The following is a 57,671-nucleotide window of genomic DNA, read 5'->3' on the forward strand; positions in this document are numbered from 1 at the left end:
TAATGTAATATTATTTATAAATAAATCATAAGCCTGCCGATAGCAATGAGGACAGGCAGGTAAAGATTTTAGAAAGCGTCTGTTATGATCATGGTAAGACTCTTGATTATTCGGAGCTTCCATAAATAAAATAGGATCGCTACGCCCTGTTATCCATATAATTGTATGACAATTACCACATTGTGCACCTAAAGGTTCAGCCCTTTCGTACTGATTAATCCTATATTGCAAACCATGTTGTTGATATTATTTTAAATAGTAAGGAATCACCGCTATCTCGCTTGCTGCAACCTGATGCAATTCTCTCATTGAATGACTCCTTTATTTCTTATCAATTAAAATAGGTTTCTCTAAAAAGCTCAATTTTTACGAGTCCATAAAATTATTTTGAAAGTTTTACACTAGTTTAATTCAATCACATTTTTTTAGATATTCGGGATTAAACTTAATTTTATTTACATCCGATCTACTAAACACCTTTCTTGGAATATCAATAGTATCACGCGCTGTAAACCATAATGATTTAGTCATAATAGCACTAGTTCCATCCATCGTGACCGATCTACCCGTAACAGGATCAACAACATGTTCTTGCCATGAAGGAATAACGGCCAAAATATTACGGTATTCCCCTTGCTCTAATTTAGCAACAATACGTGGAGCATAATATCCCAAAGAGTCATAAACCTCGTAAACCCTAAAAATACTTAATCTTGTAAAATGAGGAATGTCACCTATCTCTTGGTAACCTATCGTATCGATCGTAAAGGGTGGATGCCAGTTTTTGGTTGTTCGTAAGCTATAATTCGTTGTACCATAATCTTTAAATTTTTTCCTAGACAATATCATGTCTTGTTGCGTTACCAAGCATAAACCATCCACCTCATGCGACAAGATTCTAGGTGTAGCACAAGCGGTAAGTATTGAAAGAGCTAATAAAAGTCCACAACATCTTATTAAGTTTTTAATATTCATGTATTACTCATTATGATCGGAAATTTTTAAAATAACTCATACTTTGCCAAAGAAGCTTATTCACTATCAATAAAATTCTTAAGAATATCTGAAATGTAATGCCCTATTCGACGATCTGTACTCGCAATAACGAATGATAAAGGACAGTCTCTAAAAAACTCACTTTTAATTTCAGGCAAATTATAAAATGCATGTTTTGGATTATCCAACTCTATAATCCATTTACCTCCCAAATATTTTCTAAATGTTTCACCAATATAACGTGCATAACCATCAACGGTATGTGTTTCTCGTTGAAGGGAAATCTCATCAGTTGTTGGATACCGCTCCAATATCCAATGCTCCAAGATATTCAATGAATCTATTGAATAATCCAACTTCTCACTAATTTATTTTGGCAAAGCATCATGCATACGTCCTATAGCATCACGCATTTCCATTAACCAATATTGAAAGCTGTCAAACCTTTCTTCTCTAGTTTTCAAATTAAGAGTACTGATGTAAATTTATTTAAAATCACTAATAATACCCCCAAAGTAAAGATATGACTATTAAGTCCATTCTAAATATTTTTCGCCATTATCTAGAGTATAAATCCAAACTGGTCTCAAAGGGGAGAAATCCTGATCGTAAATAACCAACCATGTTCCTATATCATGCGCACCAATCTCTCTAGCATATTCTTCAGAAGAAGGAAAGAACCTCTTAAATAATTCCAATTGTTCTAAAACAGGAATATCATATATAATAGTGTCATCACCACTTTTTGCTAACAATAACTCCCCAGCATTCATAAGCTGGTGCAATATATTAATAAATATATCTCGTTTCTCAATAAGCTTTTTTTCAATCTGGACATCCTCCGCTAAATTAGACACTGCTAACCAAACAGCATCTAAGGCTTGTCCCTTTACAGAATTCATCAATGCATTAAATTCCTTATCACTCAAGGTAATTCTCATAGTATGAACCTTATCTGAAATTAATTTCTGCCCACTAATTTTATTATTAAACAACAAAACCAATAAAAAAAAACAGATATATTAAAATTTATTTATATAATTTTTTAATAGCCTCTATTTTAAAATCCGCTTCACCCTGATTTTATAATGCTGATCAGCCCAATGTTTGTCCATTGATTTAATTAAAATATTCTTTAACACAACAGTAAAGCCCTTTGGATTTTTCTCAATCCAATTAAGCGCCAAATTCGGCCAATACGCACTGACGCTTTCACTCAATGCATACTGTAGAACTTTTACTTTATTTTCAGTATTTAATTCATCGAAGTTATGATTACATTCTTGCTGCTCAAGCTGTAATAGCCCTTGTCGGACATCAATCACATGCTTTTCACTCATCATCCCCCCCCTTTATCTCATTGAGCTCATAGTGATGTAACACAGGATTTATTACAGCTATCCAGAATTGAATGCTTTCTTAAAAGTGCTTAGTCCCCAAAAATTCCAATCAACCATCTAAATCTCTTCTTTTATTCCCATCAAAAATTGAACGAAATGAATTGCAAAATTCACTAATATTAACAATAATTGTAATAATAATATTTCTCATTTACATGGTTGTAAATATGAGCTCGACCCTCTCCTTCAAACGAAACTCACTTTTTCTTGCACTATCAAGCTTAGTCAGCATTAGCCCCTATAGCTTTGCAGCAGATGAAGTATCGCAGCAACTCCCAACGATTCAAGTCAAAGCAACTCAGAATGAAATTTCAGATTCTGAAAGCACCAAAGCCTATACGATTAAAAATAGTTCAAGTGCGACCAAGCTCAATATCGAAGCCAAAGAAACCCCTCAAACCATCAATGTCATCACTCGCCAACAGATCGAAGACTTTGGTTTAACCTCAACACGAGATATTTTAAATAATACCCCTGGCGTGACAGTCAATGCGCTTGAAACGGAACGCGCCGTATATATGGCTCGCGGATTCGAGATTTCAAATATTTTAGTTGATGGCGTAGGTTTTCCCTCAACGGGCTGGAACTATAATGACACCAATCCCGATAGTTACTTTTATGATCGTATCGAAGTCGTTAAAGGGGCAAATGCATTAACCAATGCTTTTGGTGATCCTAGTGCAACCATTAGCTACATTCGCAAACGCCCGACCAAAAAATTTCAAGCCAATACTGGTCTAAGCTATGGCTCATGGGATACTCAACGCTATGAAGCAGATGCCTCTGGTAGTTTAAATGATCGTATACGTGGACGACTGTCTGGCTTTCAACAAACAGGCGACTCATATCGTGATCGTTATTTCTCAGAAAAAAATGGAATTGCAGGTGTTATTGAGGCTGATATTACGGATTCTACCCTTCTGACCATTGGTGCAAGTCAAGAAAAGCATAAACCAAATGCCAACAACTGGGGTGCAATTCCACTGATGGATGGTTCTGGCAAACAACTCAGTTATGATCGCTCATTTAACCCCAATCCAGATTGGGCATATTGGGACAACACTTCTAGAAATGCATTTATTGAACTAAAACAAAAATTTCTAGATACATGGTCTGCTAACCTAAGCTATAACTACAATGAAAAAGATCATAAAAGCAGACTTCTATACTATTACGGCTACCCAAATGCCGATGGATCGAATGTTGACCTTACTGCTGGAGGCTATATTGAAAAAAATCGAAAACACAATGTTGACCTTAATCTGAACGGAAAGTTTAACTTATTCGGTCAGCAACATGATGCAATCATCGGTTATAACTACACGCAAAATAAGCAAAATGATTCGGCAAGCTATGGCGACATTCAAGATGGCAATATTGGAACATGTACTCGTGGTACTCCTCCAAACACCTATGAAACACAATGTACAACCAATTGGGCAAGCTGGACACCAAAGCATGTAACATGGTCGGATTTCGCCGAACAAGCGGAATATACTCAACGTAATCAGTCTATTTATGCTGCTACTCGCCTGCATCTCAATGATGATCTGAAATTAATCCTAGGTGCGAACTACGTCCAAGCCAAGAGCGAAGGTACAAGCTATGGCTCACCGATGAATTACGATGAAAGTAAAGTTTCACCGTATGCTGGGATTACCTATAATTTTACACCTGAATATACAGGTTATATGAGTTATACCTCTATTTTCCGCCCTCAAACTTCTGTGAATGAAGCCACAGGAAAAGTTGCCGATCCAATCGAAGGGAAAAGCTACGAAGTTGGGGTTAAAAGTGCTTGGTTAGATGACAAACTAACGGGCACTTTGGCAATCTTTAGAACTGAACAAAACAATTATCCGCTGCGCTCAAGTGACGGACATCCTTTAAATCGTAAAGTCGGCATTAGTGATTTACGTTCACAAGGCGTAGAAGTTGGTTTGGCAGGACAACTCACTGATCAGGTCAATGTCTCTCTTGGTTATGCCCAGTTTAGTTTACAAGATCTAAAAAATGGTGGCGCTGCGAGAACTTATAACCCGACCCAGACCTTCAATCTACTGACCACCTATACACCTGCTCAACTACCAAAACTCAAAGTTGGCGCAGGACTGCAATGGCAAGGGAAAACCTCTATTTTTGACAGCGTACAATCAGCTTATTTGAAACAAAGTGATTATGCTTTGCTTAATCTAATGGCAAGCTATGAAGTGAACCAACACTTGACTGTTCAAGCCAATGCAAATAATGTCACTGATAAAAAATACTTAAATAGCTTCACATATAGTCAAGCGTTCTATGGCGAACCTGCGAACTATAGCGTTGCGCTTAAATTTAAATATTAATAAACTTAACCCCTTATCCAAATATAAGGATAAGGGGTTATGACTTTTATGCGGCGTTAGGTGTCTGTCTTTTTGAGTCTAAGTAAGTATCCAATAATTCAACCTCATCATTGCTCATGCTTAAACCGAGCTTAGAACGTCTCCAAAGAAGATCTTCGCTGGTCGTTACCCATTCGAAACGCCACAAATAGTCGACCTCTCTCACATATAAGCCCTGACCAAAATGCTGTCCAAGCTCTGCGACTGAAGTTGCCTCACCCAGAATATTCCAAACGCGTGTACCATAAGCGGAAGCCCAGCGTTTTGCTAAAGACTGAGGTGCATCGGTCACTTGTAGAAGAATTTCTTGAACTAATTGCTCAACAGAATCCATCTTCTCCCCACCCGGTAAAACCTCTTTTGCGGTCCAGCGACCCTGCATTTCAGGGAAGAACGCCTTAAGCTGCTGCATCGCAGATTCAGCCAACTTACGGTAAGTTGTTAATTTTCCACCAAATACAGAAAGCAATGGTGCTTGTCCTACTGCTTGCTTTGACAATGCCAAGGTATAATCACGTGTCACCGCAGAAGGATTATCCGACTCGTCATCACACAAAGGACGTACCCCAGCAAAAGTCGAAATAATTTGCTCTTGGGTTAATTGCTTTTTAAAATGCTCATTACTGACCTTAACCAAATAGTCAATTTCCGCTTGAGTAATTTTCACCTGAGCTGGATCACCTTTGTATTCATGATCCGTTGTTCCAATCATGGTGTATTGATCCAAATAAGGAATCGCAAACACGATACGACGGTCATCATTTTGCATAATAAAGGCTTTATCACCTTCATAAAGCTTCGGCACAACAATATGGCTGCCTTGAATTAAACGAATCCCATACGGTGATTTAAGCTGTAAATCTTGTTTAATAAACTGAGCAACCCATGGACCAGCGGCATTGACCAAAGCCTTGGCTTTGATTTGAAATGCTCCCTGTGCATTTTCCAAATCAACAATCCAGTACTCGCCGTCACGCTTGGCGGATAAACAACGAGTACGTGTCAAAATGTCAGCACCTTTTTCACGCGCATGCATCGCATTCAGCACCACTAAACGTGAGTCATCTACCGCACAATCAGAATATTCAAAACCACGGGTAATCGCCGAGTTTAGTGGGCTATCTTCTTTAAAATAAACGTTATTTGAACCCAGTAATTTCTCGCGCTTTCCAAGGTGATCATAGAAGAATAGACCTGTACGAATCAACCAAGCTGGGCGTAAATGGGGACGATGCGGCATGATGAAACGCATTGGGCGAATAATATGTGGCGCTTTATTCAATAACACTTCACGTTCAGCCAACGCCTCTCGCACTAAGCGAAATTCTTTATGCTCTAAATAGCGCAAACCACCATGAATCAACTTACTACTTGCGGAAGAAGTATGGCTCGCTAAATCATCCTTTTCACATAAAAACACCGACAATCCACGCCCTGCAGCATCAACTGCAATACCAACACCGTTGATACCACCACCGATGATCGCAAGATCATAAATTTTATCTGTTAACTGGGGAGCGTTTTGCATAAATCACCGCAAATTTTCGATATTGTTCAATAATGAAAATTTAAACATATAAAATGAAAATAGACAATAAAAACACGCGACAAAAATGTCAATTTATCGACATTTTTAGACTGATGGTAAAAAATAGAAAGAAAGGGAAAAATGATGATAAGCTTACTAAATATAATATTTACAAGGAATAAAAAATAATTTTATATAAAGTGAACGAAGCAAAAAACAGCTCATTCAAAAAAAGTAAAATTTTTTCGGAAATGAAGATTTATTTTGCAACAATCAACCCAATATCCAAATCTCGAATGGTTTTCATATATTGATCATTGGGCTGTTGGTCAGTAAAAATACAATCCACTTGTTTAAGCGAACCCAAACGAATCATCGCATTACGCCCAAACTTACTGCTATCCGCCGCTAAAAAAACCTGACGTGCACTTGAAATGATTTCTTGCGAAACACAGACTTCTTGAAAATCGAAATCCAATAAAGTGCCATCCTCGTCGATACCACTAATCCCAACCAATGCATAATCTGCTTTAAATTGCTTAAAGAAATCAGCCGTTGCCTGCCCGATCACCCCACCATCAGGGCGAACACGCCCACTGGCGATCAACACTTCAAAATCTTCTTTGGTACTCAAAATTTTAGCAACATTTAAATTATTGGTAATAATTTTCAGCCCCGTATGATTTAACAAGGCATGCGCGATAGCTTCAGTTGAAGTACCGATATTGATGAACAATGAAGCATGATCAGGCACAGCAGCGGCAACAGCTTCCGCAATAGAACGCTTTTGTTCAAGCATGTGCCCGACACGCATAGTGTACTCAGTGTTTTCAACACTCGAATCATGTGCCGCGCCACCATGGTAGCGACGCAACAAGCCTTCATCTGCCAACTGATTAATATCACGTCGAATCGTCTGAGGTGTAACATCAAAATATTGGGCAAGCTCTTCAATACTGATATAGCCACGCTCGCGTACTAATTCGAGGGTTTTTTGTTGGCGTAATATCAAACTCATGCTCAATTCCATCCTATGTTGTTATTTCAACTCATCCGATACTCTCAGTTGAGCTTAATCCTCATCCCAATCTCGGGTGCGACCAACCGCTTTTAACCAACCTTTGTAGAGTTTCTCAGTTCTATCACGACTACTCTCAGGTGTAAAAGTGCGCTCGATCGTCATTCTACTCTTCAATTCATTCAGATCCGACCAAAAACCGACCGCCAAGCCTGCGAGAAATGCTGCACCCATACCTGTGGTTTCTTTCATTGCAGGACGTTCAACTGAAGTACCTAAGATATCAGCTTGGAACTGCATCAGAAAATTATTGGCGGTGACACCACCATCAACACGGAGCGTACGTAACTTCTCACCTGAATCTTGCTGCATCGCATCTAAAACATCACGCGTTTGATACGCAATGGATTCCAGCGTCGCACGAATAATATGCTCGATACTGACCCCTCTTGTGATCCCCAAGATTGCACCACGTGCGGTCGGATCCCAATAAGGAGCACCAAGTCCAGTAAATGCAGGAACGACATAGACGCCATTACTATCTTTGACTTTGGTTGCGTAATATTCAGAATCATGCGAATCATTAATCGCTTTCATTTCATCTCGTAACCATTGCACACACGAGCCACCATTAAACACAGCACCCTCAAGTGCATAATTCACTTCGCCTTTTGCCCCACATGCGATGGTGGTCAATAAGCCATGGTTCGACTGAACAATGCGCTTTCCTGTATTCATTAACAAGAAACAGCCTGTGCCGTAGGTATTTTTTGCTTGTCCTACTTCAACACACATTTGACCAAATAATGCGGCTTGTTGATCCCCTGCGATACCAGCGATCGGGATGCCTATTTCTTGTCCACTGATAGTATGCGTGTATCCATAAACCTCTGAAGAGCTACGCACTTCAGGCAACATTGCTTTAGGGATGTTTAAAGCTTCAAGTAGCTTATCATCCCATTCCAATGTTTCAATGTTAAATAACATGGTCCGAGAGGCATTGGTATAATCCGTCACATGAGCTTGACCGTTGGTGAGTTTCCAAATAAGCCATGTATCAATTGTACCGAATAGAAGCTCGCCACGTTCCGCACGCTCACGACTGCCTTCGACCCGATCAAGGATCCATTTAATTTTTGTCGCAGAGAAGTATGGGTCAATCACTAAACCCGTAACTTTACGCACATAGTCTTGCCAGCCATCTTGACGAAGCTGATTGCAAATTTCATTGCTTTGACGGCTTTGCCAAACAATAGCATTGTAAATAGGTTTGCCCGTTTTTTTGTCCCAAATCACCGTAGTTTCGCGTTGGTTGGTAATCCCAATCGCAGCAATTTGATCACTTGAAATACTCGCTTGCGCTAACGCTTCAACCCACACTGCGCTTTGGGTCGCCCAGATTTCCATCGGATCATGCTCAACCCAACCTGGTTGTGGGTAAATTTGCGTAAATTCGCGCTGAGCTATGGTGATGACATTCGCATCGTGATCCAATACGATCGCACGTGAACTCGTTGTACCTTGATCAAATGCAACCACATATTTTTTTTGACTATCTGTAGAGATCATGACATACCTATCCAGACTGGCCTGATGTATTAGAGCAATGAATTAAACACCCGAAAAAAAACGGAGCGTAATACTGCAATAAAGCAACGACTTCTGTATTAAATTAAAAACTTGGGCGATTATATGCAAAATTGTTCGCAAACGAAAATTCTTTCTTTATTTTTGAATACAAAAGTGACGAAAAAACCATTTTTTAAAGATTACACACAATTCAAAAATCATTTTATGCGATACTTAAAGTATAAATAACAGGATCATTGATATGAAAAAAACCAATTTATTCTTTATTGTAAGCGGTACACTTTTGATTGCTGCATGTCAGACAAGCTCACATCAATATAATGGTGCAAAGGGTTATCAAATTGAAGATAAAACAGCAACTTCGGCGACTATTGCCTATACACTTTCTGCACGTGGCAATGCAAATGTGGATGAGAAAAAATTGCAGCATGCCTGTAAACAAGTGCTCGGTGTAGAAAAAAATTATAAAATTTCAATTCTAAGCACCAATGAAATCATGAACCCCGCCGCACAAGAAAAGTATGGTGTTCAGCTTGGTACCAGTCGCACAACTTTTGGTCTATCCAACTCCCCTGATTTAAATAACAGTGAAGGTTATGCCACTCGTCAAGCACTTGAGACTCGACCAACCACACTTACTGTCGTTCGTTATACCTGTTCTTAATGACATAGATAAAAAATGGATGTATGCAGATATTGATGATGAATACATCCAACCAAGCTTATTTTTTTAGCACATCATGAATGGATGAATCTTTATCAAACACTGATTTTGCAAAAGGACATAAAGGAATTACCTTCACATGACGTTGTCGTACAAATTCGACCAATCCATCTAATAATTGGCGACCAATGCCTTTCCCACGAAATTGATCACTGACATCGGTATGGTCAATAATCAGCATTTCATCACCCGCCCATGTATAAGCCATCTCACCTGCCAATACATCACCATCGACAAGCTTAAATACGCCATGTTTACCATCATCAACGTGTTGAATATTCATACTCTGTCTCTTTTATCAATAAATGTTATTGGATGAAACTTAAATCGGTCATCTTATTATTTCATTCAATGTTTTAACATGATGTTGCGCAGTGCTATGTTGCGATTTTATATCTTATCAAAGCTACGATAAATATTGTTTTAGATAAGCTAGCGGCTTATTTGGTACGATAGAAACTCACATTTTTAAACTCTTTGGCTTCATCCAAATCAGGCCAAGTCGTTGCACTACGTTCATCAATCTTTAAATATTTTGGATGACTAAAATTTTTAACACGGCTGTCAGCAACCCAAACCTCAGGTGCGAATTTCAAAAATTCATCTAAAAAGAAACGATTGCACTGATCATAAAGTACATCAGCAGCGAGCAAGACATCCACTTGTTCTGATTTATAGAGATCATCGAGATATTCAAGCTCTACATCATTTAAGAGCGCATTTTCACGGCATGATTCAAGACTAATGAGGTCAATATCACAACAAATAACGCGTTTCGCACCTGCTATTTTTGCAGCAATTGCAACTACACCTGAACCAGCACCAAAATCTAGAACAACTTTATCTTTAACATGATGCGGTTCTGCCAATAACCATTGTGCCATTGCTAAGCCAGATGCCCAGCAAAAAATCCAATACGGCGTTTCATTCCAAATACGTCGAATGACTTCATCATCCAAACGATCTGTAGGAAATACTGGTGGTATCAGCCATAAAGAAATCGGCGTTTCAGGTAATTGTTGTGCCAATAAGTCAGTATTTGGAATCACATCATGCAATGCTTTAAGTAACTGTTCAGGCGCTTTAGCAAATTGAAAAGTACAGCTCATATCGTTTCTTTAATTCTAAAAAAACCCTCTTAGTGAGCAGTCGTCAAGTTCTAAGTTTTCGCTTGATTTTAGACCTCTCCCTAACCCTCTCCTTGGAGGAGAGGGAGCATCAAATTCGTAAAAGTCTCTCTCCTTTTAGGAGAGAGATTTAGAGAGAGGTTTTTAAGAACTTGACAGCCTTACTCCTAATAAGGGGTTATTAATGCTTAACCTAATGCTTTTTCAGCAGCTTCAACTGTTTGACGAATCAAAGTGGTAATCGTCATAGGACCTACTCCACCAGGAACAGGTGTGTAAGCAGAAGCAACCTCTTCTATACCGACTAATTGGATATCACCTACACCACCGCCATCGCGCGGATGGAAACCAGCATCAACCACAACAGCGCCTTGCTTGATCCAATCTTTTTGAATCAATTCCGCTTTACCCACTGCACCCACGATAATGTCAGCTTGTTTAACCAACTCAGCAAGATTTTTTGTGCGTGAATGACAGATCGTAACGGTTGCATTGGCTTGCAATAGCATCATTGCCATTGGTTTACCTAAAATCGCAGAGCGACCAACCACTACGGCATGTTTACCTGCAATTTCAATCTTGTTTTCTTGCAAAATGGTCATGATGCCTGCTGGGGTCGCTGAACCATACGCAGACTCACCCATCGCCATACGGCCAAAACCTAAGCAAGTTACACCATCGACATCTTTTGCCAATGAAATTGCATCAAAACAAGCTCTTTCATCAATTTGTTCTGGCACTGGGTGTTGCAACAAAATCCCGTGTACATCAGGGTTTGCATTCAATTTTTCAATTTCTGCAAGCAATTGTTCAGTTGTCGTCTCTTTCGGAAGCTCAACTTTAAGCGAATCCATTCCTACACGACGGCAAGCATTACCTTTCATACGCACATAAGTTGCCGATGCACCATCATCACCAACTAAGATTGTTGCCAAAATTGGGGTACGCCCCGATTTTGCTTTTAATGCTTCTACACGTACCAACAAATCCGCTTCGATTTGTGTTGCCAATGCACGACCGTCTAAAACCAATGCCACAGCGCATCTCCAAAATGGGTATGAATCAATTGCGTAAATAATACATGATAATTTGAGCAATATTCTTTTAGATGTTGTTTTTATGTGCATATTCGCGACAAACACTATTGTTTTTTTTCTAAAGATTGCTAATATGTGCATCACCAAGAGATGGCGGGGTGGCAGAGTGGTCATGCAGCGGACTGCAACTCCGTGTACGCCGGTTCGATTCCGACCTCCGCCTCCATTGGTAAAGCCCGAGTGGTGAAATCGGTAGACACAGGGGATTTAAAATCCCCCGCCCACAAAGCGTGCCAGTTCGAGTCTGGCCTCGGGCACCATTTTCAGCTAATGAAATATGGTGCAAAAAATTCCAGCGTAAGCTGGTTTTTTTATGCCTGAAATTTAGCGAAGTATAAAAAAAGCCAAGTACACTGACTTGGCTTTTTTGTTCTTAGACTTATGCGACTTGCTGTGCAGTCTGCATCGGCAATAAATTCACATCTAAGACCAATTGATGCTGTCGGCTTGCATCCACCGTATATTCTGCTGTTTTAATCGAATCGACATAAATCCATTGAGATTCAACTTGAGCTTCATCAAGTTGAACCATCAAATAACCTCGTTGATTCAAATTGCAGTAATTTAATTCATCAATCAGCGCGGTAAATGCGAACTCGAATTGTTGAAGCTGTGCCGTAGGAATATTAAGGTATTTTTCCATCCCCGGCGAAGATACAGAACTGGTTGCCAGCTCAACACCGACAAAAGCACCATCTTTGCTATATAAATTAGACGACCATGCATTATGCGTATCCCCTGCAAGGACCACGACTTTCTTCCTTAACTGCGCCAAAGTGCCATATAGAATCTCACGTTCAGCAAAATAACCATCCCAAGCATCTAAATTATATGGAGCGACAGTCAGCACACGTGCTTTTTCCTGCTCAGTGAGGCTTGGATCACCTTGTTTAAGACGCATTTTCAGAGTCACTAACTCAGTAATCTGAGTCGTCATTTGATTTAATGTGTCTGTGCTTGGATTGCCTGAAGTAATTTCTGCAAGCGACAATAATAATTCAGCTGGAATTAGCATTTTGGTCATAAGAATCTGCTGACCCAATACATTCCATGTTGCGGTGGATTGTTGTAATTTCCCCAGCAACCAATCACGTTGGGTATAGCCCATCAAAGTGCGTGCAGGATTGGTTAAATCTTGTTGAAACTTTTGAATATCCAAACCTGAAGCAGTCAAATAGTCTGCATAATCAAGTTGTTTATCTCGTGCTAAAATTCGGGTATCCAGCATGGTCAGTTGTACCAGATTGCCAAAATCAAACTGACGATAAATATTTAAATGATCTGTCTTAGATACTGGACGAATCGGCATCCATTCAAAATAGGCTTGCAATGCTGCAAGTTTACGCTCAAGGAAACTACCTTCGTTTTCCTGATGATTCTCCGCACCCTCTTTCCAAGTATCATTGGCCAACTCATGATCATCCCAAACAACAATAAATGGATGACGTTCATGCAGGGCTTGTAGATCTTTATCGCTACGATACAGCGCATAACGCTTGCGATAATCATCTAATTTAATAATTTCTTGATCATTATCAGCTGCCAAGCTTCTTCCGAGTTTGGCTGCATCTTCTGAGGCATAACCATCCGCACCATATTCATAAATATAGTCGCCTAAATGAATCACCACATCGACATTTTGCTTTGCCATTTCACGATACACATAGAAATAGCCAGCGGGATAATTCGAACAAGAACACACTGCGAAACTGACTTTCGAGGCACTGGTCGGCAGTGTTTTGGTTTGTCCAACAGGAGACTTTTTATCACCAAAAATAAAGCGATAGTAATAGTTTTGATTCGGTGTCAAACCTGTTGCATCGACCTTAACCGTAAAATCTTGTGCTGCTGCCGTTGTCACCTTATCCGTCTTAACGATTTGCTTAAATTGATCATCTAAGGCAATTTCCCAAGTGACTTGCAAACGTGCACTTGAATCGTTTGGGCTAAGACGTGTCCAAAGAATCACACGACCCTGCAATGGATCACCGCTCGCTACACCATGATCAAAACTGACTTTCAGCGCATTGCTTTCTTTATCTGAACTATTATTACACCCTGTAAAACCTGCGGATAAAGACAAAGCCCCAAAACCAAATAAACTCTTTTGAATCAGTTCCCGTCGTGAAATTTTTGCTGTCATTTGATGGCTACCTTGGTTTTTATTACTTTAAACAAATAAAACTAAGGTGCGTTGATGAAGGTTTGATCTCAATTTAATGAAAAATTTATGAAAGTCAGTTCATTTAATCTATTTTTTATTCGAGAAAGACATAAGTTGATTGAAAAGAAAGCAAATAATCCTTTTTACTCTTGCCAAGTTTTAAAGTGTCCTCTATTATTGCGCACATGCCCGAGTGGTGAAATCGGTAGACACAGGGGATTTAAAATCCCCCGCCCACAAAGCGTGCCAGTTCGAGTCTGGCCTCGGGCACCATTTTTCAACAATGAAATTTGGTGCGTAAAAAAATCCAGCCTAAGCTGGTTTTTTTATGCCTAAAATTCGGCCAGCTTAATACTGGATCAACTGAAAATTTGGATGGTCTGCCAGTTGCTGTAAATAATAACGTTCTTTTTGATAAAAATATTTGTACATACGATTGACCCACTCACCACGTCGAAAAGTGAGTACTTTTTTATTCACACCATCGTAGCTCAGCAATACAACATCACCACCTTCTTGGTTCAAGAGCGTAATTCGATAACTATGCGGTGCATGTAAATGAGAGGCACTAAGTTCCCTGACGATTTCAACTTTATGCTCACCATCAAGCCAATATTGTTTATCAACCAATGCTTTTTCATTGACCCAAAATCCCGTTTCCGCGCCATCATATGTATCAATCAAGAAAAAATGATGTAACTCTTTTAATAACTCAGATGCAGTGATATCCAAATAATCATTCATATCGACCTCTACTCATTTAAATTTTTATAATTAATGTCACTATTTTCGTGGTTCATCCCAGCCAGATAGCAACGTCATGAGCAAGTTTTTAAAAGATCAAAAAATGATTATTTTATTCAAGTTATTGTCATTTAAAGAAAATTGCTCTTTTATCTCAAAGATATATAGGGCGATTTAGAGAATCAATATTTTTTTCTTAGGCTGTCATGAAAATCAGATAAAAAGAAATTTATGCCAAATCAGGTGTTTATACAAACTTAATTATAATTAAAAAACAAATATATCCACATGATTTTAAAGTGATTTAGCTAAGACTAGGCTAAATCACTTTATTTATGATACAGACAACGATTGCTATTGGTCGCGTGTTTTCACATCAAAAAGTTCAATTTCAAAAGTTAGATTTGAGTTTGCAGGAATAATTTTCCCCATCTTACGTTCACCATAGGCTAAATGTGCAGGTACGATCAGTTTACGCTTTCCACCCACACGCATGCCCATGATGCCTTGATCCCATCCTTTAATTACACGTCCTGTGCCAATCACAGTTTCAAAGTAATTTCCACGATCAAGTGAAGAATCGAACTGGGTTCCGTCTTCTAACCAACCCGTATAATGTGTGGTGATTAAAGCACCTTTTACCGCTTCTTTACCTTCACCTACTTTTAAATCAATAATCTGTAACTCTGCGCTCATTTTTGTCTCTCCAAACTCAGCTCAATTCAGGGTGTATTCACTATTATTGCAATTGTTGCCACTGAATGTCGACTTGACCTTTGTCACTCAACAATGTCCATTCACCATCCATGATGTTTAACTGCAACTGCATGGTACGCTCACATAATTGTTCAAGTGCTTGGGTGGTTTGAGTAGAAAGCTGCCAAACTTCAACATTACTCAGTGTTTTGATTTTGGTACTTTTCTGCCACCAATCATTCGCTTGTGCACCGTAGGTCACCACGGCAACACTTTTACATCGCGCACTGGCTTTTTTCACTTTATCTTCAGATGGACAACCCACTTCAATCCATTTTTCTAACAAGCCCGTCAGGTCTTTTTGCCATAAAGCAGGCTCATCTGTTTCAAATAGATCTTTGGTGAAATCCAAATGTTCATCTGCATAACGCGCATAAGCAAGGATACGCACCATTAATCGCTCAATCGTTTCTGATGGGTGTTGAGCAAGGGTCAGTTGATAATCTGCATAAATATGCTGATCCATATTGGCAATATTTAGGTCTGCCTTATATATCGTTGCTTTTAACGCCATTGCTTCATGTCCTCAAATTTGGCGCTAAGCATACTCTATTTTTGCTAGAAAATGATGCGATTTGTGAATCAACTCGACTCATCTAGGCGACATGCCAAAAGTTGTTTTTCAAACTCAAACCAGTCCTGTTGCACCTGACAAATGATTTCGATTCGATTATCAATACTTGCTTCTACCGACTTATAGTTAAATTGTTGCGGATTGAAATTAAAATTCTTCCATCCTTGATCGGTATTAAATATTCCTTTGATCCGAACCCAATCCTGCTGTGCGCACAATAGATCCAATAAATCATAAAAGTTGAATTGCCAACGTTTGGAAAACTTCCAACCAGCGACCGTAAATCCTTGCGCAGTTTCAATATAATGATACGGCAACTGTTTGATTTCTTGTTCCGCAGCATCACCGAGCTGTGTTTTTTGCAATCGCAGTAAAGGTTGGATTTTTCGTTGCAAAGGCAGCTGGATAAGATCAAGCTGATCTAGCCAGACTTTTCCATGCTCCGCTTCGATCCAATGCTGGACATAAGTCTGATATTCTTGTTTTAACGCTAAATACGCATCTTGGTCGGCTTCGGTCATACAATCAATATGGGACAATACAACAATTTGTGCCGCTTTGAGCTGGTCGGTATACAGATTCTGCTGTACCCAATCATGGTCATGCAAACGACTGCCATCAATCACGATCACCAGTGCACGCATTTCTAGACTACTCTGCCAATGTGGCTCTGTTAGCTGATCGAGTAATTGTGCTGGATGCCCCAAGCCCGTTGGTTCAATGAATAACCGATCGGGTTTGCTTTCACTTAATAACCGCGCCAACGCAATTTGCATCGGCAATTGACTGCTACAACACAAACAACCGCCCAACAATTCTTTGACGGTATAACCATCCTGTTGGCTGATTAGTTGTTGATCGACCCCTATCTGCCCGAACTCGTTCATCAAAATCGCCCAAACTTCATGCTCAGGTTTTTGTGCTAATAAATGCTGTAATAATGTGGTCTTCCCTGCACCTAAAAAGCCAGAAATAATATGTGTTGGAACTGCTTTGGGCGAAATGAATTTCACGACATACTCAGGAACAAGGATTTATTGCATTGTAATGCGAAAAAAACAGGAAAAGAAATAATCAGCGATCAAACAACCAAACCTTAATAAAGGCTCACTTAAATATATTAATGAGACCACTATCACATAGTTAATCTAATAACCTTATTCAAAATACAAATATGAATGGTTTATTCAATTAAGTAATTCTAATGAACTCACAAGCAATGTTTAATCTGCGTAAACAGTTAGTTTATTTTTTATCCAAAAAAACATATTTCCATACATTTTAGCACGCAATAATTGGCTATTCATTTACAGAGTAACCACATAAAGTCCTTCAATATTTCAAATTGTTAAGCTTGGCGTAATAGATTGTTAAGGTTATTGCCGTAAATAGATTTGGCACATAGCATGAGCACATGTCTTGATTTGTGGCTTATCTACAAATCAGGCTGTTTTTAATGAAACTGAAATTAAAGGATGCCAACAATGAAACTTATCAAAACACTTCTTGCTACGACGCTTACTCTTGCTGCTGCGACTACATTTGCTGCGTCAGCTAACGAAGTTCAAACTGAAGCACAAACTGAAGACCGTGTTGTTGTTTCAACTCAAGAACAACCAGCGACTGATGCAACAAGCGAAGCTGCTCCTGCATCTGAACCAGTAGCAAACTAATATAGATTTTAAAAGCTACCTCTGCTTTTTTAAATCGATTTATTATGATTTGATCCTATTTCATAATAAATAAAAAAAGATCGAACCATGCTGCGGTTCGATCTTTTTTATGGGCTAAATAAAAATTAAGGCGAAGACTTAAACATACTGCATGAGGGTTGATGAACTTCTTGTAGGCGCCTTTCTTTCCGTTGCTCTGCTGCTTCGAAACGACAACGCTTCCAATCAGTATCTAATTTTAAAGATGGAACTTGTTTCGGTTGGCGCTGTTCATCAACAGCAACCATGGTGAAATAACAGGTGTTGGTGTGTCTGATACTACGTTTTTGAATATTTTGGGCTTCGACGCGAATCCCTATTTCCATTGAAGTACGGCCAACATGGTTTACACTCGCTAAAAATGTCACCAATTCACCAACATAAATGGGTTCTTTAAAATTGACTTTATCAACAGATAGCGTCACCACGTAACTGCCTGAATAACGACTAGCGCAAGCATAAGCGACTTGGTCAAGCAGTTTTAAAATAGCGCCACCATGTACATTACCAGAAAAGTTTGCCATATCTGGTGTCATCAAAACCGACATTGTAAGCTCTGATTGATCATCAGGCGTCTGATGGAATTGATCTAGTTGATCCATGTTTGGGACTCATAGCGGAAAACAGCACCACTATTATCACTCATTCATGATCGCAAACATATATCTAAATCAATCAAACACTGTCGCTTGCTCGAGGAGCGATTGTTTTACCTATCACGAGAACGTATTTCTAACTTAAATTTGCGGAATTCATGAGACCAAATACCCCATTGACGATCATATCAACCGCAATCGTCCCGATGAGCAATGCAGCTAAGCGCCCCACGATATCAAAATAACGGTCAATGTATTTTGCATGTTTATAGCGTAAATGATCATGCCCATACTTCATGAGAATCAAAATACTACAGGTCAAGAACAAGGTAACAGCGATCACAGCAACCGCAGCTGTAAAAGGTAAGGTCACTCCCGTGACCACTGCCGCACTAATCGTTCCCGGCCCAATCATAAATGGCATCGCAATCGTTCCAGCTAAATGCTCAGGTGCACCACGCATTTCACCGATGGTATCGGCCCCTTGGAACACATAACGATAGCCAATCACTAAGAAAATTAAACCACCAAAAATTTGAAAAGACTCAAAACGGACATTTAAATATTTACTAAAAATATTCTCACCGCCCCAAGCAAATAAAACAAACACAATAAAGGCAATCAAGCTCCCTTGAATAAGGGCTTTATTAAAGACCGTTACATCAGTATTCCGGATAATCCCAACCATATAGACACTCATAAGGAAGGGGTTTAACAAGGAGAAAAACAACGCAAAAGCATGAACATAAGAAGAAAACATATAAACTCTTGGCCTTACAATATTAATATTTTACTGAACAATTTAAACACGGCGAGATGAGTGATTAAAAGTTTTCTTAGAACTTTTAATCACATCACTGAGTTAGTCATCTTTAGTTAAATTAACAGCCGTACTCGTTTCAATATTTTTTTCACAGCACGTCCCCTAAGACTATAAAAATTAAATAGTTGTTATCATTTTCACATACGCCCGCGCTTTTAATTTGTATTGCATGTATATGAGTAGTATTGGAAATGTAAATCTCTTGGAAAAGCGTTATCCAGTAAAATACCGTCTATAAATTACGGTATAAATTCGTCAGCTTTAAGATTATTGACCATCTCTTCCAAATTATTTCGAATTAAATATGCCAAATTGATATCGATTCCTTGCAGCATTTTTTGTTCAACTTTCTCAACTACAATATTGCACTCATTCAATTTGTTTAAACCGCTTTGGGTCAGTGTGACCAAGATACGACGACCATGAGTAGGATCTGGTGTTTTTTCTATCCAACCATTGCTAAATAAATCTTGCAGAATTTTATTGGCAGATTGCGGCTTGATAAATGAACGCTCAGCCAACTTAGCATTTGACAGGTTACTTTTAGACGCAAGAACAGACAATGCCGTAAATTGAGGTAAACTAATATTGAGATGTTTTAATTGCTCAGTTAAATGTTTACTGATAATGCGATCAACACGAGCAATCATATAACTTAGTCTCGGTTCATCCTGTATTTTCTTTGGAACTAAACTCGAACGCGCCATAATTTATCTTTCATCAAAAATGGTATGTAAAGGAAGTATGAAGCAAAAGCCACATACTTCCTTTAGGATTTAAAACTTACTAAGTCGTCGTGCTTTGTACTAAATGTACAGGCTGTTTAGGCTTTTTGACAAGCAACAAAGCAGAGATCGCTGCAATTAAAATGATTGGGATACTTGCACCAATCACAATTGTGGAACTTTGACCAAGTGATAGCAGGAAACCCGCCATGAGCGGTCCAGCAAATGATCCAATGCGACCAATTGCCACCGCTGAACCCACGCCAGTACCACGCATCTCTGTTGGATAGTACATCGCAGCTAAACCATACAATGCAGACTGCCCACCGACAATAAATAAACCACAACCAATTGCCGAAAGTACCAGTAAAGCAACCGTTGGCGAAATGGATAGACAGCATAATGAGAATAGAATCCCCGTATAGATCAACTTAATTACAAAGCTCATGCGCAATTTATCTAACATAACCCCCATAAGGATTGATCCAAAAATACCACCAATGTTATAGCCCATTTGGACATAATTGGCCTCAAACTTGGATAAACCTTGTGCGCCCATGAGCAACGGCAGCCAATTGAGTAAAAAATACAAAACCACCAATGTACAGAAGAAACTGATCCAGATCTGGATCGTCGACATACGGCGTTCTTTCGCAAATAAAACCTCAAAAAATGGAATTGCAGTTTGATGTTCTGTTCTGCGTTGTAAATAATCACTCGATTCAGGCAAATATTTAATAATCAAAGGAATCAATAAAATTGGTGCAATACCACCAATGTAAAAAATATGACGCCATTCACTATCACCCGCCAACAACATGGCCACGACCGAGGTAAGTAATCCACCGAAAGGAATACCACTATACATTATGCTTACAGCTGTGCCCTTATACTGATCTGATACAGCTTCTGAAGCCATCGTAATCATAATCGGCAATGCGCCGCCCATGCCCAATCCCGTCAAGAAGCGAATCAACAGTAGTAAATTATAATCAGCAGCAAACGCCGTGAGTAAAGACATTATTCCGAACAGCAAAATGCTCGAGATCAGAATTTTCTTTCTTCCAATAATATCTGCCAATCGCCCACCAAGTATAGCACCCGGTAGCGTACCCAAAATCGCAGCACTAAATGCCCAAGCCATTTGCGCATTGTCCAACATAAATTCTGCACGCATGCGTGGTGCTGCAACGCCCATCGATTGAAGGTCGAAGCCTTCAAAAATTGCAATTGCGAAACAGAGCAGTAAGGTTATTTTTGCACTGCCAGACCGTCCTAATATTTTTTCCATTACTTTGTCCTTTTTCGACCAATCTATCCATTCAGCCTTTTTGTGTATTGTTTATTAAACACCCCAAAAATATCAGTTAAACTTATCAAAAAATCAATATATTTTTAATAAAAAGTTAAAAAATAAAATTTAAAATTATTAATATTATTACAAATCAGTCAATTAAAAAATTATTAGAATAAATTCCAAAAAAGACTTGAATGTAAGTTTAACTGATATTAAATTAAATCTTAGTACAAACAAATGTCACTTCAAGGAGTCTAACCATGACATATGAAAACCGCTGGGAAACTGTAGATGTAAACGTTGAGAATGGAATCGCATGGGTTACATTGAATCGACCAGAAAAAAAGAATGCTATGAGTCCAACACTAAACCGAGAAATGATCGATGTACTTGAGACCTTAGAGCTTGATCTAGATGCACGAGTATTGGTGCTCACTGGTGCAGGTGATTCATGGACGGCAGGAATGGATTTAAAAGAGTATTTCCGTGAAGTAGATACACAGCCTGAGATCTTCCAAGAACGCATTCGTCGTGACTCATGTCGCTGGCAGTGGCAGCTTCTCCGCATGTATTCAAAACCAACTATTGCAATGGTCAATGGATGGTGTTTCGGTGGTGGTTTTTCCCCTCTTGTCGCATGCGATCTTGCTATCGCAGCAGATGAAGCAACTTTTGGACTATCTGAAATTAACTGGGGTATTCCACCAGGTAATTTGGTTAGCAAGGCAATGGCTGATACGGTCGGTCATCGTGCATCGTTGTATTACATCATGACTGGAAAAACCTTTAGTGGCAAAGAAGCTGAAACGATGGGATTAATTAACAAAAGTGTGCCACTGGCTCAACTCAAAGCAGAGGTTACCGAGCTTGCTAACAATCTGCTTGAAAAAAATCCTGTAGTGCTACGTACTGCTAAAAATGGTTTCAAACGTTGCCGTGAACTGACGTGGGATCAAAACGAAGATTACTTATATGCCAAGTTGGATCAATGTATTCATCGTGATACTGAAAATGGACGCCAAGAAGGTCTGAAACAATTTTTAGATGAAAAATCAATTAAACCAGGTTTACAAAGTTATAAGCGTACTGGTTAACTTTTGATTTTTCTAATGGCAAAGTAAGGATACAACCCATGCAAAATGTACAGTTACTTATTCACGGTCAAGCTTGTGCTGCTTCTAATCAAGCTACCTTTGAACGTATTAGCCCAATTGACGGTAGCGTGGCCTCTCAATCTGCTGCTGCGACCTTGGATGATGTTGATCGTGCCATCGATTCTGCACAACAGGCTTTTACGGTTTGGTCGAAACTCTCGCCTACCGAACGCCGTTTACGCTTATTAAAAGCAGCTGATTTGATGGACAAAAAAACTGAACAATTCATCCAAATTGGAATGCAAGAAACGGGTTCAACTGCAACTTGGTATGGGTTCAATGTCCACCTTGCTGCAAATATGCTACGCGAAGCCGCAGCCATGACCACACAAATTGATGGCAGTCTAATTCCGTCAGATGTGCCAGGCAATCTTGCAATGGGTGTGCGGGTTCCTTGCGGTGTCATTGTTGGCATTGCACCTTGGAACGCTCCGGTCATTTTGGCAACCCGTGCGCTTGCCATGCCGCTGGCTTGTGGTAACACAGTTGTATTAAAAGCATCGGAGGCTTGTCCTGCCACCCATCGCCTGATCGGTGAAGTTTTACATGAAGCAGGTCTAGGTGAAGGTGTGGTGAATGTGATTACTCACGCCGCCGAAGACGCACCACAAATCGTGGAACGTTTAGTATCTCATCCAGCGGTGAAGCGCATTAATTTTACGGGTTCAACCAAAGTCGGAAAAATTATTGCAGAGACTGCTGCAAAATATTTAAAACCGGTTTTACTCGAACTGGGTGGTAAAGCGCCTGTTGTGGTTTTAAATGACGCAGACATTAATGAAGCCGTAAATGCTGTTGCTTTTGGCGCATTCTTTAATCAAGGGCAAATTTGCATGTCGACTGAACGAGTTTTGGTTCAAGACGATATTGCTGACCAATTTATTGAAAAATTGATTGAGAAAACCCGCTCTATTCAGGCAGGTAATCCGACTTCAAAAGACAATGTGCTCGGTGTTTTAGAAAGTCGCCGTGCTGCAAGCCGTATTCAACATTTGCTGGAAGATGCTCAAAACAAAGGTGCTGACTTACCTTTAGGCATTCATATTGAAGACACCTCCATGCAACCGACATTGGTACTCAATATTAAACCTGACATGCTGCTTTACCGCGAAGAATCATTTGGACCTGTATGCACAGTTCAACGTTTTTCAAGCATCGAAGAAGCTGTAGCACTGGCAAATGACAGCGAGTTCGGTCTGTCTTCAGCAGTGTTTAGCCAAAATATTTCGCAAGCCTTAGACGTTGCTAAACAGATTGATTCGGGTATTTGTCATATTAACGGCGCAACCGTACATGACGAAGCTCAAATGCCATTTGGCGGAACAAAATCGAGTGGTTACGGACGTTTTGGTAGTAAAGTCTCTGTTGCCGAATTTACCGAACTACGCTGGATCACCATTCAGACCCAATCACGCCATTACCCGATTTAATCGGACTAATGCGGAAAACGACATATTAAATATAAATTGCATGATGCAAAAAATAAGGCGCAGTAATGCGCTTGCCATGGAGTGAAAGAAATGCAAATGAATGCCACTCAATCACAAGACCGCGAACGGTTCGTAAAATTAGGGCAACATGATATTCATTATCACCATAAAGATGACATGCTCTATATCAGCCCAAAAGAGCAATTAAAACCATATCCACAAAAACTGACAGATCGGTTAATCCATTTTGCCCAAACCAAACCTGAGCATATTTTTGCTGCAAAACGCAATGCTCAAGGAGAATGGGTCAAACTGAGCTATGCAGAAGTTTTACAACGTGCATGGCACATCGCTCAGGCTTTACATGAACGTAACTTAAGCCAAGAAAGACCGCTGGTCATTTTAAGTGGCAATGATCTCGAACATTTGACACTCTCGATGGGCGCCATGCTGGCAGGTGTACCGTTCTCGGCCATTTCCCCTGCCTACTCTCTGATTTCTCAAGACTTTGGCAAACTTAAACATGTGTTTAAAGTGCTTACACCAGGCATGGTCTATGCCAGCGATGGACAAGCCTTTGCCAAAGCCATTCAGGCATGTATTACATCCGACATTGAAGTGGTCACGAATAAAGGGATTGTGGGCGATCAGATCTGCACATCTTTTCAGTCGCTATTAGATACGCCAGTTTCAAATGTTCAAGAGTTTTATCAAACCTTTGATGAAAACCAAATTGCCAAATTCTTATTTACCTCAGGTTCAACCAAGTTACCTAAAGCTGTGCCGACTACGCACTTAATGTTGTGTGTTAATCAGCAAATGCTGTTGCAGACTTTTCCTGAGTTTGAAGAAACACCACCTGTACTCCTCGACTGGTTGTCTTGGCATCATACCTTTGGCGGCAGTCATAATGTCGGAATTGCACTTTATAACGGTGGCACGATTTACATTGATGATGGCAAACCTGTTGCAGGAAAATTCGACGAAACCATTCGTAATCTCAAAGAAATTTCGCCAACCGTTTATTTAAATGTGCCAAAAGGTTGGGAAGAACTCACCGAAGCTTTAGAAAAAGATGAAGAATTAAGAGACCGCTTTTTTGCCAAAGTTAAAATTTTATTCTTTGCAGGTGCAGCGCTTTCAGAAGCAGGCTGGAACCGACTCGATAAAATTGCTCAGCAACATTGCGGAGAGAAAATTCGCATCATGAGCGGATTGGGAATGACTGAAACTGCACCATCATGTGCTTTTACCACTGGCCCACGCGTGATGGCTGGCTTTATTGGTTACCCTGCTCCTGGATGTGAAATTAAGCTGGTTCCATGTGGCGACAAACTTGAGTTCTGTGTTCGTGGCAAACATGTCATGAAAGGCTATTGGCGCTTAAAGGCGGACCAACAAAGTACTGTGTTTGATGATGAAGGCTTTTTCCATACGGGTGATGCTGTTCGTTTAGTCGATGCAAATGATCCAACCAAAGGCTTGATGTATGACGGGCGAATTGCCGAAGACTTTAAACTTAATACAGGTACTTTTGTGAATGTGGGCACACTACGCAACAAAGTGCTGATTCAAGGTAATTTACTGGTTCAAGATGTTTGTATTACCGGTTCAAACCTGAATGCTGTCGGTTTTCTGATTTTTCCAAAATTAGACGCTTGTGCTCAATATGCAGGCCTTCCGCTTGCTGAACATTCTGCATCAGAGATATTACAGCACCCAAAAGTCCTGCAATGGTTCCGTCAATTTTTAACGACATTTAATAAAGATGCGACTGGCAGTTCAAATACCGTTTCCATGCTTTATTTAATGACCGAACCACCTCAACTCGATGCAGGTGAAGTGACCGATAAAGGCAACCTCAATCAAAGCAATATTACCAAACGTCGTGCCGCTTTAATTGATGAGCTTTATCAAAAGCAGACTGATAATCCACTCATCATCAGAGTGCCCACCATAAAGCAATAAACAATTGAAATAAAAAGGAAGCTCAAACTTCGGTTTGGGCCTTAGCCTCACTTTTGCCTAAAAAAGGTTCAGCATGCCACACGACACAGAATTTGAACTCTTTCGGGACAGCTATCGCAGGTTCTTAAAAGAACAGGTTGCTCCGTATTATGAACAGTGGGAACAAGATGGCCTTATCCCACGTGATCTATGGCTTCGTCTTGGGGAAAATGGCTTTTTATGCATCGATGTGCCCGAGGAATATGGCGGTTACGGCGCTCCTGTTCATTACTCCCTCATGCTGGTTCAAGAAACTGCTCAAGCTGGCTTTGCATCTTTGGCAGTTGCTATTGGCGGGCAAAATGAGCTGGTTTCTCCTTATTTGCAAAATATTGGAACCGAAGCGCAAAAACGTTATTGGTTACCAAAAATGGTGACAGGTGAAGTCGTCACTGCAATAGCCATGACAGAGGCCAATGCGGGTTCAGACTTACAGGCGATACGCACTCAAGCCATTTTAGAAAATGATCACTACCGTATTCATGGTTCAAAAACATTTATTTCAAATGGATTGCATGCCGATCTGATCGTTTTAGTAGCAAAATCCGACCCGCAAGCCAAAGCAAAAGGCATTTCTATTTTTTTAGTGGATGCAGCTTTAGAGGGAGTTAAAAAAGGTCGCTCTTTACAAAAAATCGGGCTGCATGCCCAAGATACAGCCGAACTATTTTTTGAAGATGTTTGCGTGCCTATCACACAGCGTTTGGGTGAAGAAGGACAAGGCTTTGTTTATTTAATGCAAGAGTTACCTCGTGAACGTTTGAGTATTTCCATGATGGCATTGGGTTCGATTTTAGGGGCAATCCAACTCACCAAAGACTATGTGCTGGAGCGTAAAGCATTTGGTCAACCCTTAAGCCAAATGCAAAACACGCGGTTTGTGCTGGCTAACGCGCAAATCAAAGCCAAAGCCGCCCAAGCTTTTGTAGAGCAATCTGCAGCACTGTATCAACAACACCAGTTAAGCGTCACTCAAGTTGCCGCATTGAAATGCTTTATCACAGATGTCCAATGTGAAGTGATTGATCAATTACTTCAACTTTTTGGCGGCTACGGTTACATGCAGGAATACCCGATTTCACGCTTTTTTGTGGATGCGCGGGTACAAAAAATTTACGGGGGCACTAACGAAATCATGAAAGAAATCGTCGCCCGTGAAATGTTAGGAAAATAATTCGATTTAACCCACCAGCAAGGCAGACATAACAATCAAGCCTTATGGAAAAACAACAATGCTATTTTCAGGAAGAAATACCATGTCGAAATTATGGATCTACTCTACCTTAATGCTCTCAGGTTCAGTGTATGCAGGCAATTTTATTGACAACAGTTCAGTAGAGCTCACCACACGAAACTTTTATTTTGATCGAGATTATCAAGAGGAGTCGAGATATCCCGCAGCAAAAGATTGGACACAAGGGTTTATTCTAAAAGCCAATTCAGGCTATACCGAAGGCACCATTGGTTTTGGATTAGATATTCTTGCAACAGCAGGCTTCAAACTCGATGCCGATGCCGAGCACGCAGGCACGGGCAATTTACTTAGAAATGCCGTCACCAATGAACCTGCTAACTCTTATGGACAAATTGGTGTCACAGCAAAAGCTAAAATGAGCCAAACTGAACTCAAAGTCGGCACCTTAAGACCAATGAATCCTGTTCTAGTTGCCTCACCTGCCCGCTTGTTACCACAGACTTATCGAGGTATTTCCCTTGAATCCAAAGACTTCCAAAATTTAGATCTACAAGCTGCTTATATTAATCGCGTCAATCACCGTGATTCCACCGATCATGAAAAAATTAAAATCTCAGGCGTAAATGGACGATTTAAAGGTGCTGAAACTGATGGACTCTATTATTTAGGTGGAAACTATCAGCTTGATCCAGCAATCAAGCTCACCGCTTTTTACATGGATGTTGATGATCTCTATCACCAAACCATGGTCGGCGCTTCGCATCAATTTAAAATTAATGACAACACTAATTTTAGCTCTCAATTACGCTATTACCGTAGCCGCAATGATGGACAGGCAAAAGCTGGTTTAGTCGATAATGATCTTTATCATGCGTATTTCGAACTCAAACATCAAAACCATAAATTTATTGTTGGAAGCTTTCAACATCACGGCGACACCGCCTTTCCGTATTTGACTGGCGGTGAAACTGGACTACTCATTGATACATGGCCGGGAGAGTTTTTAAACCCGAAAGAGAAAGTCTATAGCTTTCGCTATGAATATGACTTCAAAGATTATGTTCCGGGCTTACGTTTTATGACCCGTTACACCACAGGTCATAATATTTATGCACCCAACTTAGGTGGAACTAATCTAAAGGAACGCGAAACAGACTTTGACTTAGGCTACACCGTACAAAGTGGCTGGTTAAAAAATTTAGGGTTGCGTGCACGTTATGCCATGTATGACAACAACATGCTCTCCACTGCCAACATCAAACCTTCAAATGAAACCCGTATCAACATTGATTACACATGGAAATTTAAATAATTCAAAACCAGAGGGTCTGTCATGCATAGAACCTCTTTTTTATTTTAGGAAATTTATCATGAAGAAAGTTGTCACACTACTCTGCGGAATGAGCCTCATTGCCCTAACGCATGCCGAAACCCAATATAGCCCGCCAGCTATTCAGCTTGAGCCTTTAGCAAAATTTAGTGTTGATCTGAATGCGCCTGTTTGGGAATTAGGTGCAACCAGTGATGCAGGTAAACGCCGAATTATTCCCATTACAGGTGGGACATTCGAGGGCAAATCACTTAAGGGCCGCATTTTAAATAATGGCGCAGATTGGCAAATTGTCGACAGTAAAGGATTGGCAATTATTGATACGCGATATTTGTTAGAAACCGATGACGGTGCACTTATTTATCTTCAAACCAAAGGTTACCGACATGGCTCGGCAGAAACACTAAAACAGCTTGCTCAAGGCAAAGATGTCGACCCGAAAAATTACTATTTCAAAATTACCATGCAGTTTGAAACCAGCTCACCTAAATATGCATGGCTTAACCAGACCGTTGCAGTAGGTAGTGCAATGCGCTTGGGCAAAACGGTTATTTATGATGCCTATACCCTAAAATAATCATTTTTATAACACTTACAAAAAGGATGGAGCCTTGATTATGGATCAGAAAACTTTAGAACACTTACCACCCATCCATCACCATTTGGGTGGACACAATATCCATTGGAATGAAGAAAATACTGAGCTCACCATCCACTACACAGCGCTAGAAAGCTTTACCAATCCACGCGGTACCGTTGAAGGCGGCATGATCTGCGCCATGCTTGACGACGTAATGGGGCTTTTTGCATTTCTCGCCAATGACCGTAAACCAGCCACCACCATCAACTTAACCATGGATTTTTTAAGACCCTGTGTTGTAGGTGAAGTCATTACAAAATGCCGTTTTATTAAACAAGGTAAAACCGTACTGAATCTCGAAAGTGAAGCTTGGCAAAACAACAAAATGATTGCACGAAGTACCGCTAATTTTATGGTTTTAGATTAATTGCAACCATTCATTCAATAAGGATATGAATAAATGAATGACTCTAACAATAAACGAATTTTGACCCACTCCGCTTTAGTACTCGCCATACTTGGCGCTTTGGCAGGCTGTGGAAGTGATAGTGATGACACATCGGCTCCTTCTACAAACAAACCACCTCAGTTGTCTCCTGCTATGGGCGTAAAAATGACAGGAAGCTGTTCAGACTTACTCGGATTTCAATATAACAATAGCGTGATTAGCTCGGCCACTCTTCAAGAGGCAGGCACATTGACTGTCGCCAACAAACCAATTGGTACTCATTGTTTGGTCAAGGGTTATATGGACCAGCGTGTAAGCCCTGTCGATGGACAAACCTATCAAATTGGTTTTGAAATGCGCTTACCTGTTGATTGGAACGGCCGTTTTCTCTATCAAGGCAATGGTGGAACCGATGGTAACTTAGTGCCTGCAACGGGTCAGGTCGGCAGCGGTGGTCCACTCACTAATGCCCTACATGATGGTTTTGCTGTTATTTCTTCCGATGCCGGACATGATGCTTCACAAAATCCAATGTTTGGTTTAGATCCTCAAGCCAGAATTAACTATGGCTATGGTGCGATTATCAAGCTCACACCTATGGCAAAAAATCTAATTAAAACAGCATATGGTAAATTGCCAGACCGCTCCTATGCAGGCGGCACCTCTAATGGTGGTCGTCACGCTATGATTGCCGCAACCCGTTTAGGCGACCAATATGATGGAATTTTAGCAAGCACACCGGGTTTTCATTTACCTCGTGCAGCCGCGGCTCAACTCTACACAGCGCAGCAGCTTCGTCGTGTCGCAACAGATGAAAATGACTTAAGTACCGCCCTTACACTTGCAGAGCGTAAAGTATTAGCAAAAGCGATTTTAGATCGATGCGATGCCTTAGACGGTGTTGCAGATGGACTGGTTCAAGATGTCGAGGCTTGCCGTACAGCTTTTGATATTCACCAACATGTACCCATTTGCTCAAGCACAAGAGATGGCACCTGTTTAAGTACCGAACAAATTGATGTGTTAGCCAATATTTACCGCGGCCCTGTGAACTCTGCTGGACAAGCACTTTATGCAACCCAGCCTTTCGATCCGGGTTTAGTGGGAAGCAACTGGGCAAGCTGGAAATTCGAATCTTCGGTGGGAACAGCACGTGACCCAGTTGCAGTCGGAATTCTGTTTCAGGTTCCACCAGATCCAACTGTGACTCAAAACTCTAGACAATTTGCCTTTAATTTTAACTTCGATACCGACTATCCAAAACTATCGGCAACCAATGATGTATACACCGAAAGTTCGATGTCATTCATGATGCCACCCGATGAACTTAATCTGGATAAACTACGTAATCACGGTGGAAAAATGATTGTGGTACAAGGCACAGCAGACGGCGTTTTCTCTGTGGATGACACGCAGAATTGGTACGATCAACTGCTGCAACGCTATAAAAATGATGCAAAAGGTACAGCACCTGAATTTGCACGTTTCTTTAGAGTTCCGGGCATGAACCATACCCGTGATGGCATTGCCACCGACCAATTTGACGCATTGACTGCTTTAGTTAACTGGGTGGAATATGGACAAGCACCTGACAAAATCATTGCCACTGCACGCGGTGCAGGTAACCCAAGTGGTCAAGTTAATACTGAACTTCCGCAAGACTGGACGCCTGATCGTACTCGCCCACTTTGTCCTTACCCACTGATTACTCGCTATAATGGTCAAGGCAATAGTGAAAAAGCCGAAAACTTTAGCTGTAAACCCTAAATCTGATTTTCATCCCTTAAATAAGACAAAAAGAGCATATACATGCTCTTTTTGTCTTCGGCATTAACCAGCTTGTTGAAGTTCGCTCAACGGTTTAATTTCATAGGGTAAGCCAACATAATTCTCAGCCAAGGTAGTCTGTCCAGCATGAGAACTTAATATATAGCTTAATTCAGCCTGTTTAATTTTATGGTCAAACTCACTTTCGGTTTCAAAACGATGCAATAGATGGGTCATCCACCAAGAAAACCGTTCTGCTTTCCATACCCGCTGCAAGCATTTCTCTGAATATTCATTAATACCCTGTTCCGAACCATCAAGATAATATTCAATCAATGCACTGGATAAATAAGCGATATCCGAAGCAGCAAGATTGAGCCCCTTCGCCCCTGTCGGAGGTACAATATGGGCTGCATCACCTGCTAAAAACAACTGACCAAAACGCATCGGTTCCGTTACAAAACTACGTAATGGCGCAATACTTTTTTCAATAGATACGCCAGTCACCAACTTTTTACGACTTTCAGGATCTAGACGGCGTTTCAACTCTTCCCAAAATCGTTCATCTGACCAATCTTCGACATGATCGGTTAATGGCACCTGCAAATAATAACGACTACGTGTTTCTGAGCGCATACTACATAAAGCGAAACCTCGTTCAGACTGCACATAAATCAACTCATCTGCAACGGGCGGCACATCCGCGAGAACACCCAACCAGCCAAATGGATAAACTTTCTCAAAAGTCTTAATTTTATCTTCTGGCACACTGGCACGACAAACGCCATGATAACCATCACAACCTGCAATGAAGTCACACTCAATTTGATAATCTTTTCCTTGATAATGAAAAGTGACTTTAGGCTGAGTATAAAAGTCATCAATTTGTACTTGTTCCGCTTCATAAAATGAAATCAGTTCAGCATGTTCACGGGCCTGCATTAAATCTTTGGTCACTTCGGTTTGACCATAGACCGTCACCTGCTTGCCTTTTGTTAATGAAGACAAGTCAACACGATGTTTTTTTCCATTGGTGAGTATCTCAATACCAGAGTGCGGTAAACCATTCGCTTTTAGATTTTGATCCACACCCGCTTGTTCCAATAAATCGACAGATACTTGCTCTAAAATTCCAGCACGAATGCGTGAAGCTACATACTCGGCACCGCGCTGTTCGATGATGATATGTTCAATACCAGCTTTATAAAGTAGTTGCCCAAGTAATAAACCTGCTGGTCCCGAACCAATAATTGCAACCTTCGTTTTAACGATTTCCATAACCACATCCTTGCACATTCCTTATCTTTTAAATTACTGCTTGCGTGGTACGGCATCTATATACGAAAATCGAAATAAACCGAATATCATTAAGTATGTCCGATATACGGACAAAACTCATCTAGGATAAGGAAGTTCAAATGTCTAGACAGGATGATTATTTGCAACATCCCCATTTAAACGAACAGATTCGGCAGGAAGACTACATTGCAGGACTCGGCAAAGGGCTGAGTTTATTAGAAGCTTTTGGCGTAGACCGACAACGTTTGAATGTCACTCAAGTCGCCGAACGCACAGGTATCAGTCGAACTGCAGCGAGACGATATTTAAAGACCTTAAAATATTTGGGTTATTTGGAAACTGATGAACATTACTTCTGGCTCACACATCGGGTCTTACGCTTCTCAAGTTCTTATTTAAGTTCCGCGCATTTACCAAAGATCGCACAATCTTTTTTAAATCTCTTATGTGCCCAGACCACGCTGACTTTTTCAATAGTGGTCTTAGATGAAAATGAGGTTGTACCTATTGCACGGAGTTATTTGCCTCAACAAGATAACCTCCGTGTTAGTCCTTATGGCATGCACTTGGGCAATCGCTTGCCAGCACATGCAACTTCTACAGGCAAAGTCCTATTGGCTGCATTGGAAAAACAACAGCAACAGCTTTGGGTTCAAAAGTATGGATTGAAACGTTTAACTGCATTTACGGAAACCGATGAAACCGCCTTTTTAGAACGTTTAAAACAAATCTCAGGATTAGACTACTGTCTATCCAAAGAAGAGCATGAGCTTGGTGTCATCGCGATTGCTGTGCCTGTATTAAATGCTCAAGGCCAAGCTGTTGCAGCTTTAAACTGTATGTCTCAAACCAATCGTGTTCAAGAAAGCTATTTGATTCAACAAGTCTTGCCTTTGCTCCGAAATACAGCAAACGAGTTGAGAAGCATGGTTTAAATTCTTGGAATATAAGCTCATAAAGTACAAGACCTCCTTTCGGAGGCCTGTGCTTTATCTTTCAAATGAGTCTTAGAAGGTTACCCGCGAATACTGACGATAGGCTGGTGTCCAGAAATTATCGTCAATTACGGTTTTAAGCAGATCGTTACTCATTGGCATCGCTAAGCCATCTGCCATTGCTGCTTTTGCCACCTTAAATGCGATAAACTTAGAAACCTGTTGAATATCATTGATATTTGGCAATAAGTCCGCTGTTGCATTTTTCAATCGTGGTGAACAATCGGCTAAAGCGGTGCTTGCCGCCATCAGCATTGAATCACTGATATGTGTCGCGCCACAAGCAATCACACCCAAGCCAATCCCCGGAAAAATATAAGAGTTATTACACTGCGCAATCGGATACGCTTTGCCTTGGAAAAATACAGGGGCAAAAGGACTGCCAGTCGCGACAATCGCCGCACCTTGTGTCCATTCGATAATATCTTTTGGCTGTGCTTCGACTTGAGAAGTTGGATTCGACAACGGTAAAACAATCGGATGTTTATAATATTTGGCTAAGCTTTTAATCACTTCTTCACTAAACAATCCCGCCTGCCCTGACACGCCAATCAAAATACTCGGTTTGGCGTTTTGCACCACATCTAACAAGGCAATGTTTTTACCCTGTCCTTCCCATGACTGAATCGCAGCAACTGGCGTTGCCAATTTTTGCTGAAAATCCAACAAGTTTTCTTGTTGGTCTGTCATTAAACCAAAGCGATCCACCATAAAGATACGTGAACGTGCCTCATGGTCACTCAAGCCTTCATCAATCATCTGTCTCACGATATGTTCAGCGATACCACAACCAGCCGAACCTGCACCAACAAAGGTAATGGTTTGATCTTTGAGTTGTTTGCCCTGCGCACGTGATGCCGCGATCAAAGTCGCAACAGTGACCGCTGCCGTGCCTTGGATATCATCATTAAAACAGCAAATTTTGTCACGGTATTGAGTCAGTAAAGGCATGGCATTATGTTGAGCAAAATCCTCAAACTGGATCAATACATCAGGCCAACGCTGGCGAATGGCGGTAATAATCTGCTCAACAAATTGATAGTATTGATCACCTGTTATCCGAGGCTGTTTCAAGCCCATATAGATCGGGTCATTGAGTAACTGTTGATTATTGGTCCCAACATCAATGGTAATTGGCAATGTATACGCAGGACTAATCCCACCACAAGCGGTATATAAAGAGAGTTTCCCAATTGGAATCCCCATGCCACCGATGCCTTGATCGCCTAGACCGAGGATGCGCTCGCCATCTGTAATCACGATCACTTTGACGTTTTTCTTATTGACGTTGTGAATGATTTGGTCGATATATTCACGCTCACCATAAGAAATAAAGATACCGCGATGACGACGATAAATGTCTGAGAAGCGCTGACAAGCCTCTCCCACCGTTGGGGTATAAATAATCGGCAGCATTTCATCTAAATGCTGACTCAATAAACTATAGAATAGGGTTTCATTGGTGTCTTGAATATTTCGCAAATAAATATGCTTATTCATGTCACTCCCAAAAGAAAGATATTGCTGATAAGAACGTTGGGTTTGTTCTTCAATATTTTCGATATTGTTGGGTATGAGACCATGAAGATTAAATCTTTCTCGTTCTTCTTCAGAAAAAGCAGATCCTTTATTTAACAAAGGTAATTCTAAAAGTGCGTTTCCAGCATAAGGGATATATAAAGGTTTTTTGGTTTTAATCTGGTTCACTGTCATACCGCGCTCTTCAACCTATCCATCAAATATAAAAATTTCTTCGCTCAAGTTCAGAAAAACTGAACTTTGGCATAGTCAATAATTTACACCAATAGCGACCTAAAACTGTATTTATCTGGTTATATGTAAAGCCATATGATATTTAGAATCTAAATGGTTGCTTAGCGAAGATCGTTTGTATCGCTTGATAAAATTGTTATCTACGGAATATAGCATCGTGCTTTGATCGAAAAAGAATACAAAAGCAAACGCGGCAGGCAAAATATGGTACTGAAGTCATCATTAGCCTTGTTGAAAGCTTGAATTGACCCGAATAAATAGATACAGATTAAAAGAGAAACTCAGGTCTCTTTTAATCTGTTTTCAATACGAAGCTGCTTTAACTTTGCTCAGAAAGGACCTTCGTTTCCCAACGATTGGCACGTTTGAACGTGCCTAGATCATTAAATCTCACGCCCATATCACGCATGACTTTGTGCGCAACAGGAGCCGTCATTTGTCGAAGATAAAATGGTTCTTTAACCACAAAGTGATGAATCGCATGAGTAGAACCAAAATTAAAACAAAATAACTGGAATGGCATCATCCACCATGGCTTGAGGACTTGAGTTTGCTGAATCACATTGCCCAACTCGACATCACCGTAGTAGTGCATATTACTGGTCACAAAATGTAGGCAAAAAGTACGCAAAACATTCGGTGCAATCCAAACAACCGTTAAGATATTCACTACCTGCATCACTTGCAACGTGGTAGCCGACCATATAATTGAAGTATCTGCCAACATTGCGAGCAAGTTAACCGCATGGTAGCCCAAAAATACATACCAAAGAGACCAGTGAATGATACCTAATGGGAAATAGGCTTTGAAACTACGCTTCAAAATCATTTTGCGTACCGTCCAGTTATTCGCAGAAATGACTCGGAATAACACGGCTAGCCCATTATCACCTGTCGCAAAGAAACGGCGGATCCCCCAGACATCGCCATTACCTAAAGCTCTTTCTTCAATATCATGTTCGGTACCAGACATTTTATGATGATTAAAATGCAACTCTCGGCGCGCCCACGGGTTAATCGTGCTTGGACGAGCCAACCACACCAACCCCATCATCAAATGATGTGCCCATGGTTTTTTACGGAAATACATCCAGTGAATCAAATCATGTTCTAATTCATGAGTTAAAGAAGCAAAAAAAGCAATCAATGGAATGGTCCACCAGACAGAGAGTTGGTGTACGATATAAAAGTAAGCCGTCACGCCCATACCCGCTAAAGCAAAAGCCAAAATCAGGGCACCTATAGTATTTTGATGCTTCAAAATAGAATATTTTTTTCTTAACGCAACACCTTCTGCGTTTACTACTTTTTTAATATATTCCGTCTTTTCTGCATCTGTCCAACCAGATGAGTCTTGGTAAGTGTAACTCATAAACTTTTCCTTGGTTCTTCCAATACCCCTACTGTATTTGTATCGCTTTGAATATACTTAACTCAAAATGCCAAACTATTGGCTGTTGACGCCAACTTATTGTTATTCACAAAAATAAGCAGAAAATCTTGGAGTAAAACCTTTTATACTTGTCATCGGAATCTGATTTATACGTTATAGGATATAACATGTCACAGACAGCAACAGCACTGACCAGTTGGGTGAAAGCAATTCAAAAAGCCCTTGAAAAAGCAGGCTGTGATAGTCAAGAGTTATTGAAGCAAGCAGGCTTAGATATTCAAGTTTTGAATGATCCCAATGCCAGATATTCATTAGAGCAAACTGCACATTTATGGCGTTTATCTGTTGAAGCCACGCAGGACTCCTGTTTTGGACTTAAAGTTGCCAGTCAGGTCAATCACCATACCTTTCATGTTCTTGGAAACTCATTGAATACCAGTGTGACACTTAAAGAAATGTTTGGACGAATCATTCGTTATTTTCGTTTGGTGACCAATATTCCAGAGCTTGAATTTTTTAGCAAAGGCAGCAACCACTATTTCTTAATCCATGTACCTGAACAAGTCCAACCAGAAGCAATCGACGCTTTTATTTCTGTATTTATTCGGGCTTCACGGGCGTTACAAGGCTCTGATTTCTCGCCATTACGCATCGAACTGCGTCGTTCCGAACCCGCAGACCTCGAGACTTATCAAAGTATTCTAAAAACACCTATCATTTTTAATGCAGCAAAAGACTTGATCGTATTTGAAACAGCTAGCATCGAACAGCCTTTAGATGGTGCAAACCCTGAGCTGACACAAGAATATGATGAAATTATCATGCGTTATCTCGCCCGTTTTGATAAAGAAAATATCCTTGCTCGAGTGAAGTTAAAACTCATTGAGCGTTTATCTACTGGGGAAATACACCAACAAGAAATTGCCAAAAGTCTAGGTTTAAGCATACGCAGTCTGCAACGCAAACTGTCTGAGGAGAAAACCACATTTAGTGAGTTATTGGATAGCACGCGACAAGAGTTGGCGATGTCATATATTAAAAATATCGCTTATAGCATTACTGAAATTGCTTATATTCTCGGGTTTACGGATGTGAGTAGTTTTTCTCGTGCTTTTCGACGTTGGACCAATTTATCCCCAGTAAAATATCGTGATAACAATATTTCCAGTCAATCGTCCATTCACTAAAAATAAAATAGATAAAAAACCCAGATACATCTCATCCAATGTATCTGGATTTATATGAAGCAACTATTGCTTATTTAATAATTCCAGCATTGAAACAGTAATCACTTTCACCCCTACAGGCAGTGCTTTTAAGTCCACCACATAGTCTGAACTATGCGGTACATAAGGCATAGGCTTACCCTGTTTAATTGCATTGGCGAATACAACTGGATCTGCTACACCGACGAACATGAAATTAAATGGAACGTCGCTGTGCTCACCTAATAAATGATGCACATCTTCCGATCCCATAAATGCGGGGTATTCTGTTAATACTTTTTTCTCGCCCAGCAATGCCTTCAAGGGTGCATTTAAGCGTGTTGAAAACGCTTTATGGTTGACTACGGGCGTGGTTGAACCTTTCATTGTAATCTGAGGAAGTTGCTCTTTTGGCATGCCTTGCGTTTGAGCCACACCATCACTCACGGCATGGATATGGTTCACCATCGTGTCGCGGACTTTTGCATCAAACCAGCGCAGATTCATCTTTACCAACGCAGAGGACGGTACCACATTATTGGCACTACCAGCTTGAACTGAACCCACAGATAAGGTTGCAGGTTTCTGTGCATCAATAAAATTACCTGTAATACCTTGATATTGCGTGATGGCATTGGCGGCCATATTAATTGGGTTTTTCGTCAAATGAGGAGTAGAACCATGTCCCGGCACTCCTTTAAATAAAACATCAATTTGGTCTGTCCCTGCCATTCTTGGACCCGGCGCATTGATGACAACCCCTACTGGCGCAGGCACAGTATGAACAGCAAAGAAATAGTCTGGTTTAGGCAGGTTATATTTGCTCCATAACCCCTCTGTGACCATTGCTTTAGCCCCAGTGACTTCCTCTTCAGCAGGTTGCGCAACCAAGATAATCGTACCGCGCCACTCTTTTTTCAGCGCCACCAAGGTACGTGCCATACCTAACATCCATGTGACATGGGCATCATGACCACACATATGTGCCACAGGCGTTTCTGTTCCATCCTTCAATTTGACGCGAACTTTACTGGCATATGGCAAACCTGTCGCTTCCTCTACCGTATTGGCATCCATATCAGCACGATACATGATAGTTGGACCCTCTCCATTTTTGAGAACCCCCACTACACCCGTCTGTGCAATACCTGTTTTAACATCAAAGCCCAGTGATTTAAGCTCTTTGGCCACAATGGCTGCTGTACGCGTTTCCATAAAAGCCAATTCAGGATGTTGATGAATATCTTTATAGACTTTACTGAGCCAATCTGTTTGTCCATCAATCATTGAAATAGCTTTGACAGAAACAGCAGGTAAACTGTGTGGTACATTCTCTGTACTTTGGGCGTTCACCACGCCGCTTAAGGCAAGTGCGGAAAACCCAACCAATTGACATAAATGTTTGGCTATACGCTTCATGAAATTATTCCTTTATTAGATATACCGTTAAGCTCGATTCACAACGTTGTTGACGCTTTGTCGCAACTCTCTCTTTTCTAATTTATTTAACAACATGCCAAATAAAGCGGCCATGATATACATGAATATTGAGTAGATTGCGGCAGGCATCGCAGCCATTGAACTTGCCATCACAGTAAGTGCAATTGTTAATGCGAGTGTCCCGTTGTGAATACCGATTTCAAAGGCACAAGCCTTGGCTTGAAAGCGGTTAATACCAAACAAACGTGGTACAAAATAGCCCACTGCTAAACTACAAATACAGAAAACAAAGGTTGCACCACCGACTTGACCGATATAAGTCATCAGCTTTTGATAATCTTTAGCGATCGCCAAGGTGACAATAAACAGTAAAAATACGATTGCAAAAATACGCACGGGTTTATGCAGTTTCTCTGAGAGGTTTGGCGCAAGATGACGGATAAACATCCCAATAATGACAGGCACCAAGATCAATGCAAACACTTGAACAATCTTGGAAAATTGTAAACCCACCTCTTGGGAACTGGTCATAAAATGTTGCAATGAAAAGTTTACAATCAACGGCAATGTAAAGGCAGCAATGATTGAATTTACCGCAGTCAACGTCACATTGAGTGCCACATCGCCTTTAAATAAATAGCTATACAAGTTTGCTGTAGGTCCACCCGGTGATGCAGCAAGCAACATGAGCCCCACAGAAATCATCGGTGGTAAAACAAAGATTTTACAAATCATAAATGCGATACCCACCAAAACAATCAATTGGCAGAATAAAGCAATAAATACAGCCTTCGGGTGCTGACGAACGCGTTTAAAATCATTCGGTGTAAGTTCTAAGCCAAGACCAACCATCACAATGGCAAGTGCCATCGGCAAAAATACGGTAATTAATACTGAATCCATGAGCGAAATTCCATTCATTAAAATAATAGTTAAGGCATTTTATTTAAAATTTATAGCCAATCTTGAGGCCATACCCAATCGAATGATTGTCCTTAAATTCTGAAACATAGTAATCACTGCCCGCCTGTGCACCGAGCTGACCTTTGGCATCTCCTAACCAAAAATACTTCATACCACCAGAAATAAAATACTGTGGGGTTGGGCTGTATTGCGCACCTAGCCCGATGTTGTAATATCCCTTAGACGGCCCACCTGTTGAGACTTTCTCTCCAGCCCCAGAGTCCCAGCCCACGGAAGCTGAACCAAACAATTTCGGAGACAAGCGCTGTCCAATGCCAAGGCTTCCAGACCATTGATCTTCAAAATAATGCACTAGACCAAAACCTTCAGGGCTACTTGGGGTTGCCAACACACCAATCGCTTTAGAAATCTCTCCAAAACGATAAGGTTGGTACTTAAAACCACGCCAATGTACCCAACGGACATTACCAAATAACAAAGTTCCCGGGCGTAAGCCTGTTTGGAAATCAAAATTGACTGAATCTGGGGATCTAAACTTGGTTGTGCCTGAGCTTTTGGTTTCAGGCAAATCATCAAAAGCTTCATTCAATTGTGCTTTTTTCTCTTGCGTCATCATTCCCATGGATATCAAATGATCTAAATGTTGATCAACAAAGTCCCGTCCTTGGGATGTACTTAACATATCAATGATGGGCGCATTCTCAGTTGCATTGACTTTATGAACAATCGCAGAACGATAGGTTAAAGAAGTTTTGATGGCTTTTTCTGGAATTTGATAGGCAAAACCAGCAAGCCAGCCCCAATCGCCAATGATATCTGTATGCGCGTCATAACCGTTATAGAGGCTATATACATCGCCCCTTAACTCAACACGACTTTTAAAGGTTTGGTAGGTCGGACCTGCATAAAAATTCCAGTTTTTATTTGGTTGATAACCAAAGATAAGACTTAAATTTTGCATATTAAATCTGGCATTAGAGTTACCCATTGGAATCTTGCCATCCGTTGCTTCAGCAAATTTGGTGGTGGTCATCCCCGGTATCACGCTATCATTCGCTGATGCAACAAAGCTATTTTTGCCTGAATATTCAGTATCAGAACCAAAGGGTTGGTCATAGAGCAGGCCAAAAGAAAATTCTGGCGAAAGCTGTAATTTTAATGCGGTAGATGGACGATAATCTGTATGTGCAATATCAGACATCGCGTCACGAGTTTTATTTAATCCAGCTTCCTGACCTTGCAGTGATGTATCCGATACTGTAAAGCCAGCTTCATAATAATTGCCTGCTTGAAGAAATGGGGCAATCGATTGTCCTGTCCGATCAAAAGCTGCGGCATGTAGTGAACTGGTACACAGTAAAGCGATGGCGGTCGCCAGTGCTTTTTTATTCATCATATGATTCATTGATCCATCCTGGATTTTTCTTTTCATCTGTTACTTTATTTATATTTATATCTAAGCGCTTAACTCCAAACGCCAAATAGTTGTCTGCTGATGCCAATCTCCTTTTAATTCAATCCAATATATCGCAGAGATAAAAATGGAGGCAAAGGAGCAACTCGAGAAATAACAAAAGTACATATAGAACAGGCTTAAAAAAGCCAACCATGCACAGATTGCGTTGGTTGGCTTAGAGTAAATTTGAATTATTGATTCTTATAAAAAAGATAGTAGCTCGCATAACACGCGATAATAAATAAGATACAGCAGACAAAACCCACTTGCATCGAAGGATCAGTCACCATACTGATACACGTGATCGTACAAAATACCCCACCTAAAATTGGTGTCAATGGAAACAATGGTGCAGCAAACTTAAGATCTTTCACTGTTTTACCTGATTTGATCCATTGGCGACGGAAATTAAACTGACTAATACAAATCGTAATCCACACCACCACCATGGTAAATGCGGCGACACCTAACAGATTTTTGAAAATGGTTTCAGGTGCAAAATGTTCTGATAACAATCCCGGAATTGCGCCAAACATGGTCACTACAATTGCAATAATCGGTGTACCTGAAGCAGTCAAGGTAGAGAATACTTTAGGCAACTGTTTTTTGATTGAAAGCGACCACATCATTCGAGAGGCTGCAAACAACCCTGAGTTAGCCGCTGAAAGTAATGCAGTAATGATCACAAAACGGATAATATCTTCAGCGTATGGAATACCAATATAATTAAACACCGTGACAAATGGACTGTTACTGATGCCACTTGCGTTAAGCCCTGCCATTTCATAAGGAAGTAAAGCACAAATCACCACAATGGTACCGACAAAGAAAATCAGTAAGCGCCAAATGGCGGCATTAATGGCTTTAGGTACCGTTTTTGCTGGATTCTCTGCTTCACCCGCCGCAACCCCGATCAGCTCTGTGCCTGAGAAGGCAAAGTTCACAATCAACATGGTAGCAAAAATCGGGAAGATTCCTTGCGGAAACCAACCGTGCTCAGTGAGCTTGCTAAATAATGGCGCTGATTCATGTCCTTGATAAGGAATAAATCCAAAAATCGCCACAACACCTATAGCAATAAAACAGATAATCGCAATAACTTTTACCAACGACAACCAGAACTCTGACTCAGCAAAAAGCCGTGTGGAACTAATATTCAGTGTAAAAACTAAGCCCGCAAATAAAAGTGTCCATGTCCACATCGAAACCGAAGGAAACCACTCCTGCATCAATAATGCAGCCGCAGTAAACTCTGTGCCGAGTGTCGCGGTCCATGTCAACCAATACAACCATGTCACCATGTAACCTGTACCGGGCCCAATATAGGTTCTCGCGTATTCACCAAAAGAACCTGAAACAGGCATATGTACTGCTAACTCACCGAGGCACAGCATCACCATGTATGCAATCATCCCACCAAGTAAGTAAGCTAAAATTGCACCTACTGGACCTGCCTGAGAAATGACATCTCCCGAACCTAAAAATAACCCTGTTCCAATCGCACCACCCAATGAAAGCATGACGATATGACGCTTGGTCATGGCACGTTTTAAGGGCTGACCGACCACGACTTCTGATGAAGAAATATTTGATGGGTTGGATGAGTCTTGCTCGGGCACATACTGCCCACCCAAGACATCTCCCGATAGAAATGTCTTTTCATTATTGTTACTCATACACGATCACTCCAACGATATTCTTATGACAACCTGTCCTTGCTGTTTCAATTTCTTACACTGCTATATCCAACGGATATGTTCTTTGCTGCATTTTGTTTTCACTGATCGTGCATATTCAAACTCCATGTATGCTTATTCCTTAACAACATCTAAGCGATGTCTAAGCGTTCAATCCTATTCAATTTCTTTTAAAATTAGCCCTGCTCTCAATCCAATTTTCACATTTGGATTTGGAAATAAAATCCACACCTGTTGGTCATCAACCATCGTATTTCCAGCGTGTTGAGTTGCAATCAATTCGCCTTTCTCAAAACGAGAAAAATTTGGCGCATCTACATCCAACTTGAGTTGGAAGTCTTCACTTTGCTTTAAAATCGAATCCACCACTTTAAATTGGCGGATGCTTGGCTTCTGCCGCACAGGCAATGCCTGACCTGACAGCACTGCACGTAATACTTGATCAATAGCAGCAAATTCTGATAACTCATTTTGACCGAAGGGTTTTGCCTTGCCTAACTCCAAAGTGCTACTGGCTGCCTGAAAAGTTTCAGCGGTGAAGTGAGTAAAGGTTTTACCTGCCGCATTGTGATAGACCAAGGCATCAAGGTCAGCAGCATTGAGACTTTGAATCAAGAAATCATCGTAAGCTTGAACTTGATAGGGAAATAAAGCAAAAACTGGCAATAAAGAGGTACGAATTGCAGTATGTAAATCATAATGATAACGCGCAGCATCAGGCTGACTTTGAACAAAGAACTGCGCTGTCATCTGCTCTAGTTGTGCTGCTCGATGCGTTTCTTGATCTTGTTTGAGATGCTGATATGCCCCACAAAACATCCGATTCATATCATTTTCAAGATAACGAACACCCTGCCGAATCGCTTCAGGATTGCCCAATACAAACAGTACCCGAGCCTCTAAAGTGAGGCGTTGGGTAAATAGGTCTTTGATGATGTTTGCGAGCAACTCGACCGGTGCAGTTTCATTGCCATGAATCCCAGCAGACAACACCATAGTCTTGCTATAGCTTGATTTTGGTGTGCATTGCAAAAGCCCTTCAGCAAGCCACTGCCATGTAAAGCCTGCTGTCTCACCCTGAGTTTGCTCAGGTGTTCGCTGTTCTAAGGTCAGTGTCAATAAATCAAGCATGTACTTTCATTTCCTTATCTAAATCTCCCCTAACCCCTCTTTGTAAAGAGGGGAAAACTCAAAGGAAAGCTTTTTATTCCTATACTTCTCTTTATCTTTGAAAGTGATAAACCGAACCTAATGCTAATATTTTGGTCAATTCATCTAGCGCAGTACGGCTCTCGATCAATAAACTTGGGTCTGCCAAGTCATCCTGAGTCAACTCATCACGATAATGCTGATCAACCCACTGATTCAGGGTTTTAAACAAAGCATCATTCATAAATAAGTTCGGATTCACGGCAGCAAGCTCAGCTTCATTGACTGCAACACGTAACCGTAAACATGCAGGTCCACCGCCATTGCGCATACTTTCACGCAAATCAAAAACTTTAAGATCATCAATCGGCGTACCCATCTGAATCATGTCATTCAAATAGCTCCACACTGCTTTGTTCTGACGCGACTCCTCTGGTACAACGATACTCATTCCACCATCTGCACGCGTCAAAATTTGACTATTGAACAAGTAAGTCGCGACAGCATCCTCAACCGTGACACGATTTTCGGGTACTTCAATCGAAATGAATTCTTGCTCAATCCCTGCCATTTTTTGACGAATTGCATTCAATGCTTCGGCTTGATTTAAAAAAGCCTGTTCATGATGAAATAGCACCTGTTGATTACTTACGGCAATGACATCGTTATGAAACACGCCTTTATCAATCACTTCTGGGTTCTGCTGAATGAATACCGTGCGTTTTGCATCTAGACGATGTAAACGCGCGATTGCTTCACTGGCTTCACGAGTTTGACGAGCAGGGAATTTTTGTGGTGCAACCACACCGCCGAATTGTTGCTGCCCATACACAAAAACTTGCACACCCTTTTGGTCATACCCACCACCCAAACGATTATGGTTGGCCGCACCCTCATCGCCAAACAAAGCAGCTTCTGGCAATGCTTCATGATGCGTGAAATATACATCATTATTGAACATCGCTTGAAGGATACGTGTGGTCGTATGATGCTCAATTGATCGATGGAACTTATTATTTAAATTAGCGGCGGTAAAATGTACACGTCCATCAGCACTATCCGCAGATGGAGAAACCGTACACGCATTTGCGGTCCACATCGACGATGCAGAACTTAAGGATGACAATAACGCAGGTGCGGTGCGCATCGCCTGTGTAATCACCTCAATATCGCTACCAGTAAAACCGAGACGGCGTAAGGTGGGTACATGTGGACGTTCTTGTGGTGCAAATACCCCCTGCTTAAGCCCTAAATCAGCTAGAGCTTTCATTTTCATCAAGCCTTGCTTGGCAGCTAATTTAGGATTTGAGGCATTATTACGGTTTTTGGTCGATGCGACATTACCAAAGGATAAGCCTGCATAGTGGTGAGTTGGCCCAACTAAACCATCAAAATTGATTTCATAACCTGACATTTTTTTCTCCATATCGTCACGGCACGATTTAACTTAGAGCACAATGCCCGGTGATAATTTTGAAGGAAGTGTGACGCTGTCACTTTCCATTGATGCCATTGGCCACGCGCTATAATCAGCGGCATAAAAAGCACTGGCACGATGGTTTCCAGATGCACCAACACCACCAAAAGGTGCTGCACTCGATGCACCTGTTAATGGTTTATTCCAGTTCACGATACCTGCACGCGCTTCAATCAATACACGCTCAAATAACTGACGTTGTGGTGAGACCAAACCTACAGCCAAACCAAAACGAGTGTTATTGGCAATGTTTAAAGCCTCATCAAAATCGTGATAACGATAGATGGTGGTGAGCGGACCAAAGTATTCATCATCAGGAATGTCAGCGACATCGCTGACCTCTAAAATACCTGCTGTCAGTAATGAGTTATCGGCTTGTGGACGTGTCATTTCCAAGAGTGGTTTTGCACCTAGAGCCATCAATTTGCTTTGCGCTGCTAACATTTGTTCAGCGGCATGAGCAGAAATCACACCACCCATGAACGGTTGCGGTTCAGCATTCCATGCACCCACCACCAAGTTTTTCGCCACTTCGACAAAACGCTGAATAAAGGCATCACCATTGGCACCTTGCTTGACAATGATACGTCTAGCACAAGTACAGCGTTGACCCGCGGAGACAAATGCAGACTGAATCGCTAAATTCACCACTGCATCAATATCACTTGCTTCATCAATAATGAGGGCATTATTGCCACCCATTTCCAAAGCAAGGATTTTCTCAGGTGTACCCGCCATTTGTTTATGTAGGTGATAGCCAGTGTTGGCACTGCCTGTAAACAGCAAACCGTCAATTTGCTCAGCAGCAGCTAAGGCTTCGCCAGTGTGACGTCCGCCTTGTACAACATTAAGTACACCTTTTGGTAGACCCGCCTGTTGCCATAATTTTGCAGTTTCTTCTGCTGTCCAAGGTGTAAGTTCGCTTGGTTTAAACACCACTGTATTCCCAGCAATCAATGCAGGAACGATATGACCATTCGGCAAGTGTCCAGGGAAGTTATATGGACCAAATACTGCCAACACCCCATGTGGACGATGGCGCAATGAAGCAACGCCATCAGGCATTTCTGTTTCGCTAAAACCAGTCCGTTGATGATAGGCGCGAATTGAAATCGCCACTTTGCCAATCATCGCTTGAACTTCGGTCAAGGTTTCCCAAAGTGGTTTACTGGTTTCTTGGCTAATCACTTCTGCCAATTGATTTTTATTTTGCTCAAGTAAAGCTGCAAAACGTTCAACAACAGCAATACGTTGTTCTAAGGCCAAACGTGCCCATGCTGGAAATGCTTTTCGTGCGGCATCACATGCTTGCTCAACATCCGCAGCGCTGGCTTCATGCCCAGCCCAAATTTTTTGATTGGTAACAGGATCTGTTTTGCTCAAAGTGCTACCGTGTCCCTGTACCCAAGCGCCATCAATGAGTAATGCACCTTGTGTCATTTTTGATTCTCCATATTTTCTAATGCTAAAACGCGCACTTGATCTTGTTGTTGCACATTGAGTGCCTGCGCCTGTTCTGCGCTCATCAACAAAATATCGTCATCAGATACATGGTTGTTGATGAGCAACACGCAATAATCTTGGTATTGGTCATTTGCGACCAAAAAGTGAATATCTGCCGTCTCTATCTGTTCGGCAATTTTGACCGTCAATACACGGCTATGTTTGACGGCACGTAGATCAGCAATATTGGCTTCTAGCGTTGGACCTGCATCGAAAATATCGACATAACCTTGATATTTAAGCCCTTCCGACATGAGTACTTTTGCGGCTGGCAGTGTATGTGGATGGACTTCGGCAATCACTGTTCGTGCCTCTTGGGGAAGTAAATCAACATAGACAGGGAATCTTGGCATCAATTCAGCAATGAAAACCTTTTGCCCAATACCGCTTAAATAATCCGCAGTAGCAAAATCCATATTAAAAAAGTGATAGCCCAATGCATTCCAAAATGGTGAATAACCGTTTTGATCTGAGAAACCACGCATTTCAGCAATCAATCTTTCTTCAAAATACGACCGAAATGCCGCAATAAATAAGAAACGAACCTTAGATAAAAATTTTCCGTTTTGATTTTTACGATAATCAGGATCAAGGAACAGAGTGCAAAGCTCACTGCAACCGGTATGATCATTACTTAAAAATAAAGTCTCTAAAGTTTTATACACATTTAAAGTTTTAGAGGCATGTACCTGTTTAGCAACACGAAAATTATAGAAAGGTTCATTTAACCCCACCGCAACCTCAATCGCGCTGACACCCACAATTTTTTTCAGGCTGCTATCTTCAAGCACAAACAAATAACTCGCATCGCCCTTTTGAGATATGCCCTCTAAAGTATGCGTGGTACGGGTAATCCGCTCAGCCAAAATTTCTTTATTTTGTGGCAAGGAAGTCAAGCCAATGCCTGACTCCCCAGCTCGTTGCGCCAAACGATAAATATCATCTAAGTCCCGATGCGCTGCATGTCTAACAATCATCATGGTTAGATGCTCACTAAAGATTTAGAGGCGTGCTAAAGCACGAGCAAAACGATTTAGACCTTCATCAATATCTTCTTTTGGAATAATCAGTGAAGGGGTAAAACGTACCACGTCAGCACCTGCAACCAAGGCTAAAAGGCCTTCCTCACCCGCTAAAGTGACGATATTTTTGGCTTTGCCGGCATATTCATCTTTGAGTACACAACCAATCAGTAAGCCCTGCCCACGAATTTCTTTAAATAGATTAAATTCAGCATTGATTTTATTTAAAGCATCGACAAAGTACTGATGACGCTGTTTAACTCCGTCTAAAACCTCAGGTGTATTGATAAATCCAAATACCGCTGCGGCCACCGCAGAGGCCAATGGATTGCCACCATAAGTTGTGCCGTGATCACCCACCGCAAACATGTTGGCGTATTTATTCGTGGTGATCATGGCACCTATAGGGAAACCACCACCGAGTGCTTTTGCTGTGGTCAAAATATCTGGTGTAACACCTGTATTCATATAAGCGTAGAGCGAACCTGTACGCCCCACACCTGTTTGTACTTCATCAAAAATCAGCACTGCGCCTTTTTCATCACACAGCGCACGTAAACCTTTTAAGAACTCAAGATCAGCAGGAACAACCCCACCCTCACCTTGGATCGGTTCAACAATTACCGCGCAAGTATCTTCAGTGATGACCGCTTTTGCAGCCTCTAAATCATTGAACGCGGTATGTTCAATACCTTCAGGCAGTGGCGCAAAATCTTGAGAGTATTTCGGTTGACCACCAGCAGTCACGGTAAATAAAGTACGACCATGAAAGGCATTTTTAAATGCAACGATATGATTCTTTTTTGGGTTGCCGCTTAATAGACCGACTTTACGCGCCAGTTTTAACGCAGCTTCATTGGCTTCTGCACCAGAGTTACAGAAAAATACTTTGTCGGCAAAAGTACTATCGACCAATTGCTTTGCAAGACCCAATACAGGCTCATTGGTATAACCATTACCAATATGCCAAAGCTTTTGTGCTTGTTCTGTCAGCGCATTGACCGCAACTGGATGGGCATGACCTAGCGCATTGACTGCAATTCCGCCTGCAAAATCAATATATTCTTTTTCATTTTGATCCCACAGACGAGAGCCTTCACCACGCACTAAAATGAAATTTGCTGGCGCAAAAACGGGAACCATCCAATCATTAAAATTGCTACGTGTAATCGCGACATTGCTCATTTTATTTACTCACTTCCTGTTTGATCGTCGGGCTGTTTAAATATTTAACAGCCCAGTTTTAAACTGATGTACAAGGGTCTATGAATGTCAACAGACCCTAAACTTAACCGGGGAAAATACCGCGTTCTTTACGCGCTTTTAAAATACGTTCGCACGCCAAGATATACGCAGCAGTACGCAGGCTACATGCTTTATGCTGGGCAATTTCCCAAACATCTGCCGTCGCTTGAATCATTAATTTGTCGAGACGTTCATTGATCTCATCTTCTGTCCAGAAGTAACTCGCCATATCTTGAACCCATTCAAAATAACTGACGGTCACACCACCAGCGTTACAAATTACATCTGGGACAACAACGATATTTCGATCAATAAAGACATCATCTGCCTCTGGATAAGTTGGACCATTTGCACCTTCAAGTACGATTTTGGCCTTTAACTTTTGTGCACGTTCAACGGTAATCTGACCTTCTAATGCCGCAGGAATCAGAATATCCATATCGACATCCCAGAACGCTTCATCTGCAATCACTGTGGCATCGGCATAACCCATCACGCCACCCTGTTCTGTAACATGGTTTTGCAATGCTTTTACGTTTAAACCTTCAGCATTAAAAATGGTGCCGGTATGGTCTTGTACACAAACCACTTTTGCACCTGCATGACTAAACAAATATGCGGCTTCATTACCTACATTACCAAAACCCTGAACCGCAACTTTACTGCCTTCGACAACCAGATTGATTTTTTTGGCGACTTCTAAGCCAGTAACGAATACTCCACGACCTGTTGCACGAACACGTCCTAACGAACCACCTAAATGTACAGGTTTACCTGTTACTACGCCGGTTACAGTATGACCTTTGATACTTGAGTAGGTATCCATCATCCACCCCATAATATCGGCATTTGTACCCACATCTGGTGCAGGAATATCAATTTGAGGACCGATAATTGGGCTGATTTCGCTGGTAAAACGACGGGTTAAACGCTCTAATTCACGTGGTGAAAGTTCTTTAGGATTGACACGGATACCACCTTTGGCGCCACCAAATGGCAGATTGAGTACGGCAGTTTTAATGGTCATCCAAGCAGATAATGCCATGACTTCATTCAATTCAACATCATGATGATAGCGGATACCGCCTTTACCCGGACCACGCGACAAGTTGTGCTGTACGCGGTATCCTTCAAAATGACGGATACTTCCATCATCCATCACAATCGGAACATCCACGATTAAAGTACGTTTTGGGCGTTTCAGCGTATTCACAAAATTACTGAGGTCTGAATCTAAATATGGTGTCACTCGATCAATTTGAGTGAGATAAGTTTGCCAAGCACCGCTATTTTGATCCGTATATGATAAAGACATCATCTGTTCCTTAATTAATCAATTATCCCTGTTATTACAGATTCCCTTTTTATTCAGGGTCTCCTTTTCACCCCATCCTCCCTGATCCACATTCAGCTTCATAAAATTGAGTGAAATGTTTGGGGCTTCGTATAATCATTATTATTAAGAATCAAAATGATTCATAAAATTTGTTTTTATGACTAAAATGAATTATTTTTTAGCAATCTGCTCATAGTAAATATCAAAATGAACAATATTGATCATATTCTCTTAGGATTACTGAAAGACAATGCACGGATGTCGATTACAGATTTGGCTGCCAAGACACGCGTATCGAGGGCAACTGTACAGAAGCGTATTGAATACATGGAATCGACTGGTGTCATTACAGGATATACGGTGCGTTTCCGTCCAAATGCAGAAAAAAATATCATTCGCGCATGGATGAGTATCATGGTTGAGGGAACCAAAGCGCAGGCCGTCATTCGTGAGTTACGCTTAGAATCTGCGGTGGAGCGCCTGCATACCACCAATGGGAAATGGGATATTTTGGTGGAATTACAATCAGATAGTTTAGAGAATTTTGATAAAGCTTTGGAAAGGATTCGAAATATTTCAGGGATCTATAATAGTGAAACCAGTATTTTGTTATCGACTTATAAAATTTAAAGTCCTCTTATACTCACTTCCTGACTCCAAGTGGAGTTAGGTTGTTTGTGAATATGCCAGCATAGTTGATGAATAGATTTCATTAATGGCTGATTCTGGCTATGCCATGTTTCCAACTCACAATAGGCAATATGAATCCCTTTAGGATGAAACTCTCTTGATAATGACTGTGATAATGCCCGAATACTCGCAAACATACTTTGAGCGAGAAGATCAGCATTTGATATTATTTTATTTTGCATACCAAGGAAAATGAATGTGCCTTTTCTCTGTGCAAGCATATGCTTAATCATTATTTGTGAAATACTGACCGCACTTAGCCCTGTGTTTTTCCACTGTAACTCAACCTGTTGAATAGAAAGCATATCTTCTTCATTCAATACTTTAAAACCGGGTTGAAATATACAGAGTTCAATGTGATGTGCTTGCTGTCGAATGTGCTGCATCAAGTTTTTTAATGCAACAGGATTGACTAAATTTACATAGATCGTCGTAAGTTCTGGATTCTGGCATTCTATGTGTATTGAAGGGTATTTAGCATCATTCAAAACTTGATAAACATGCAACTTTTTTTGCTTACGCTGTTCCACACAAACATGGCTAAGATGATGTATTTCATCACCAACCACAACGATACAGCCCTGTGCTTCTAAGTCTTGGCGAAAGAAGTAATTAAAGATCCTTTTCATCTTAAAACCGCTCCCGAAAAGGACGTAAATCTAATTCATGTGTCCACAAATCATTGCTTTGTTGATATAGCATTAAATAATTGTCTGCAATTGCCTCAATATTTAAACCACCTGTACCGTACCGCGCGTCAATCTCGCTAAACGTCCAAGACCAAACAATGCATGATTGACCCGATCTCCATCGACCATGCCATCAACCACAACATGCGCAATATGTATATTTTTCGGCTTATACAAACTTGCTAAATTGAGCGCATAAGTACGTAGCGCCGATTTGCCCATAGTAAATGCTGCGAAAAAAGGTTTGCCACGTATGGATGCACTCGCACCTGTGAAAATCAAGGTTCCTTTTTGTTGCTGCTCAAAAATCTTGAGGCACGATTGTGAAACCAAATAAGCAGATAGAAAGGTAGACCGCCACATGTTTGAAAAGAATGAAAGCTTGGTTTTTAAAAACAGGGATGGAATATTGCCACCGACATTATGTGCAACCACTTCAAGCTGTTCATTCTGAGAAATAATCTTCTTAAATAAAGACTGAATCTGTTCAGGATCTTCTGCATCTAGTTTATAAGCAACAGCATTTCCACCGTGCTGAGTAATGGTTTGAGTCACTGCTTGCAACTTACTGAGGGTTCGACCAACCACATAAACTTTTAAACCGACTTGAGCAAAACGCCGTGATATAGCTGCACCGATGCCTTGCTCTGCCCCCACTCCAATGACGACAGCGACTCGCATACTCATATCAATGCGATCCAAGCCGCGATGTTTGGATAACTGTTAATTTTCGGTCCCCAAATTTTACTGGTGCGTATAATTTCTAAAAGCTGTGAACCCACTGCAATATCTGCAACTGTTTTACGATCACCAACCAACCAACCTGTAGCACCTAGCACCAGTTCAATACGTTCTAGATGACGAATAAACTCAGCTTCGATATCTGACTTTGACATACGACCTGTGCCCTGCATTTTGAGCTGGAAATTCAAAGCCGATCTCAATAAAGGTTTCATCAAAAATGCTTCATGCTTAGGACGACCTTCAGCACTAATTGCAACAGCGTGGTTTAAAGCATCAGCATCACTGACACGAAAATGAACCTCATAGAAATACAATAATTCGTCTGCCCAGTCTTCCCATAGCTCTACATATGCTTTTTGTAATGGATCAGTTGGATAAAGTCTTGGGGAATCTGGGTATGCTTCATCGAGATAACGGGCGATTCGCGTACTATCCTGAAGACGTTGATCATTAATATCTAATACAGGTACTTTACCGACTTTGCTGAGCATGGGAACATTTGCACCCAAAACACCATTGTAGTTTATAGTTTCAAATGGAACTTCTTTGAACCTCAACATTCTGGCTACTTTCTGGCAGAAAGGTGAAATTTCCCATTGATGTAACACCGCTGATTTTTTCATTCTTTTCCCTATAAAATTATTATGTTGCTTGTACAGAGTGAGATTTGTAGGAGGCACAAATAAAAGTAATATGCTCCCAATGAAGCATATCACTTAGAGGCTATACACCTTACACCTCAACTAAGCACGAATAATCATATTGGTGGCAGTGGCATGGGCATACAATTTGCCTTCTTCATCACGAAGATAACCTTCTGAAATCACCAAATTCTTTCCGACATTGATGACCTTACCTTCAGCAATCAACTTTTTATTAAATGGCATAGGACGGCACATTTTGATCGCTAAATCGGTTGTTCCATACCCCTCGCCTGCGGCAAGTACAGTATGTGTTGCACAACCTGTCACTGAGTCCAAAACTGTCGCAGCAAAACCGCCATGCACACCGCCTAGTGGATTGGTATGACGTTCATCTGCAACCGCAATAAATACGATACGACCATATTCAACCTCTCCGACACCTTCCATCCCCATTGTTTTCGCAATACCTGGAGCTGGTACTAAGCCTTGCTGAAATGCTTGCATAAGTTCTAAACCAGTCATATTTGATGGATTCATACCTGTTACCTATCTGATGAAAAATTAAAATATTTTTAATGAATAAAGGTTGATTGTTCAGGAGACAAACCAATTTTTATTTTGGTTTGCGCCACGATTTCAGATTCATCCGTATCATTTGGATGAAAGTTAAAACGATAATAAGAGAAAAATTGTGGTACAAACGTTCGATATGCTTGTATCGTAAACCCAGCAAATTTTGCCCAAGATTTTAGATTCAGCATTTGTTTATCTCTAGACATCAACATCACTTGATAAACATTTGACATAAGCGTGATCAAAGCAATACTAAACGTAAAAATCGCAACTCTAGGAATATACGCAGATAGTCCTTGACCATACAAATATTGATACATATCGTAGGCAACGGCTTTATGTTCTGTCTCCTCAACACTATGCCATAACCAAAGGTTACGAATGGTTTCATCTGTCATTAATTCATTGACGTTTTTCATCATTTCCACCACCAGTACTGCGGTGTAATGTTCTAGTCCGACTGTGACTAATAAATTCCATTTTTTGGGGAAGGTTTTTTCAATCGCTTTGAGAATAGTTCCCGTGATTTTTTCTAATGACTCAGGGTCTAAACCATATTGTTGAGCACTAAGGTGAAATGCGTGGTGCTCTTTGGAATGCATGGCTTCTTGACCGATAAAGGCACCAATATCACGGTCTAATTGCTCATTCTCTTTTACCTGTCCGCGCAAAGCACGAACTGATCGTACAAAGTAGGATTCGCCCTCAGGAAATAACGTGGATAAGCCAGTGAAATAATGAGTAAAAGTAGGTTCATTATTACACCAGTACTTTGGCATATCCTCAAACTCATAATCCATACGGCGTACTGGGAATGATGCAGGTGTTTTTTGCTTTGTTTTTTCTTTCAACACGGATACAGACATGACTCACCTCAAAAAGTTTATCTCAAAACAATAAGTTCCAAAAAAGAACTTATACAATCAAAATAACGATGCTAAGATATATTGTCAATAAAGCTGATGTCTTAATGGCTCAAGTTGTCCTAAAATGACAGTCTTGTTCCTGTAAAGATAAATAGATGGGGTATTCAATGAAATGGCATGAACTCGGTGAAATGAACTGCCCAATTGCAAGGACGTTGTCTATCTTTGGGGATCGTTGGACCTTACTTATTATTCGTAATGCCTTTATGAAAACTCGACGTTTTGATGACTTTCAAAAGCAGTTGGGTATCACTCGTCACTTATTAACTGAACGAATTAATCGTTTGGTAGACAACAATATTTTTGAGAAAGTGCTCTATCATGAAGCACCAAAACGGTATGAATATAGGCTGACAGAAAAAGGACTGGCACTTTACCCCATCCTTGTCACCATGAGTGGTTGGGGAAATCTTTGGCAAAATGAAAATAAAGAATTCCCAGAACTTCGCTATCTACATAAAAGCTGTGGCAATGTCACCAAGCCCACACTTACATGTGATTGCTGCGGTGAAGAACTTGATGCAAGACAAATGTCCCCTGTCTATGTTTCAGAAGAAATAAAGAAGATTAATATATAAGCACTACAATAAAATCATAAAAATTGCGTTTAAAAGATAAAAATGACCTGCTGAAGAAGCAGGTCAAAAGAATTACTTTTACCTTGAGTGTGCAATAGAATCATCAAGATGATACTTATCTAAAATTCTTTTAAAACCCAACTATTGAATGCAAGATGAGTAGTCTAATCAACTAGATTACGAATAATATTCAATACCTCATCAGGGGCTTCGATTGGAATCGAATGCGAAACATTAAATATTTTCTTATGGACGGAATCTGGAATAAGATCAGCAATCTCTTGTCCAAGTTCGGGGGGGGTTGCTTTATCCTGCTCACCAGATAATATAACCGTTTTTGCTCTAATTTTTTGAATAATATCTCTTATATCAGTTCGATTTATAACTGCCGATTTTAATGAATTAGCTAAGTTTTCAGGTTGATGTTTCATCATTTTTACCAACTCTTCTTCAGCTATTTCAGGATTATTTTCCAACCATTCAGGCGTGAATTTCATGGCTTGAACTTCTTTAAAAACTTGTAATCTATTTGCATTTGTAGACAAAAGTAGCTCACTCCTCTCAGCCCATAGAGGCATTCGATCCTCATATTCTTTCTGAGCTGATGTATTAACTAAAACAAGCCGATCAATCATTTCTGGATACTTCGCTGCTATACGCATCGCAATCATTCCGCCTTGACTATGACCGACCAAAGTTACTTTTTCAATCTGGTATTCTTTCATCCAAATCACGATGTCTTCTGCTATACCATCAAGATCAAGAAAATCACGCCACCCACTATTTGCATGTCCAGGCATATCAAAGGTAATGCAACGATAATCCGAAATTTGCTTCACGATACGATCCCAAAACGTCCTATCTAGAAATAGACCATGTAAAAATATAATGGATGGACCATTACCGACATCATCCCAGCTATATGTAGTCCCATTGATATCTACTTTTCTACTAGAAGATTGACTCCTATGTGTTTGAGAAAGTAATAATGAATCTTCAAAAATCTGATAACGAATGATTTTTTGATCCGCTATGGTAAATTTAATAATGTAATCGCTATCAACAATGGTTTCTGTCTTTAGAACTATATGTCTAAACCTACCCGTAACAAAAACATCCTGTTCTATATTCACCACTCTCTCAATAGAGAAATTAAGTGGCTTGAAAGCCCTAGGGAAATTCAGTAACCATTTCTTGATTGCACTATGCCCTTTTATAATACCAACAGTTTTTACGACTGAGTCACCATCGATATGCCAGATTGCATCTTCATGAATACAATCAAGTGCTTCTTGTATATTATTCTCACTAAATGCTGTGAGATAGCGTCGTACGATATTGATCTCGTAGGTATGATTTTCTAAAGTTAGCAGAGTGTTCATTAAAAAAGAGTCACAATTGATATGATTGACACATATTAGGTCTTTATTATCTATCCATATATGAAGCAAACTAGATAACTATTTTCCACAAATGGAAAGACTATGAACTGGGATGACATTCGTTACTTTAATGCAGTATTTCAATGCCAAAATATTAGCCGTGCGGCAAAACTACTTAGCGTAAGTCCTCAAACAGTGGCGCGAAAAATAACATCTCTGGAATCGAAGTTAAAATCTGTTTTATTTATTCGACATCCTCGTGGCTATAACCCAACAGCGGATGCCATGGTTCTTGCTATAGAAGTTGAAAAAGCAGAACAAGTACTAACTGCTTTACAAAATAATTTTGTAAGTAAGTCTAATAA

At 40.6% G+C, this 57,671-nt stretch carries 53 protein-coding genes, 3 tRNA genes and 2 pseudogenes (2 of these 58 running past the window's edge); 19 read left to right on the forward strand and 39 right to left on the reverse strand.

Annotated elements, in window-relative coordinates:
* The 5 genes and pseudogenes from MMO38_RS04945 to MMO38_RS04965 all read right to left on the reverse strand — a co-directional run.
* A pseudogene (locus tag MMO38_RS04945) lies at positions 1–309 on the reverse strand (hypothetical protein); its annotated part reaches 30 nt to the left of the window's first position; the annotation flags it as partial.
* 102 nt (positions 310–411) lie between these two features.
* Positions 412–975: a hypothetical protein gene (locus MMO38_RS04950; protein ID WP_241322778.1), complete on the reverse strand. Its 564-nt coding sequence runs from the start codon at positions 973–975 to the stop codon at positions 412–414.
* A gap of 56 nt (positions 976–1,031) precedes the next feature.
* Complete coding sequence (locus tag MMO38_RS04955; protein WP_241322779.1) at positions 1,032–1,307, reverse strand: hypothetical protein; 276 nt, start codon at positions 1,305–1,307, stop codon at positions 1,032–1,034.
* Between the two features lie 219 nt (positions 1,308–1,526).
* On the reverse strand, positions 1,527–1,937 hold the full coding sequence (locus MMO38_RS04960) for a DUF596 domain-containing protein (RefSeq protein WP_241322780.1): 411 nt from the start codon (positions 1,935–1,937) through the stop codon (positions 1,527–1,529).
* A gap of 114 nt (positions 1,938–2,051) precedes the next feature.
* On the reverse strand, positions 2,052–2,336 hold the full coding sequence (locus MMO38_RS04965) for a hypothetical protein (protein ID WP_241322781.1): 285 nt from the start codon (positions 2,334–2,336) through the stop codon (positions 2,052–2,054).
* A gap of 215 nt (positions 2,337–2,551) precedes the next feature.
* On the opposite strand from MMO38_RS04965, the gene MMO38_RS04970 reads away from it, so the two are divergent.
* A complete protein-coding gene (locus MMO38_RS04970; RefSeq protein ID WP_241322782.1) occupies positions 2,552–4,741 on the forward strand; it encodes a TonB-dependent siderophore receptor in 2,190 nt (729 codons plus the stop codon).
* A gap of 46 nt (positions 4,742–4,787) precedes the next feature.
* Here the strand turns inward: MMO38_RS04970 and glpD are convergent, their stop codons facing one another.
* From glpD to glpK, 3 genes are all read right to left on the reverse strand, one after another.
* Positions 4,788–6,308 carry a glycerol-3-phosphate dehydrogenase gene (gene glpD, locus MMO38_RS04975; protein WP_241322783.1) on the reverse strand — a complete coding sequence of 507 codons (1,521 nt, stop codon included), beginning with the start codon at positions 6,306–6,308 and terminating at the stop codon, positions 4,788–4,790.
* 259 nt (positions 6,309–6,567) lie between these two features.
* Positions 6,568–7,326 carry a DeoR family transcriptional regulator gene (locus tag MMO38_RS04980; protein WP_004670322.1) on the reverse strand — a complete coding sequence of 253 codons (759 nt, stop codon included), beginning with the start codon at positions 7,324–7,326 and terminating at the stop codon, positions 6,568–6,570.
* A gap of 54 nt (positions 7,327–7,380) precedes the next feature.
* The gene (gene glpK / locus MMO38_RS04985; protein ID WP_241322784.1) at positions 7,381–8,895 is read right to left on the reverse strand and encodes a glycerol kinase GlpK; all 1,515 of its coding nucleotides are present in this window, start codon (positions 8,893–8,895) and stop codon (positions 7,381–7,383) included.
* A gap of 262 nt (positions 8,896–9,157) precedes the next feature.
* Here glpK and MMO38_RS04990 point away from each other — a divergent pair, with 262 nt between their 5' ends.
* Positions 9,158–9,580: a hypothetical protein gene (locus MMO38_RS04990; RefSeq protein ID WP_004670318.1), complete on the forward strand. Its 423-nt coding sequence runs from the start codon at positions 9,158–9,160 to the stop codon at positions 9,578–9,580.
* 58 nt (positions 9,581–9,638) lie between these two features.
* On the opposite strand, the gene MMO38_RS04995 is transcribed toward MMO38_RS04990, so the two are convergent.
* From MMO38_RS04995 to folD, 3 genes are all read right to left on the reverse strand, one after another.
* On the reverse strand, positions 9,639–9,923 hold the full coding sequence (locus MMO38_RS04995) for a GNAT family N-acetyltransferase (protein WP_241322785.1): 285 nt from the start codon (positions 9,921–9,923) through the stop codon (positions 9,639–9,641).
* A gap of 157 nt (positions 9,924–10,080) precedes the next feature.
* Positions 10,081–10,749: a 50S ribosomal protein L11 methyltransferase gene (locus MMO38_RS05000; protein WP_241322786.1), complete on the reverse strand. Its 669-nt coding sequence runs from the start codon at positions 10,747–10,749 to the stop codon at positions 10,081–10,083.
* 206 nt (positions 10,750–10,955) lie between these two features.
* A complete protein-coding gene (gene folD, locus MMO38_RS05005; protein ID WP_241322787.1) occupies positions 10,956–11,804 on the reverse strand; it encodes a bifunctional methylenetetrahydrofolate dehydrogenase/methenyltetrahydrofolate cyclohydrolase FolD in 849 nt (282 codons plus the stop codon).
* Positions 11,805–11,956: 152 nt separating this feature from the next.
* On the opposite strand from folD, the gene MMO38_RS05010 reads away from it, so the two are divergent.
* Together MMO38_RS05010 and MMO38_RS05015 are read left to right on the forward strand one after the other, a co-directional pair.
* Positions 11,957–12,030 (forward strand) — tRNA-Cys (locus tag MMO38_RS05010).
* 8 nt (positions 12,031–12,038) lie between these two features.
* A tRNA-Leu gene (locus MMO38_RS05015) sits at positions 12,039–12,124 on the forward strand.
* A 119-nt stretch (positions 12,125–12,243) separates the two neighbouring features.
* On the opposite strand, the gene MMO38_RS05020 is transcribed toward MMO38_RS05015, so the two are convergent.
* Entirely contained in the window at positions 12,244–14,007 is a 1,764-nt protein-coding gene (locus MMO38_RS05020; RefSeq protein WP_241322788.1) for an alkaline phosphatase D family protein, read from the reverse strand.
* Positions 14,008–14,215: 208 nt separating this feature from the next.
* On the opposite strand from MMO38_RS05020, the gene MMO38_RS05025 reads away from it, so the two are divergent.
* Positions 14,216–14,301: transfer RNA gene (locus MMO38_RS05025), tRNA-Leu, on the forward strand.
* A gap of 75 nt (positions 14,302–14,376) precedes the next feature.
* Here the strand turns inward: MMO38_RS05025 and MMO38_RS05030 are convergent.
* The 4 genes from MMO38_RS05030 to MMO38_RS05045 form a co-directional block, all read right to left on the reverse strand.
* On the reverse strand, positions 14,377–14,772 hold the full coding sequence (locus MMO38_RS05030; RefSeq protein WP_241322789.1) for a hypothetical protein: 396 nt from the start codon (positions 14,770–14,772) through the stop codon (positions 14,377–14,379).
* 354 nt (positions 14,773–15,126) lie between these two features.
* Positions 15,127–15,468, reverse strand: coding sequence for an FKBP-type peptidyl-prolyl cis-trans isomerase (locus tag MMO38_RS05035; protein ID WP_004670305.1), 342 nt, complete (start codon positions 15,466–15,468; stop codon positions 15,127–15,129).
* Positions 15,469–15,511: 43 nt separating this feature from the next.
* Positions 15,512–16,042: a YaeQ family protein gene (locus MMO38_RS05040; RefSeq protein WP_005197931.1), complete on the reverse strand. Its 531-nt coding sequence runs from the start codon at positions 16,040–16,042 to the stop codon at positions 15,512–15,514.
* Positions 16,043–16,110: 68 nt separating this feature from the next.
* Positions 16,111–17,115, reverse strand: coding sequence for a GTP-binding protein (locus tag MMO38_RS05045; protein ID WP_241322790.1), 1,005 nt, complete (start codon positions 17,113–17,115; stop codon positions 16,111–16,113).
* Positions 17,116–17,586: 471 nt separating this feature from the next.
* Between MMO38_RS05045 and MMO38_RS05050 the strand changes: the two genes are divergently transcribed.
* A complete protein-coding gene (locus tag MMO38_RS05050) occupies positions 17,587–17,775 on the forward strand; it encodes a hypothetical protein (protein WP_004670299.1) in 189 nt (62 codons plus the stop codon).
* 125 nt (positions 17,776–17,900) lie between these two features.
* Here MMO38_RS05050 and MMO38_RS05055 read toward each other — a convergent pair whose 3' ends face one another.
* From MMO38_RS05055 to mhpT, 4 genes are all read right to left on the reverse strand, one after another.
* Positions 17,901–18,416 (reverse strand): acyl-CoA thioesterase, encoded by a 516-nt coding sequence (locus MMO38_RS05055; protein ID WP_004670298.1) that lies wholly within the window; start codon positions 18,414–18,416, stop codon positions 17,901–17,903.
* 130 nt (positions 18,417–18,546) lie between these two features.
* Entirely contained in the window at positions 18,547–19,170 is a 624-nt protein-coding gene (locus tag MMO38_RS05060) for a MarC family protein (protein WP_241322791.1), read from the reverse strand.
* A gap of 302 nt (positions 19,171–19,472) precedes the next feature.
* On the reverse strand, positions 19,473–19,940 hold the full coding sequence (locus MMO38_RS05065) for a MarR family transcriptional regulator (RefSeq protein WP_241322792.1): 468 nt from the start codon (positions 19,938–19,940) through the stop codon (positions 19,473–19,475).
* Positions 19,941–20,019: 79 nt separating this feature from the next.
* Entirely contained in the window at positions 20,020–21,249 is a 1,230-nt protein-coding gene (mhpT, locus tag MMO38_RS05070) for a 3-(3-hydroxy-phenyl)propionate transporter MhpT (protein ID WP_241322793.1), read from the reverse strand.
* 266 nt (positions 21,250–21,515) lie between these two features.
* On the opposite strand from mhpT, the gene MMO38_RS05075 reads away from it, so the two are divergent.
* From MMO38_RS05075 to MMO38_RS05110, 8 genes are all read left to right on the forward strand, one after another.
* Positions 21,516–22,349, forward strand: a complete 834-nt coding sequence (locus tag MMO38_RS05075; RefSeq protein ID WP_241322794.1) for a p-hydroxycinnamoyl CoA hydratase/lyase — start codon at positions 21,516–21,518, stop codon at positions 22,347–22,349.
* 38 nt (positions 22,350–22,387) lie between these two features.
* Positions 22,388–23,839 (forward strand): aldehyde dehydrogenase, encoded by a 1,452-nt coding sequence (locus MMO38_RS05080; RefSeq protein ID WP_241322795.1) that lies wholly within the window; start codon positions 22,388–22,390, stop codon positions 23,837–23,839.
* 81 nt (positions 23,840–23,920) lie between these two features.
* The gene (locus MMO38_RS05085; RefSeq protein ID WP_241322796.1) at positions 23,921–25,807 is read left to right on the forward strand and encodes a feruloyl-CoA synthase; all 1,887 of its coding nucleotides are present in this window, start codon (positions 23,921–23,923) and stop codon (positions 25,805–25,807) included.
* A 73-nt stretch (positions 25,808–25,880) separates the two neighbouring features.
* Positions 25,881–27,020 carry an acyl-CoA dehydrogenase family protein gene (locus MMO38_RS05090; RefSeq protein WP_241322797.1) on the forward strand — a complete coding sequence of 380 codons (1,140 nt, stop codon included), beginning with the start codon at positions 25,881–25,883 and terminating at the stop codon, positions 27,018–27,020.
* 82 nt (positions 27,021–27,102) lie between these two features.
* Entirely contained in the window at positions 27,103–28,353 is a 1,251-nt protein-coding gene (locus tag MMO38_RS05095; protein ID WP_241322798.1) for an OprD family porin, read from the forward strand.
* A gap of 58 nt (positions 28,354–28,411) precedes the next feature.
* On the forward strand, positions 28,412–28,948 hold the full coding sequence (locus MMO38_RS05100; protein ID WP_241322799.1) for a DUF3237 domain-containing protein: 537 nt from the start codon (positions 28,412–28,414) through the stop codon (positions 28,946–28,948).
* Between the two features lie 40 nt (positions 28,949–28,988).
* Entirely contained in the window at positions 28,989–29,378 is a 390-nt protein-coding gene (locus MMO38_RS05105) for a PaaI family thioesterase (protein ID WP_241322800.1), read from the forward strand.
* A 33-nt stretch (positions 29,379–29,411) separates the two neighbouring features.
* The gene (locus tag MMO38_RS05110) at positions 29,412–31,166 is read left to right on the forward strand and encodes a tannase/feruloyl esterase family alpha/beta hydrolase (protein ID WP_241322801.1); all 1,755 of its coding nucleotides are present in this window, start codon (positions 29,412–29,414) and stop codon (positions 31,164–31,166) included.
* Positions 31,167–31,229: 63 nt separating this feature from the next.
* Here the strand turns inward: MMO38_RS05110 and pobA are convergent, their stop codons facing one another.
* Complete coding sequence (gene pobA / locus MMO38_RS05115) at positions 31,230–32,444, reverse strand: 4-hydroxybenzoate 3-monooxygenase (protein WP_241322802.1); 1,215 nt, start codon at positions 32,442–32,444, stop codon at positions 31,230–31,232.
* A gap of 140 nt (positions 32,445–32,584) precedes the next feature.
* On the opposite strand from pobA, the gene MMO38_RS05120 reads away from it, so the two are divergent.
* Positions 32,585–33,400, forward strand: a complete 816-nt coding sequence (locus MMO38_RS05120; protein ID WP_241322803.1) for an IclR family transcriptional regulator C-terminal domain-containing protein — start codon at positions 32,585–32,587, stop codon at positions 33,398–33,400.
* A gap of 72 nt (positions 33,401–33,472) precedes the next feature.
* Here MMO38_RS05120 and MMO38_RS05125 read toward each other — a convergent pair whose 3' ends face one another.
* Positions 33,473–35,173, reverse strand: coding sequence for an NAD-dependent malic enzyme (locus tag MMO38_RS05125; protein ID WP_241322804.1), 1,701 nt, complete (start codon positions 35,171–35,173; stop codon positions 33,473–33,475).
* Positions 35,174–35,552: 379 nt separating this feature from the next.
* Entirely contained in the window at positions 35,553–36,605 is a 1,053-nt protein-coding gene (locus tag MMO38_RS05130) for a fatty acid desaturase (protein ID WP_241322805.1), read from the reverse strand.
* 188 nt (positions 36,606–36,793) lie between these two features.
* On the opposite strand from MMO38_RS05130, the gene MMO38_RS05135 reads away from it, so the two are divergent.
* Complete coding sequence (locus MMO38_RS05135; RefSeq protein WP_241322806.1) at positions 36,794–37,813, forward strand: AraC family transcriptional regulator; 1,020 nt, start codon at positions 36,794–36,796, stop codon at positions 37,811–37,813.
* Positions 37,814–37,876: 63 nt separating this feature from the next.
* Here MMO38_RS05135 and MMO38_RS05140 read toward each other — a convergent pair whose 3' ends face one another.
* The 10 genes from MMO38_RS05140 to MMO38_RS05185 form a co-directional block, all read right to left on the reverse strand.
* On the reverse strand, positions 37,877–39,250 hold the full coding sequence (locus MMO38_RS05140) for an amidohydrolase (protein ID WP_241322807.1): 1,374 nt from the start codon (positions 39,248–39,250) through the stop codon (positions 37,877–37,879).
* Positions 39,251–39,277: 27 nt separating this feature from the next.
* On the reverse strand, positions 39,278–40,174 hold the full coding sequence (locus MMO38_RS05145) for a bile acid:sodium symporter family protein (protein ID WP_241322808.1): 897 nt from the start codon (positions 40,172–40,174) through the stop codon (positions 39,278–39,280).
* A 43-nt stretch (positions 40,175–40,217) separates the two neighbouring features.
* Positions 40,218–41,600: an outer membrane protein transport protein gene (locus MMO38_RS05150; protein WP_241322809.1), complete on the reverse strand. Its 1,383-nt coding sequence runs from the start codon at positions 41,598–41,600 to the stop codon at positions 40,218–40,220.
* Between the two features lie 242 nt (positions 41,601–41,842).
* Positions 41,843–43,327, reverse strand: a complete 1,485-nt coding sequence (locus MMO38_RS05155; RefSeq protein ID WP_241322810.1) for an amino acid permease — start codon at positions 43,325–43,327, stop codon at positions 41,843–41,845.
* 177 nt (positions 43,328–43,504) lie between these two features.
* Positions 43,505–44,479 carry a succinylglutamate desuccinylase gene (astE, locus tag MMO38_RS05160; RefSeq protein ID WP_241322811.1) on the reverse strand — a complete coding sequence of 325 codons (975 nt, stop codon included), beginning with the start codon at positions 44,477–44,479 and terminating at the stop codon, positions 43,505–43,507.
* 91 nt (positions 44,480–44,570) lie between these two features.
* Entirely contained in the window at positions 44,571–45,911 is a 1,341-nt protein-coding gene (gene astB, locus MMO38_RS05165) for an N-succinylarginine dihydrolase (RefSeq protein WP_004670277.1), read from the reverse strand.
* A gap of 33 nt (positions 45,912–45,944) precedes the next feature.
* Positions 45,945–47,414, reverse strand: a complete 1,470-nt coding sequence (gene astD, locus MMO38_RS05170; RefSeq protein ID WP_241322812.1) for a succinylglutamate-semialdehyde dehydrogenase — start codon at positions 47,412–47,414, stop codon at positions 45,945–45,947.
* Complete coding sequence (gene astA / locus MMO38_RS05175; RefSeq protein ID WP_241322813.1) at positions 47,411–48,457, reverse strand: arginine N-succinyltransferase; 1,047 nt, start codon at positions 48,455–48,457, stop codon at positions 47,411–47,413. Before astA ends, astD begins: the two co-directional genes overlap by 4 nt.
* 21 nt (positions 48,458–48,478) lie before the next feature.
* Positions 48,479–49,684 carry an aspartate aminotransferase family protein gene (locus MMO38_RS05180; RefSeq protein WP_241322814.1) on the reverse strand — a complete coding sequence of 402 codons (1,206 nt, stop codon included), beginning with the start codon at positions 49,682–49,684 and terminating at the stop codon, positions 48,479–48,481.
* A gap of 103 nt (positions 49,685–49,787) precedes the next feature.
* The gene (locus tag MMO38_RS05185) at positions 49,788–51,062 is read right to left on the reverse strand and encodes a Glu/Leu/Phe/Val dehydrogenase (RefSeq protein WP_241322815.1); all 1,275 of its coding nucleotides are present in this window, start codon (positions 51,060–51,062) and stop codon (positions 49,788–49,790) included.
* Positions 51,063–51,287: 225 nt separating this feature from the next.
* Here MMO38_RS05185 and MMO38_RS05190 point away from each other — a divergent pair, with 225 nt between their 5' ends.
* Complete coding sequence (locus tag MMO38_RS05190) at positions 51,288–51,710, forward strand: Lrp/AsnC family transcriptional regulator (RefSeq protein ID WP_004670267.1); 423 nt, start codon at positions 51,288–51,290, stop codon at positions 51,708–51,710.
* Here MMO38_RS05190 and MMO38_RS05195 read toward each other — a convergent pair.
* The 5 genes and pseudogenes from MMO38_RS05195 to MMO38_RS05215 all read right to left on the reverse strand — a co-directional run bounded on the left by MMO38_RS05195 (position 51,707) and on the right by MMO38_RS05215 (position 55,286).
* Positions 51,707–52,399 (reverse strand): oxidoreductase, encoded by a 693-nt coding sequence (locus MMO38_RS05195; protein WP_241322816.1) that lies wholly within the window; start codon positions 52,397–52,399, stop codon positions 51,707–51,709. The two genes, MMO38_RS05190 and MMO38_RS05195, sit on opposite strands and share 4 nt — an antisense overlap.
* Before the next feature lies 1 nt (position 52,400).
* A pseudogene (locus MMO38_RS05200) lies at positions 52,401–53,146 on the reverse strand (SDR family NAD(P)-dependent oxidoreductase).
* Positions 53,143–53,826, reverse strand: a complete 684-nt coding sequence (locus MMO38_RS05205; RefSeq protein ID WP_241322817.1) for a glutathione S-transferase family protein — start codon at positions 53,824–53,826, stop codon at positions 53,143–53,145. The pseudogene MMO38_RS05200 and the gene MMO38_RS05205 overlap by 4 nt, the downstream one beginning before the upstream one ends.
* A gap of 120 nt (positions 53,827–53,946) precedes the next feature.
* Positions 53,947–54,384, reverse strand: a complete 438-nt coding sequence (locus MMO38_RS05210) for a PaaI family thioesterase (RefSeq protein WP_004670259.1) — start codon at positions 54,382–54,384, stop codon at positions 53,947–53,949.
* A gap of 35 nt (positions 54,385–54,419) precedes the next feature.
* Positions 54,420–55,286 carry a metal-dependent hydrolase gene (locus MMO38_RS05215; RefSeq protein ID WP_241322818.1) on the reverse strand — a complete coding sequence of 289 codons (867 nt, stop codon included), beginning with the start codon at positions 55,284–55,286 and terminating at the stop codon, positions 54,420–54,422.
* A 167-nt stretch (positions 55,287–55,453) separates the two neighbouring features.
* On the opposite strand from MMO38_RS05215, the gene MMO38_RS05220 reads away from it, so the two are divergent.
* A complete protein-coding gene (locus MMO38_RS05220) occupies positions 55,454–55,924 on the forward strand; it encodes a winged helix-turn-helix transcriptional regulator (protein WP_241322819.1) in 471 nt (156 codons plus the stop codon).
* Between the two features lie 164 nt (positions 55,925–56,088).
* Here the strand turns inward: MMO38_RS05220 and MMO38_RS05225 are convergent, their stop codons facing one another.
* Positions 56,089–57,306, reverse strand: coding sequence for an alpha/beta fold hydrolase (locus tag MMO38_RS05225; protein WP_241322820.1), 1,218 nt, complete (start codon positions 57,304–57,306; stop codon positions 56,089–56,091).
* Positions 57,307–57,408: 102 nt separating this feature from the next.
* Here MMO38_RS05225 and MMO38_RS05230 point away from each other — a divergent pair, with 102 nt between their 5' ends.
* A protein-coding gene (locus MMO38_RS05230; protein ID WP_241322821.1) for a LysR family transcriptional regulator crosses the window boundary here: on the forward strand, positions 57,409–57,671 show its 5' portion. 586 nt of this gene lie beyond the right edge of the window; only the first 263 of its 849 coding nucleotides appear in the window; its start codon is at positions 57,409–57,411; its stop codon lies off the right edge, out of view.

The organism is Acinetobacter sp. NIPH 1852 (genome assembly GCF_022549455.1).
Taxonomy (GTDB): Bacteria; Pseudomonadota; Gammaproteobacteria; order Pseudomonadales; family Moraxellaceae; genus Acinetobacter.

Excerpts from the sequence above, each read along its gene's own strand:
- MMO38_RS04950 (WP_241322778.1), bottom strand. The coding sequence starts at position 975 with ATGAATATTAAAAACTTAATAAGATGTTGTGGACTTTTATTAGCTCTT.
- MMO38_RS04960 (WP_241322780.1), bottom strand. The coding sequence starts at position 1,937 with ATGAGAATTACCTTGAGTGATAAGGAATTTAATGCATTGATGAATTCT.
- MMO38_RS04965 (WP_241322781.1), bottom strand. The coding sequence starts at position 2,336 with ATGAGTGAAAAGCATGTGATTGATGTCCGACAAGGGCTATTACAGCTT.
- MMO38_RS04970 (WP_241322782.1), top strand. The coding sequence starts at position 2,552 with ATGGTTGTAAATATGAGCTCGACCCTCTCCTTCAAACGAAACTCACTT.
- glpD (WP_241322783.1), bottom strand. The coding sequence starts at position 6,308 with ATGCAAAACGCTCCCCAGTTAACAGATAAAATTTATGATCTTGCGATC.
- MMO38_RS04980 (WP_004670322.1), bottom strand. The coding sequence starts at position 7,326 with ATGAGTTTGATATTACGCCAACAAAAAACCCTCGAATTAGTACGCGAG.
- glpK (WP_241322784.1), bottom strand. The coding sequence starts at position 8,895 with ATGATCTCTACAGATAGTCAAAAAAAATATGTGGTTGCATTTGATCAA.
- MMO38_RS04990 (WP_004670318.1), top strand. The coding sequence starts at position 9,158 with ATGAAAAAAACCAATTTATTCTTTATTGTAAGCGGTACACTTTTGATT.
- MMO38_RS04995 (WP_241322785.1), bottom strand. The coding sequence starts at position 9,923 with ATGAATATTCAACACGTTGATGATGGTAAACATGGCGTATTTAAGCTT.
- MMO38_RS05000 (WP_241322786.1), bottom strand. The coding sequence starts at position 10,749 with ATGAGCTGTACTTTTCAATTTGCTAAAGCGCCTGAACAGTTACTTAAA.
- MMO38_RS05020 (WP_241322788.1), bottom strand. The coding sequence starts at position 14,007 with ATGACAGCAAAAATTTCACGACGGGAACTGATTCAAAAGAGTTTATTT.
- MMO38_RS05030 (WP_241322789.1), bottom strand. The coding sequence starts at position 14,772 with ATGAATGATTATTTGGATATCACTGCATCTGAGTTATTAAAAGAGTTA.
- MMO38_RS05035 (WP_004670305.1), bottom strand. The coding sequence starts at position 15,468 with ATGAGCGCAGAGTTACAGATTATTGATTTAAAAGTAGGTGAAGGTAAA.
- MMO38_RS05040 (WP_005197931.1), bottom strand. The coding sequence starts at position 16,042 with ATGGCGTTAAAAGCAACGATATATAAGGCAGACCTAAATATTGCCAAT.
- MMO38_RS05050 (WP_004670299.1), top strand. The coding sequence starts at position 17,587 with ATGAAACTTATCAAAACACTTCTTGCTACGACGCTTACTCTTGCTGCT.
- MMO38_RS05055 (WP_004670298.1), bottom strand. The coding sequence starts at position 18,416 with ATGGATCAACTAGATCAATTCCATCAGACGCCTGATGATCAATCAGAG.
- MMO38_RS05060 (WP_241322791.1), bottom strand. The coding sequence starts at position 19,170 with ATGTTTTCTTCTTATGTTCATGCTTTTGCGTTGTTTTTCTCCTTGTTA.
- MMO38_RS05065 (WP_241322792.1), bottom strand. The coding sequence starts at position 19,940 with ATGGCGCGTTCGAGTTTAGTTCCAAAGAAAATACAGGATGAACCGAGA.
- mhpT (WP_241322793.1), bottom strand. The coding sequence starts at position 21,249 with ATGGAAAAAATATTAGGACGGTCTGGCAGTGCAAAAATAACCTTACTG.
- MMO38_RS05075 (WP_241322794.1), top strand. The coding sequence starts at position 21,516 with ATGACATATGAAAACCGCTGGGAAACTGTAGATGTAAACGTTGAGAAT.
- MMO38_RS05080 (WP_241322795.1), top strand. The coding sequence starts at position 22,388 with ATGCAAAATGTACAGTTACTTATTCACGGTCAAGCTTGTGCTGCTTCT.
- MMO38_RS05090 (WP_241322797.1), top strand. The coding sequence starts at position 25,881 with ATGCCACACGACACAGAATTTGAACTCTTTCGGGACAGCTATCGCAGG.
- MMO38_RS05095 (WP_241322798.1), top strand. The coding sequence starts at position 27,103 with ATGTCGAAATTATGGATCTACTCTACCTTAATGCTCTCAGGTTCAGTG.
- MMO38_RS05100 (WP_241322799.1), top strand. The coding sequence starts at position 28,412 with ATGAAGAAAGTTGTCACACTACTCTGCGGAATGAGCCTCATTGCCCTA.
- MMO38_RS05105 (WP_241322800.1), top strand. The coding sequence starts at position 28,989 with ATGGATCAGAAAACTTTAGAACACTTACCACCCATCCATCACCATTTG.
- MMO38_RS05110 (WP_241322801.1), top strand. The coding sequence starts at position 29,412 with ATGAATGACTCTAACAATAAACGAATTTTGACCCACTCCGCTTTAGTA.
- pobA (WP_241322802.1), bottom strand. The coding sequence starts at position 32,444 with ATGGAAATCGTTAAAACGAAGGTTGCAATTATTGGTTCGGGACCAGCA.
- MMO38_RS05120 (WP_241322803.1), top strand. The coding sequence starts at position 32,585 with ATGTCTAGACAGGATGATTATTTGCAACATCCCCATTTAAACGAACAG.
- MMO38_RS05125 (WP_241322804.1), bottom strand. The coding sequence starts at position 35,173 with ATGACAGTGAACCAGATTAAAACCAAAAAACCTTTATATATCCCTTAT.
- MMO38_RS05130 (WP_241322805.1), bottom strand. The coding sequence starts at position 36,605 with ATGAGTTACACTTACCAAGACTCATCTGGTTGGACAGATGCAGAAAAG.
- MMO38_RS05135 (WP_241322806.1), top strand. The coding sequence starts at position 36,794 with ATGTCACAGACAGCAACAGCACTGACCAGTTGGGTGAAAGCAATTCAA.
- MMO38_RS05140 (WP_241322807.1), bottom strand. The coding sequence starts at position 39,250 with ATGAAGCGTATAGCCAAACATTTATGTCAATTGGTTGGGTTTTCCGCA.
- MMO38_RS05145 (WP_241322808.1), bottom strand. The coding sequence starts at position 40,174 with ATGGATTCAGTATTAATTACCGTATTTTTGCCGATGGCACTTGCCATT.
- MMO38_RS05150 (WP_241322809.1), bottom strand. The coding sequence starts at position 41,600 with ATGAATCATATGATGAATAAAAAAGCACTGGCGACCGCCATCGCTTTA.
- MMO38_RS05155 (WP_241322810.1), bottom strand. The coding sequence starts at position 43,327 with ATGAGTAACAATAATGAAAAGACATTTCTATCGGGAGATGTCTTGGGT.
- astE (WP_241322811.1), bottom strand. The coding sequence starts at position 44,479 with ATGCTTGATTTATTGACACTGACCTTAGAACAGCGAACACCTGAGCAA.
- astB (WP_004670277.1), bottom strand. The coding sequence starts at position 45,911 with ATGTCAGGTTATGAAATCAATTTTGATGGTTTAGTTGGGCCAACTCAC.
- astD (WP_241322812.1), bottom strand. The coding sequence starts at position 47,414 with ATGACACAAGGTGCATTACTCATTGATGGCGCTTGGGTACAGGGACAC.
- astA (WP_241322813.1), bottom strand. The coding sequence starts at position 48,457 with ATGATGATTGTTAGACATGCAGCGCATCGGGACTTAGATGATATTTAT.
- MMO38_RS05180 (WP_241322814.1), bottom strand. The coding sequence starts at position 49,684 with ATGAGCAATGTCGCGATTACACGTAGCAATTTTAATGATTGGATGGTT.
- MMO38_RS05185 (WP_241322815.1), bottom strand. The coding sequence starts at position 51,062 with ATGATGTCTTTATCATATACGGATCAAAATAGCGGTGCTTGGCAAACT.
- MMO38_RS05190 (WP_004670267.1), top strand. The coding sequence starts at position 51,288 with ATGAACAATATTGATCATATTCTCTTAGGATTACTGAAAGACAATGCA.
- MMO38_RS05195 (WP_241322816.1), bottom strand. The coding sequence starts at position 52,399 with ATGAAAAGGATCTTTAATTACTTCTTTCGCCAAGACTTAGAAGCACAG.
- MMO38_RS05205 (WP_241322817.1), bottom strand. The coding sequence starts at position 53,826 with ATGAAAAAATCAGCGGTGTTACATCAATGGGAAATTTCACCTTTCTGC.
- MMO38_RS05210 (WP_004670259.1), bottom strand. The coding sequence starts at position 54,384 with ATGAATCCATCAAATATGACTGGTTTAGAACTTATGCAAGCATTTCAG.
- MMO38_RS05215 (WP_241322818.1), bottom strand. The coding sequence starts at position 55,286 with ATGTCTGTATCCGTGTTGAAAGAAAAAACAAAGCAAAAAACACCTGCA.
- MMO38_RS05220 (WP_241322819.1), top strand. The coding sequence starts at position 55,454 with ATGAAATGGCATGAACTCGGTGAAATGAACTGCCCAATTGCAAGGACG.
- MMO38_RS05225 (WP_241322820.1), bottom strand. The coding sequence starts at position 57,306 with ATGAACACTCTGCTAACTTTAGAAAATCATACCTACGAGATCAATATC.